The following is a 57107-nucleotide window of genomic DNA, read 5'->3' as shown; positions in this document are numbered from 1 at the left end:
CTCGTCATCTCTGATTGAATAAAATTCAATTAGTTCCATACCACCATTCCTCCAAACTCAGACCATGCAGCCCATTCGTCCAGCTTTTTCTGGATAATATGATGCTTTTGTTGCAATAACAGAGCTTTCATCTCATCCCCAATCTGTCCATATTTTTCCTCATGAGCAGCAATCATTTGTAATTTTTCAATCATCAAAAATCGATTAGCCTCCGTTTGCTCTTTATTCCAGTTATTTTATAAGTGTTGCCTGTAGATTTTTTTAGAATACGGTCCACTAGTTTGTCGTTGTACATCGCACGCAATTCCTCGCCTGTATGATTGGTATTGACAATCGTAGTAGAGCGAGTATTAAAAATCTTGAACAGGAAACGCTGAGTCCAGCCGTTCGCCTCGCTATCCTTTCCGCTCATGCTCGTTTCTGTCCCCAAATCATCTATGATGAGGTAGTCAACCCTAGTCAGTAACTCAACTGCATCTTGCTCTGTGAAATTGCTCTCGCGATACTGCCAGCCTGATTGTATTTTTGTGATAAGATCGGCCAAACTGATAAACAAAATGCTCTTTGGATTACCGCTCTTCTTAAAGTCCTCGTTCATATAACGAGCCATGGCCATACAAAGATGGCTCTTTCCAACCCCTGGAGCACCCGTAAGTATTGTATTCCCTACCATACCATCGATATATTTTTTAGCTTGAGAATATGCAAACTTCTTCAAGTCATGCTCCTGTTGTGTCTCCGTTTTGAAGTTGGCAAATGTTGCTCCTTCCAATTCCGATGACAGCATGCTATCTCTGAATAATACATCGTAAGTTGAATAATCAAGGCTACGACCTAACGACTCATTGACTAGCCTCTCTGTATCCTTCTGGATATCTTCCCGTGTGCATTCCTCGCAAAATGGCCCGATGACTCGATCAGGAAGGCTGTAGGCCACTAACCTTATATCGTGTTTATCGCAAGTTCGATCTAACACCTCCTTCATGGATTCCATATGATTATTATCAAACATTTTTTTCATAGCCACCTCCTAAAATGGCATCTCCCCCAAACTGTCTTCTTTCCGAGCAGCAGGGATATTAGCTTTTCTTGATGGGGTATTATTGGCTTTAGCATCAGCAAAGTTTCTCTGTTCTTCATCCTGTTGAATGATGGTCAGAATATTGTTTTTTGCCCAATTCTTAAGTATCGCATTTACATAGCCAAAGTTTCGCTTGGAATTATCAGCAGCTCGATCAATCGCTCTCTTAATCAGATTTGCCTCAAGCTTGTCAATTTCGAGATAGCCTTTAAGCTTCTCGTATTGATAGCCGTCGAGAGCCCCAATCCTGGATTGATAATAGTCGTAAATATTTATTTCAGCAGCAGATTTAACAATATCTACTTCTGACTTTATCTCTTGCTCTATATCTATCTCTTGCTCTATATCTATCTCTTGCTCTAACTCTTTCTCTAACTCTATTGGACTGTTGTTGGACACCTGTTGGACATTGTCCAATTTCAATACTCTTCTCTGCTCACGTTTATATCTCGCCCAATCGGTTTCCTGTTCCATTAGAGCAGGCACTTGTAGCATTTCAGCATTGTTATCGTCATCAACTTGCACAAGTCCAACATTCTTAAAGTATGCCATGGTCATCTGGATCTCTTCTTCCTTGACATCTAGGCGGACGGCTAGTTCTTTTTCAAGCGTTGGCAATGTTCCTTCGTAGTAGATGACGCCGTCCGTAGATAAAGATTCCAACATGAGCATCTGATATACAATAATCATGTCCTTTCCCCCAGGCATTCGTAGAGCCTGTTTGATAGCCAAATTCTTAAAAAAATTCTGGTCTAGCTTGAGCCAAAAAAAGATTTTCTTTTTCTGTTTCTTTGCCATTTCTACCTCCTATGCCACATTTACTTGATTTGTTGATACTAGCCAATCCTTAGCAACGTTCCAAACTTCTTCAGGGACGTCCCTATTGTACTTACCTCTAAACTGGACAATCTGCCCAGATTGACCTCCAGCGTGTAGAGAGGAGTGTTGGGCTTGCTAGCCAGCCGGACAAAGACAATCATGGTCTTCCCTTTGAGATGCTGCTCGGTATATGAGCTGACGCAATGATGCAGTTTCTTACCCTCGTAAATCAATTCAGCAACTCGCGACGGAACATGGAAAGTGTACCCTGCCAGTGTCATATCAAAAGCATCTCGACGTTTAAATTCAGCTTCAAGCTGTTTCTCGCGTTCTCTCTGAGCACGATCTCGTTCTGCTCGTTGAAGCCTGCGTTGCTCTTCTCGGAATTGATTATAGAGCTCAACGGTGTGCCGGTGCATGGCATCAAAGTCCTTTGGTACAATCATCGCGTCGCCTTCTGGGTCTATGCCCATTTCAGTGAGCATATTCAAGTAGTCTTTATACTCACGGAAATTTATCCGGTTTTTAATAACCCAGTTTTGAAATTTATTTATCCCGACACCTGCTGGAATGTGCTTGATATCCTGATAATCCAAATGATTTTCAATACCTGGGACCAGCTTTCCATTTCGTTGGCTAATTCTACGGGCCAGTTCAAATTCACTAAAACTGCGATTCGAATTTTTGAAAAATTGCTTGTTTTTCTGTAGCCAGCGTCGATTAAGAGTACGCATATCAACTGTTTTTTTGAAACCCAATCTCGTAAAAGCATACGGGAACATTATCTCGTCGGCCAGACGATTCGCACCGATTTTCTGAGCGAATTCGATTTCATAACGGTACTTGTATAGTCGTTCGATTTGGTGATAACCAATCCTGTCAAATTTGATGTACCTTAATTCAGAAATCGTCTTCAGATGCTTGTTCCAATTGTTCGGATAAAATTTATTGCCAGTGTATGGACCAGATCCGTAGTAGTTTTCAATCAGAAATGGCAGGTACTGGTCATTATTCGCACAACCAATCTTGATGTGCTTGCCACCCTCGAACCGCTCCAAGTTTGTCAATCGAACATCAATGTCCTGCTTGCCATCTTTAAGTTCAGAATGAAAGACATAGGACTGTATTTCAATCCGTTTGGCCGTAGATAGAATGATTGAGAAGAAATAGGACTTGTCAAAGAAAGTCAATTTTGATGCCTTAGTCAACCTTTTTTCGACACAGAAACCCAGCTTCATGTCGCTGGCCACAATGGTTTCATGCTTGTTGGACCACCTGTAAGTCGTTATCTGCGAGTAGCACCAGTTCCAAAAAGCTTTGGGCGGCTTCAATCTTCGCTTTGCTTCACGTTTACATTGTTCTGCTTTCATGCTTCGTCCAAGAAGTCAAAAATGCTCATTTGATTTTCGACTACACCTTTCGTGGATTTTTTGGTTTTTTCTGGCTTGGTATCTTCATCTGGCCAGATACCCTGACGGACTTTGGCCATAGCTGATTTAGCCGGCTTAGTTTTTTTCTTGGAAACTGGCTCAACTGGTACTTGTCTAATATTCTCCAACTTGCTATTGGAAAGGAAATACTCTCTAACCCATTCAAAGACTGTCTCATCAAGAATACAAGCCATGCCATTCTGGGCAAACTCCCTGGCCTTGTTGCTGACATACTTCAAGGCAGCCTTGATAGTGTACCCTTCTTTCAAAACGCCCTGGAAGAGCTCATCATCCTCTTGCTCGCAGAGCCAGTTATGGATACGGTCCTCAGATGGACTGTGTTCTTGTTCCATTTCCTTTAGCATTTTATCCAATGCCTGTTGCTTCAAATTTGCCATCTTATCCACCATTCTTTCCGTACAAATTGAATATCAATACCCGATATGTATTGACCTGCCCTTGCAAGTTGGATACCTGCTCTTGCAGTTGTTCGGTCCGATAGATTAAACCGACAGAGACCAGAATCAACAAAATAATGAGCCCTGTGAGTAGGTAATTGACCGTTGATTGCTTATTCATCTTTTTCCTCCCACATTTCAGCTACTATCCCCTTATTCCAAAGGTCTTGTTGATAAACTCTGGCTTCTTGCCAGGTATCAAAAGATCTCTTGTAGTGGTACTTCCGACCACGACTCTTTTTATTTATTTTTGCCACAACCCAAACCATAGCTAGACCTCACGATCTGCTAATAGCTCGGCTTGGCACTTGTTGACATTCTCCAAGAAGTCAATCCGTCTGCGTAGCTCATCAATCAGCCTAGCTTGACCGACACACTCTTGATTTTTTAATAAAGCCAGTTTCTTGTATTCCTTGGCTGTGTGCCTAGCGTTGGCCAATTCACGTTCCAACTCATGCTTATTCTGAGGAATGTAGTCTTCTTCCCCAACACTCAAAAACTTCTTCATCATGTCCCAAAATTTCATTCTATCCTCCGTAATATCTGTGGATTTGAAGATATCTCAAATTCCGTTCTGGTTGCTTTTCTTCAATCACAGGCTCCTTGACCTCTATTTCAATCTCAACAGGCTTACGGATCAGCCAGATTAAGATTGGGGTCAAAATAGCAATAAGTGCCAAACCTTGTTCAGCTGTCAACATCAATTCTTCTGTCATATTGCTGTCCTCTGCCAATTATTGTGGTACCATTCAATCACTGCATCACGAGGGTACTTCTCACGAGCATTCGGAATTCTTGGGAAATCTTTGTGGCAGTTGAAACGTTCATCAAAAGTACCGGTGTCTTTTGTTCCTAAGAGCATCTCAGAACATTGTGACTTATTGAGTTCCATTGGATATCGTCGTTTTTCGTCCATGACAACGTGCATGACCTTTAACGCTCTATCCATTAGCCCAGCTTCAAACTGGTCCAACATTTGAATCATTAGATCATTCATGATATAATCCTCTTGTATGTTTATATTTGAGCCTGATTGCCGTCAGGCTTTTTTTTTGCGTTTTACAGTTCATAAGTGTTCATCTCCAAAATTTTCATTTTGGTATTTGTGCTTGGTTCCCATGTCATCCAATAGGACAATGCCGCATCAGCGAATTTCTTTGGCAACATGTCATAGCGATTGATATTGAAATGGTCTTTGAAATCAACCTCAGCTTGTCGAAAGACCGACTGTGCAAAGACTTTATCAGCATAGGCTGGGCTGTCCATTCCGCCTAGACAAGCGACGACACGGGCTTTTCTCTTCTTCAGCAAGGCTTGAGCAAAGCTAGGATGAATCGGTTGTTCATTTTTGAGGTAATCAACATCTTGAGCCAATGCCAACTGCTGCTCTTTCAGTTTTTTCTGCCCAGTAAATAGAGCGATAAAAGCCTCATCAGATAAATTTTCTGGCACATAAGCACCCTGTTGCCGAATCTGTGGTAATACCTCGCTAGTGACCCAACGTTTAAATTCTTTGGCTTGTGGAAGTTTGCTAGATAAGATCAGCGAGTAAAGACCAGATTCGTTGATGATAATTGTATTTTGGATACGACCTAAACTATCGGTGAGTCCGTGTTTCACGGAGTCATCCTCATCAACATGTCGCGAAATTGCATCAAGTGGTTTTAGATAACCTAAAATATCTGCCACATCTTTCCCGACAAACCAAGGCTCGTTGTTAATGGTAACAGTACGGACTTCCTGCCCGTGAAAAACAAAAATTTCGTTCATAAAATTCCTTTCTAATTTGGTATAATAGAGATAAATAGTATATTGAGGTAGATAATATGATTAGTGTATTGACAGATTTCCTTAAAACTTTTAATGATATTACTGCACCAATTGGATTCATAATCACAATTTGTACTTTTTTTCTAGCTAGAGCTACAAAGGACAAACTTGACGAATCGAAAGAAATTGGATTGTTTTCGGAGGAAGCTAATCAATATCTAGGCAGATTAAATGCTATTAAGATATTACTGAATCAGATTGACAACCGTTTTGCAACCGTTCCAGAAGACATAGTCAAGAGTGTATCTGATATTGTCTCTGAGATAGAGCACAGCTACCCAACCCTTTCTAAGAAAAACAAGGTATTTTCAAAACCGATAAAACAATTTAAAAAGTTACATCGCTATCAATTTGTTGAATACATCAATTTTATCGACCCATTCAACGCACTTCATAGCATACTTTCTAACAGAAGGGACTTAAAATAATGAATCCATCAATAGACCAACTTTGCCAATTAACCGTAGAAAAAAAACTATCTTGGAAAACAATTGATAAACTGATTATCAATGAAGTGCCGTACTCTCACCAATTTCAACACATTTTGACAGATAAATCTTTTTTTACCAAAATAAATTCAAAAATTATCATTGTGCTTTATGGGGAAGTAAAAGATTTACTCCGTGACAGAATCAAGAAAGGATATTATCTGAAAACCCTGACTGATGACACAATTGAAAATATAGATGCTCCTGAAGTTGATGTTGTAAAGTTGCACACATTGATTACTATTCTTAACGATTTTTCCAATTCTTAATCTTATTTGAAAAATATCGGTATTCTTTCATTAGCTTTTTAATTGCAAAGAAATTTATAGCAATAACACCAACAATTAAAATTAACCTGAATAACTCCCAATAAAACACCATTAGTACCCCCTCCTTATTTCTCCAAGTGCTAAAATGGTTTCCCAAACATCTAGCCCCTCAAGGCTATCGATCATCAGTTGACTCAGCTGATGATTTTTCTTTTACCAGTTGGCGACCAGCAAACCCTGCAGCAAATCGTCCATCATTCCCTCTCAATCAACGGCAAGATGTCTTCCTTGGCCAGTAACTCATAGAGAAACAACCGACCTTTCTGCATCCAGACCGTATTGATTTTAGTCCGTACCGCACCCGTCCTGTCCTCGTAAGTAAAGGTCTTGCTAGCGATATACCCTTTCCCTTGATACAGTCGATAAAGTATCCACTGCCCATTCACAAACCGCTGAACACCTAGCTCTTTCAAAGTCTTATTGAACTGCTTAGCACTCATACCGTAGTCCTGAGCAATCTGCGTGATTAAGATTGGGTCCTTGCTGTCTAAAATGACATTCAGGTAGCGGGTTTGCTCCCGTGCCACCTCAAGCTCCTGCTCCAGTAGTTGATTTTGAGTAGTTAAGCTAGCGATTTTTTTATCTGCCAATAGCAGAGCCCGTGCCATAATCTTCTCTGGACTGTTAAAGTCCTTTTCGACCTGGATAAAGTACTGCCGTACCTGCTTGCCTCGCTCAGTCCGTTGGATCATAGCAATCTCCTTGGCCATGTCCAGCTTGATAACGTGGTCAACCGCTCGACGACCTCCCGTACTTTTTTCCAAATTTGGAAGAAAGTCCTGACCTTCGACAAATCCATACTCGGTCATACGGTCAAACCAGGTTGTATAATTTGAATTGACACCCAAAGCCTCATGCAGCTGCCGACCAGACACCACAGGCTCTTGATTGTCATTCAAGTTAATATTGATAATTTCGTTCATATTGTTTACCTCAATACTTCTCCCAAGGATTTTCGATTCCCAAGACAGTAGCGACATTTTGCTTTACATTATCACTACCTTTTCCGTAGCGTAACAACTCAGAAATGACCGAACTAGACACGTTAACACTTTGAGCCAATTCAGACTGTTTCATATCTAGCTCAATCAAGCGAGTTTTAATCAGAGCTTTGATTTCTTTTAACTCTTTGCTCATATTTTTCCTTTCTTAAATTTGGTATAATAGACTTGAAATCTTTATAGAAAGGAGGTCAAGTCATGGATATAAATCAAGTTCGCATATTGGAAGCGTGCCATAAATTTTTGATTGGCATTACTTCTTGTGAAGACACACTTCAAGATGATACTCTTGTCTATCTGTACCGAGGTCAACGAATTACGTTTGAGACCTATCAGGAATATAGCAATCTGACATTCACAGATTACTCTTTGCAGTACAGTCGCTTACATGGCGAAAACAGCTATATTAACGATAGGCAGGAATTGGTTGACATCTTCCCTAGCGAAGAGCATTTACGGGCTTTACAGAGAATATCTGATGCCGACCAAGCTAGAATCCAGATCGTCAAATTGCTGACCCAAATCAATCTTGAAGTGCTATCTTCCAAGTATTCTGTCTTGAAAAAAGATAATTTCGGATACGATTTCTACAACTTTGAAACCAAAGAAAACTATCCAATCTATCTTTTTTCAGATAATGACAACTTTGAATTAGTTGCTATCAGTTGATACAACTTCGCCTTCAAAGTCGAACGTTTTTAGCTCGTGAGCCAGTTGTTCAAGCTCACGGGCTTTTTTATTAAACTCATTGCTCAGTTCAATAAAACGATCAATATTTGCAATTTTGACGGTTACAGTCATTGACCCGAATCCCATGGCGTTTCCTCCTTTTTATTATTTTTAACTAAAAAGTTAGCGAATTTCTTGACAAAAATTAAAGAATACTCTACAATGAAGACATAGCGAAAAGACTTACTAAGAGTAAGGTATTACCTAGAAAAACGGACGCCAATCAGTTTCATTAGGCTTTATTTTTAGTTTGTCTTGTTCGCTAACTCTTTAGCTTACAAAATATATTTTAAAGAATTCTCCGTAAAATGTCAACCGTTTTTATGTAAATTCTTTAAATATTTTTTGTCAATCTCATAGAAAGGTTGATAATTCAGTGTTTATTACATTTGATAGAATTAAAGAATTAGCACAAAAGCGTGGACTTTCAATAAATTCTTTAGAAGAAAAATTAGGATACAGTCGGAATACAATCTATGCTATAAAAAGAAATCAGCCTGGTTCAGAAAAATTGCAACAAATCGCCGACTACTTCGACGTGTCGACAGACTACCTGCTCGGGCGGACGGACAACCCGCGGATTGCCAGCGATGAGACAGCTATCATTGACGGTCAAGTTGTGGACTTGAGGGAAGCAGCTGCCCATACCATGCTCTTTGACGGTAAGCCACTTGATGACGACGATATAGACTTCATCACAGCGGTACTATCTGCACACTTCAAAAATAAACAGAAGGACTAACTGCCTATGAAACTAGACCAACTCTGTAAAGAGTTTGGGGTGGAATTGTGCCTGTTTGATGCAAGCAACTGGCATAGTTCGGGATTTTACAATCCAATAACCAAGGTCTTAGGGGTTGATGTGAATTTGTCTGAGCAAGAACAAAAACAAGTCGCCCTACATGAGTTACAGCATAAAAATCACTTTCCATACCAGTATCAACTCTTCAGAGAGAGATGCGAACTCGACGCAAATAGGAATATGATCCACCATCTTTTGAAGGAAGAGTTAGAAATCGCCGAAGACCGCACTCAGTTTAATTACCTGGTATTTATGGAAAAATACAAACTAAAGACCATAGCGGATGAGGCTATGATCAAAGAAGAGTATTTGAATTTAGTTGGATAAAAAATAAAGATGAATAAAAATCAAATAGAAAATCTTGAAAAACTGACAACTTCAACCGATAAGATGAAACAGCTAACCGAGGAGAATCCTAATCACTTTAAGACTTCCCGGCTAGGTCAAAGCATGACAAATTACAGCAATCAGCTTGAACGTGAAATAAACGGGAAACGTCGTAGAAATAGGGTTTTCCCCTATGGAACACTGGTTTATGTTGATTTTGGTATAAACTTTGGTTCTGAGTTCTCTGCACCACATTATGCAATTACACTCAGCAAAGAAGATCGCAAAAACCAGAATACTATCACTGTGATTCCTCTTACATCCAAACCAGGTTACAACAACCTACCATTAGAGTTCAATTTAGCTGAAGCTCTTGGTATGCTAACCGCACAACTCATTGAGGCAGCGGAAGACAAGGTTGCAAGCGAGTTAGTATCTCATTTCGGAGAATATGATGATTTTGACGAGTTAATGCTAGAGTTGGAAAAAGAAGGCCGATTAGATGAAAAAGAACGAGCAATGAACCTTGTTCAAAAATTATCGGATGAAGTTGTTTATGCTGGCAAAAGACTTGAGAAGTATATGTCTGACTTAGAAAAAACGACCTATGCCAAACTCGATGCGATTACAACTATTGACAAAGTTAAAATATTCAAGAAAGTAAGCACATTGGATGGACTGGGGGTGGCTCAAATTTTAGAACCACAAATGAAAATTTTAAGCGATGAAATAAAATCACGCTATCTTATTTGACAATTTCATAGTATTTTGATAATATATAGTTACTAACCTAGGAGTTTTCCTAGTGCAAATACTCTGGTTGGCACAAGCTGCCACCGACCGAGCGGTAACTATTCATAGTTGCCGCTTTTATTTTACAAAAAGCAAAAAAGCCCTACGCTCGACAGTTTGGCGACCAAGAGCGTAAGGCGAATCGTATAAGAAAAATTGCCAGTCTGGCAAGTCTTTTCTTGTACCCATTTTATCAGAAATGAGGTAAAAAAACAAATGGCATCATATCGAAAAAGAGAGAACGGGCTGTGGGAATACCGTATTTCCTACAAAACCATAGATGGAAAATATAAACGGAAAGAAAAAGGTGGTTTTAAGACCAAGAAGCTTGCTCAAGCAGCAGCATTAGATGTCGAAAAGAAATTGACCCAAAACATTCTGACTGACGGAGAAGTGACTCTATATGACTTTGTCAAGACTTGGTCAGAGGTCTATAAGCGTCCATATGTCAAAGATAAGACTTGGGAAACCTATACAAAGAATTTCAGACACGTTAAGAATTACTTCCAAGAGATGAAAGTCAAAGATATTACACCGCTTTACTATCAGAAAAAGTTGAATGAGTTTGGGGAGAAATACGCTCAAGAAACTCTTGAAAAATTCCACTACCAAATAAAAGGAGCTATGAAAGTAGCTGTTAGAGAAGAAGTCATTCGTTTTAACTTTGCTGATGATGCGAAGGTGAAATCTCAAATCGCAATTAGAGATGAAGAGGATGACTTTTTGGAAGAACATGAACTCAAGGCTCTCCTAGCCCTCACAAGAGAGAAAGTCAGGTATGTAACCTATTTCACTCTCTACCTTCTTGCAGTCACAGGATTGCGTTTTTCTGAGGTAATGGGTCTAACCTGGAATGATGTTGACTTTGAAAATGGCATACTGGATATCAATAAAGCGTTTGACTACTCAAACACTCAAGATTTTTGTGCGTTGAAGAATGATCCGTCAGAAAGAAAAGTTCCGATTGACTCAAAGACAATAGAGGTTCTTAGAGAATATCGGAAAAATCATTGGCAAGCTAACATCAAAAATAGGATATGTTTCGGTGTATCTAATTCCTCGTGTAATAAGATAATTAAAAAGATTGTTGGCAGGCCTGTCAGAAACCATAGTCTAAGGCACACATACGCATCATTCTTGATATTGAATGGGGTTGATATTGTTACCATATCCAAGCTTCTTGGTCACGAAAGTCCAGATATTACTCTGAAAGTTTATACACACCAAATGGAAGCACTGGCTGAGAGAAATTTTGAGAAAATCAAAAATATTTTTTTAGTCGCATAATTTGGGGCGAATTTGGGGCGAAATGCCCAAAAACCTTGATAAATCAAGGTTTTCAAATCCGTCTACCGCCTTTATTATAGGATTTTATCCGAATTTATACAAGTCAAAAGCCCGATTTTTTCGGGCTTTTTTGATTTTTCATTCGGTTAAATCTGGTAAAGTTGGTGGGCAGATTTGGACAGGGTCTTTTTATAGTCTTTTAGTTTACTTTTAGTACTAGCTTCAAAGGTTCGGGGAGCCTTTGAAGGTTGGAGATGAAACAAACGAAGTTTGTGTCAACGAGCTGCAGGCATAACTCAATGCTTTTTTATTTCTAGGTGACCAGCTGATGCACTTCGCTTTTTTGTTTTCAGGCTCAGGCTGAAACAGTTCCCCAAACTGTTTCACTCCACCGGACTATTCGTATCCCCCAGACTGCTTGGACAGTCAATGAACTGTCCAAGGTTGGAGATAAAACTTGCGGAGCAAGTCGCTTTTGCAAAATCAGGCAAGGCGAGTTCAAACAATCCAGTGGAGTGTTTGAAGTTGGAAATAAGGAAACGACGTTTCCTCGATCGTTGAAGTAATAAAAGAAAAACTAAATGACGAAAAACCATCCAAAAACTCCCCCAGGCTAACACCTAGAGGGAGCATGAATAAATTACAACTCAGCAATCTGGCTCAAGTTAACTTCAGCAATGGTATCATTACCAAACATAGAGATAACCATTTTGACCTTGTTGTTATCAATTTCTGTGATTTTTCCTGTGTAATCTGTGAAGGCACCGTCGATGATACGAACTGTGTCGCCAACTTTGACATCAATATCAAATTCTTGAACAGTTTGACCCATAGATACCAAGATTTGACGGATTTCTTCTTCCAAAAGTGGTGTTGGTTTTGAACGGTTACCGTGCGAACCCACGAAACCTGTAACGTTTGGTGTGTTACGAACGACAAACCAGGCCTCATCTGTCATAACCATCTCTACCAATACATAACCTGGGAAACGGTTTTCTTCTACTTCCTTGACTTCACCGTTTTTCTCAACTTGAACAGTCTGAGTTGGGATTTCTACACGAAGAATGTTTTCTAACATGTTGTAGGTGTGGGCACGTTGGAGCAAGTTTTCCTTGACCTTATTCTCATATCCTGAATAGGTTTGTAAAACAAACCAGCCTTTATCAAAACTATCGTACATTTTAACTTCCTTTCTTTGGAAACACTGCATTTTTTAGACGCTAAAAAAAGCCCGAAGGCTTTCGCTTTTCTTTATTATATCACTTCCATTTTACAAATGGCAAGTATTTTCTAGAAAAGATTGATCAAGCTCATGATTCCTCTTGACAAAATTAAGTCAAAAAGGTAAACCACTGCTACGAAAAATGCTGTATACTGCACAACAGATACGAAATCTTGCCAGCTCTGCTTACGAGTTGGCCAAGACGTATCTTTCAAAATACGAATAATATCTTTGAAAAATTTCACGCGCGACTCCTATCTGGTTTCCTTGTGAACGGTGTATTGTCCACAATGTTTACAAAATTTATTTACTTCTAACCGTGTTGGCTTGGGATTGCTCGAAAGACTAATCGAATAGTTTCGAGAACCGCAAACAGTACAGGCTAGGCTTGCTTTTTTTAGTGCCATATAGCCCTCCATCTATATCATTCTATCACGTTTCTACGGATTTGACAACTCCCCAAACCAAGACGTGATATTATCCCACAAGGTCTTTGCTCGCTCTGGCAACTGTGCATCAATCAAGTTTTGCTTAGTCTGCTCAATCAAGTTTCGCGCCTGGTCAGAAATCTCCTGCACCTGCTTTTGATTGATTCCAAATTCAGACTGTGTTACGGACTCTTCAGCAACCTCTACAATTCCATTTTGAACATAGGCATTCTCTACATCAAACTGTGTCCCAGCTGTGTAAGGCAAGATCGAATTAGCAACCGTTTGAAAGACGGCCGGTGCCATCCAGTAGCCACTGCTATCAATGTAATGATTCTCATCCGTCTGTTCAAAACCAACCCATTGACTGATAACCAAATCAGGTGTATAAGCAATATACCACTGGTCATTAACAAGATTTACATCAAAACTTGTTTCGGTTGTTCCCGTTTTTCCTGCAAGATAGTAATTCGTCGCATCTGCAGATACACCTAAACCATTCGTATAGGTCCCAAGCATCATAGAGGTCATTTTATCTGCAACCGAGCGGTCAATTACTTTTGTACTTGTCTCGCGATGCTGAGCCAATACCTTTCCACTCGCTGTTTCAATACGTGTAATTAGATGAGCATCCTTCATTACACCATCATTCGCAAAAGCACTATAGGCCTGAGCCATTTGCAAGGGGTTCGTTTCCACACCTGATCCGATTGACGCACCTAAAACCTTTTCCACTTCATCCATATTCAGACCAAACTTCTTACCGTACTCAAAGGCCTTGTCAATGCCCAAGGTGTTCACAATATAGGCTACTGGCAAATTGTAGGACAGGGCCAAAGCTTGATACATAGGGATGGTATCCGAGGTAGATAAGTCGTTGTTGTGCAAGGTATAGTCGCCATAGGTTTCTGTGTGATTGTCTAAGGCTGTATCAATGGACCAGCCTGCCGCAACTGCCGGAGCATAGGCAACGATCGGTTTGATGGTTGAACCAGGACTACGCTTAGCTTGGGTCGCAAAGTTGAATGTTCGAAACACAGCATCTTCCGAACTATTCACGCGCCCAACCAAGGCTCGAACCCCGCCAGTTGCAGGATCCAAAGCTACACTTGCAGCTTGAGCCGAGGTTCCATCATAACTTGAAGTCGGGAACATAGTTTCATCATTGAAGATAACCTGCATACTCGCTTGAGAATTTTGGTCCATTTCGGTATATATTCGATAGCCGTTATTGATGATATCTGATTCCTTCAAACCATACCGATCAATAGCCTCTGCAATCACAGCGTCAAAATAGGACGGATAAGAATAGTTACTCTGTTTCCCAGAATAGGTATCTGCCAATTGACTGGCCAAATCCACCTGAAAACCTGCATCTGCTGTCGCCTGATCAATAACTCCAGCATCCACCATGGCCTGCAAGGCCGTATTGCGACGATTGGTCGCATTTTCAAGTGAATAATAAGGGTTGTAAATTTCCGGCCCCTTCAACATCCCTGCCAATACGGCTGATTGCTCAATCGATAAATCGCTGGCTGGAATACCGAAATATTTTTGACTGGCATCTTCTACTCCCCATACCCCATTACCAAAATAGGCATTGTTGAGGTACATGGTCAATATTTCTTGCTTGCTGTATTTTTTATTGATTTCAAGGGCAAGGAAATATTCTCTAGCCTTACGACTAATGGTTTGTTCCTGGGTCAAGAAGGCATTTTTTGCCAACTGCTGAGTAATGGTGGATCCCCCGCCTGAACGCCCCAAAGTCAAAACAGCCAAGATCGTCCGTTGGTAGTTGATCCCTGAATTTTTATAAAAACTCCTATCTTCTGTCGCGATAACGGCATTTTCCAAATTGTCCGAAATAGCGTCCAATTCAACATAGGTCCCTTTTTGTCCCGATAAGGTTCCGGCTTCCGCCCCGTCCTTATCGTAGATAATGGTCGTCGCCTTCAAGGCCTCCTGTAAATCTCCAACATTAGCTGTTTTCGCTAGGAAGAAGAGGTAGCCACCAACTGTCAACACCATAAGCCCGACCAAAATCATCAAAATCTTGGTCAACTGGTAACGACGCCAAAATTTGCGGACAGGTTCCGGAATGCGCGAAGGCTTCTTTGGCTTCGGGTCTTGACCGCCACGGCTCTTCCGTCTACTCAACCCTTCATTTTCAGGGGCCTCAGTTTCAGACTGAACTGGTCTATCCATTGTTTCTTTTTCATCTAATCCCTTTATCTGGATGGTTTCTTGTAAATCTTGGTCCATCATCTCTTCCTTTCTGTTTGAATTTTTTCCATTATACTACATTTTGCACATTTCCTTAAGAAAAAGCCCCTCTTGACACTTGTGACAGCTGAGAGAGGAGAGAAATTTTCTCAAAAATATGATAAAATAGGGTCATTCTGAACAAAGAAGAGGATTCCCATGACACAGATTTATGACATTACCATCATCGGTGGCGGACCAGTCGGTTTATTCGCCGCTTTCTACGCCCACCTTCGTCAAGCCAAGGTCAAAATCATTGACTCCCTGCCCCAACTGGGTGGCCAGCCTGCCATTCTCTATCCTGAGAAGGCTATTCTGGACATTCCAGCCTTTCCCAGCCTGACAGGACAGGAGTTGACCGACAACCTCCTCGCCCAGCTGGCTCCATTTGACACCACCATCTGCCTCAATGAAACCCTGACTGCTATTGAGCCAGGAGAGGTCATTTCCCTAACGACTAACAAAGGTAGCCACCAAACTAAGACCCTGATTATCGCTATGGGTGGCGGTGCCTTCAAGCCACGTCCGCTGGAGATTGATGGTGCTGACAGCTTTGACAACGTCCACTACCACGTGTCCAACATCCAGCAGTATGCCGACAAGGACATCGTCGTCTTGGGTGGCGGTGACTCCGCAGTCGACTGGTCCCTGGCCTTTGAAAAAATCGCCAAGACCACTCAGATTGTCCACCGTCGTGACAACTTCCGTGCTCTCGAACACAGCGTGGAAGAGCTCAAGCAGTCCAGCGTCAGCATCCACACACCTTTTGTTCCTAAAGGGCTTTCTGGGGAAAATGGCAGAGCTTCTAGCATTCATTTTGACAAGGTTAAGAGTGAGGACAAGCTCAGCCTGCCTTTCGACCACCTCTTTGTCAACTACGGTTTCAAATCATCTGTCGGAACGCTGAAAGAATGGGGCTTGGAACTCAATCGCCACCGCATCATCGTCAACAGCAAGCAAGAAACCTCTGTCCCTGGTATCTATGCTATCGGTGACTGTTGCTTCTACGAGGGCAAGGTTGACCTGATTGCGACTGGGCTGGGCGAAGCCCCAACTGCAGTCAACAATGCCATGAACTACCTCAATCCAAACGAAAAAGTGCAACCCAAGCACTCAACTAGCCTATAAGATGAAAATTGACATTCGTATTCCCCAAGCCTTTCCCCAGCTAACTGTCAAGGAAGTCTTGGAAGATTATTTTCTCATTCCCAGAAAAATCCGCCACTTCCTCCGCACCAAGAAGCATGTCCGTGTCAACGGTGAGCTGGTTAACTGGCAGAGCCCGATTACCGCAGGCGACCTGCTGGAATTGACCTTTGACCAGGAAGATTATCCTGAAAAAAGCATTCCTCTGGGACAGGCGGACTTGGTGGAGAATCTCTATCAAGATGAACATTTGATCATCGTCAACAAGCCTGAGGGCATGAAAACCCACGGCAATGAATCGACGGAGATTGCCTTGCTCAACCATGTGTCTGCCTATGTGGGCCAGACCTGCTATGTGGTCCACAGGCTAGACATGGAAACCAGCGGAGCCATTCTCTTTGCTAAAAATCCCTTTATCCTGCCCATTCTCAATCGGCTTTTGGAGGACAAGGTCATCTACCGTGACTATCTGGCCCTCTGCCAAGGGCAGCTAAGAAAGACTGACTGGACTATCACTGATAAAATCGGACGGGACCGACACGACCGCAGAAAACGGGTGGTCGATAACCGCAAGGGACAAACTGCTCTGACCCAGGTTCGCCTCTTGAAGACCCTTGGCAAAAATAGCTTGGTCTCTTGTCGTCTCCAAACAGGACGAACCCATCAGATTCGGGTGCACCTAGCCCATCACGGCCATGCTCTGATTGGTGACCCACTCTACAGCCGAATCGCTGCCCCTCGCCTCATGCTCCACGCCCAAAAACTCAGCCTGACCCACCCGCTGACACTTGAAGAAATCAGCGTAGAAGCAAGGTCGGAGAGTTTTGATAGAATAGTAAAAAAGAGCTGAAAAACCAGCTCTTTTCTGCATCTATGTTATTCAAAAATATTTCCCAACTCTACATCGACTCGGTTTTCCTTGACATTGATGTCTGTCACAGCTAGCAGGGATTTGTAGTTAGCTACGTTGCGGTCACCTTTTTGGTTTTCTGCAAAGACAGCAACGCCTACCAATGTTGAGTCAAACTCAGATAAGAGGCTAATCATACCATTGATGGTGCCACCATTTTTCAAGAAGTCATCGACGATCAAGACACGGCTTCCTGCCTTCAAACTACGCTTAGACAGAAACATCTTTTCGATACGGTCGCTAGATCCTGACACATAGTTGACAGAAACGGTTGAACCTTCTGTGATTTTCAAATCACGACGCACAATGACAAAGGGAACATTCAGGACATTGGCAACGGCATTGGCCAAAGGAACCCCCTTAGTCGCAACCGTCATGACCGCATCAATCTTTTCTTCTTTGAAGGCATTGGCAATAATGCGACCAACATTTTTCAAAATATGTGGGGTAGATAACAAATCAGACGAGTAGATATATCCACCTGGCAAGATACGGTTGCTTTCAGCCATTTGGTCACGAAGGGCTTGTGCAATCTCGATAGACTCTGCCTTAGAGATAGATGGGGTGAAAACAACTCCTCCACTAGCTCCAGTAATGGTTTCAATCTGACCGATAGAGCTCTCCTCAAAAGCCTTTTTAATGATAGCAATATCCTCTGAAATCGAAGATTTTGCCGACTCATACTTTTCAGCAAAGGTATTCAAACTGGTTAATTCATAAGGGTGGTTGATGAGATAGTTGGAGATGACAACCATTCGTTCACTTCTTCTTAATTTCATACATTCATCCTCTTTCGCTTTTTTCTATTATACCATAAGAAACGACAAAAAGCGAACTTTTTTGATTAAAAAGTCCGTCTTTTTCGTATTTTGTTTTCTAGTTACCTGTACCATTTGGGAATATGTAAATAAAAACCTTCGTACCATTCCGAAATAGCAGCTGATTGCTTAATCATCAGTGGAATTTGTTCGGAATCTTGATGTTCTGCCCAAGAAAGAGCGCCTAGACTGTTTACTGTTAAGTATAGAGCTAAAAGTCTCCAAAATTCCTCTGGAATAGCACCGTCAAAATAGGCATCTACCTGACCACGCGCAAAGGCTGGAGACAAGTCTGCTGTGAAAATCAAACGGTTGAATTCTTCCCAGGGGTCTCCTATATCGTAGCGATCAAAGTCTAAGATTTTTAGTTTTCCATCTCTTCCCAGTAGAAAATTCCCTGTGTGAAAATCTCCATGATGGTAGGCAATCGGTCGTCCTTCAAGCAAGTGACGATTGGCCTGAACAAAGTCTATCATGGCTTGACCATTTGGATAGGAATGACTAGCTGCTTGGTAGGCCTTGATTTTACTGTCAATCTTAGCCTGATAAAAACTGCTCCAGTCCCGTTGACTTTGGTCAATCGGTAGGGCATGCAAAGTTCGCAAAAACTGCCCTGACTGACAGCCCAATTCATATAAGGTTTGTTCTGACAGACTGGTAGCCAAATCATTCATATCCTGACCTTCTATCCATTCATAGAGGGTATGGACTGACTGGTCATCCGTCCAAAAGCTGATTGGCTCTGCCACAGGCAAACCTAGACCAAACAGGTTTTCAACTAACTGAAACTCTAATCGCTTAGCCTCATAGGCTGGCCGCTCTGCTATTCTCAAAAGACCAAGGCGACCATCTTCTAGCTGGACCTTATACTTTCGGTCTGTGGACCAGCCTTTGGTGAGGGGCTGACGAGATACAATCGCAACTGCCATCAGTCTAAATTAGGCTTGTAGAAGGCACGGTTGTCCATGGCAAAGATACGGTTAGTCATCTCACCTGGGCCGACCTTGTCCAAGGCTGATAGCATCATCATCATTTCCGCATCAATGTTGTCAATCATGTGGAGGATTTCCGCCTCCATAATCTGCGGACGGACAGGGCTTCCATACTCCAAGAGGCCATGGTGGCTGAGGATAACATGGCGCAGAACAGTCACTTCTTCCTTGCTATCGTCGATACCCAATTCCATCAAGACCTTGGTAATCTCTTCATCGATTAGGGAAATGTGACCAATCAGATTGCCACGGACAGTGTAGCCTGTGTTATCAGGACCTGTCAGTTCAATCACCTTGGCTAGGTCATGAAGCATAATCCCTGCGAAAAGCAGGCTCTTGTTGAGCTGGGGATAGATGTCACCAATTTTATCCGCCAAGCGGACCATGGTCGCCGTGTGGAAGGACAAGCCTGAATAGAAGGCATGGTGATTGGTCTTGGCCGCTGGATAGGAATAAAATTCCTTGTCGTACTTGCTGTAGAGAGCACGGACAATCCGCTGCCAAGTGGCATTTTCGATGCGGAAAATCATCTGGCTCAAATAGTCCTTGGTGTCCTTGACATCCACAGGTGGTTTTTCCTTGAAATCAGCAGGGTCGTTGGGCTCGCCTGCCTTTGGCAAACGAAGAACCAGTTGATTGACCTGGGGGGTGTTGTTGTAAACCTCACGGCGCCCCTGCATGTGAACAACAGTTCCAGCAGTAAAGTCCTTGATTTTCCCTGGTTGGGCATCCCAGACCTTGCCTTCAATCTCGCCCGTATCGTCTTGGAAGGTCAGAGCTAGATAGTCTTTGCCAGCCCGTGTTTGACGGACTTCAGCAGTCTTAATCAGATAGAATCCTTCGAAGAATTCATCTTTTTTCATTTGGTTAATTTTCATTATCTTCCTCATCTAATGGGGACAGGCCAAGCAGTCCCTTGGTTTGGTCATCTTCGTACAGGTCAATGGTACGAAGACTACGCTCGATGGCGTTGGTGCGAGTGGTTAGGAGTTTGTCAATATTGCTGCTGGCTTGATTGAGTTGTTTCTGAGCCTTGACCAAGAGGTCAGAAAACTTGCCAAATTCCAGCTTGACATTGCCCAAGACCTTGGAAATATCATCGGCTGACCGTTGAATGTTGAGGGTCTTAAAGCCGACGGAGAGGGAATTGAGCAGGGCGGAAAGTGTGGTCGGTCCTGCTACCACGATATTTTCCTGACGGCGCAGCTCATCAAAGAAAATCGGATTGCGAACCACTTCTGAATAAAGTCCTTCGGTTGGCAAGAACAAGACACCAAAGTTGGTGGTTTCAGGCGGATTGAGGTACTTGCTCTGAATATCCTTGGCAAAACGTTTGATAGCAGCCAAGAGATTTTTGCGATGGAGGTCTATCTGGTCCTTGTCCCCACTTTCGTAAGCATCTTCCAAGCGGTAGTAATCCGCTAGCGGAAACTTGGAATCGATTGGCAAGTAGATATAGTCGCCTTCCGTCCGTCCTGGTAGCTTGACCGCATACTCCACGCGCTCACTAGAGCCTGAAACCGTGGCAAACTCTCGCTCATATTGGCTAGGTGTCAAAATATCCTCGATAATCTGTCCCAGCTGCAATTCACCCATGATGCCACGGGTTTTGGTGCCAGACAGCACCTTGTTAAGACTACCCACATCACGAGCCACCGTCTGCATTTCGCCCAGACCACGATTGACCGATTCCAATTGCTTGGACACCGTTTCAAAGGAGGCTTGTAGGCGGGTTTGCAGGGTTTTCTCCAGTTTTTCCTCAACTGTCTGCCGCATTTCTTCCAGGCGTTTTTCATTGGACTCCTGAATGGCCTGCAAGCGACGGTCGGTGGCATCTCGCGTTTCCAAGTGGCTCTTATTCAGCTCTTGACGGATGTCGGTTAGCTGTTGGTAAAGCTCCGTGCGAAGTCTTTCCACTTCCTGATGAATGGCTTGTTGCTGTTTGAGAGTTGCATTTTCTAGTTGATAGCTGAGCTGATCAGACAAGTTGTCTGCTGTGTCTTCTGCTTGATCTTGCAAAAGCAGGGCCAAGCTCTGCCATTTTCCATAAAGAAAAACCAAGGCAAGCAAGACCAGTATCAGCAAAATAAGTAATACAATATCCATCTAATTCTTGTCCTTACTGTAGATTAGGAGCACGTAGCCCTGATCCAGTTGAATGTCTATGTCTCTATCTATAAATTCGTTAGAGGAATAGCATTTTTTGAAAAAATAATTGCTGGCATCCAGCGGATACTTGGCATGACGAATGGTCAGGCGACTCTGGTCCGACGGCATAAAGGAAATATAGGTCATTCCTTGAATAGGTTGAATGACATGACGTCCTGAAGGTCGAAAACGAACGATATTCTGACTGTCCACCAATTCAATCTGCTCCATAAAAGCAGCCAAGTCCGGTTCAGCAGCCAGAAAGAGATTGGCCATCATGTGGTCCATGCGACCACCCAAAGCACCGTATATGCGTACCTGAGCCTGCGGATATGCCTTGAAGATTTCCTTTAAAGCCAACTCCAAATCTGTATCATCTTTTTCAGCAGGAGCTTGCAAAAAACGCTCTGCTAGATCCTTTATCCGCCCTAATTCTTCAGGTGTCACCGAGTCAAAATCACCGATAGCCCAGTCAAGAGGCAGAAAATGGTCCAGAAGACGAAGAGAGCCTGCATCTACCCCCACATAGAGGTCGGCAGGCTCAGGAAGGCAGTCAAAGGAACCGCCTGCAATGACAGCAATCTTAATCATTGAGGGCAGCTCTCAATTTGGCAACGTTGGCATCCAAATCGCCTTTGAAGAGGTAGGAACCAGCCACAAAGACATTGGCACCCGCATTTTTGGCTGAATGAATGGTCTTATCGTCAATCCCGCCGTCCACTTCAATATGAAAGATCAAGCCCTTGGCTTCACGGAGTTTGACCAAGGCCTCAATCTTCTCAGCCACTTCTGGAATGTAGGCCTGACCACCAAAACCTGGGTTGACCGTCATGAGAAGCACCTGATCCACCAAGTTGAGCACAGGTTCAATGGTCACAAGCGGTGTACCTGGATTGATGACCACACCCACCTTCATACCAGCAGCACGGATTTTCTGCAAGGTTCCATGCAGATGAACCGTTGCTTCTGCGTGAATAGTCAAGATATCCGCACCTGCTCGAGCAAAGGTCTCAATATGATTTTCAGGATTGGACACCATGAGATGGCAATCGAAAACCAGCTTGCTATGAGGACGCATGGCTGCTACCACATCCGCTCCAAAGCTAATATTTGGCACAAAGTGACCGTCCATGACATCAATGTGCACATACTCCACACCTGTCTTTTCTAGACGCTTGAGCTCTTTTTCAAAATTTGCATAATCTGCCGCCAAAATAGACGGTGCAATCTTATAATGTGACATAGAGAACCAACTTTCTATTTGAATTTCTTACTTACCTTGGTATAGGTTTCACGCTGATTTTGGATTTCGCTGAGGAATTGGAGATAATTGTCAAAGCGGATTTGGGAAATGGCAGAGCTGGCAACAGCTTCCTTGACCGCACAATCCGGCTCATGGGTATGGGTACAGGTCCTAAATTTGCAGTCCTGACTGGCTTCCGCAATCTCTGGGAAACAATCTGTCAGAGCCTCCGCCTCCTTGACTTCATAGTCTAGGGATGAAAAACCGGGCGTATCCGCAATTTTCCCACCGAAGACATTGTAAAAACTGACCGCACGAGTGGTATGGCGACCACGCCCCAGACTATCTGAAATAGCCCCTGTTTCCAAGGCTAATTCTGGCGCAATGCGATTGAGAAGAGTCGACTTGCCAACCCCTGTCTGGCCCATAAAGACCGTCACCTTATCCTGCAATAATGGTGTCAATTCCTCCAAACTATAGACAAATGGATAGCCAATTTTCTCATAGATAGCCTTGAAGGTATCCATCTCCGTCCGATCTTCTACCAAGTCCATCTTAGAGATATAAATAATAGGATCCATGTCCTTCTGTTCCAAAAGCACTAGGAAACGATCCAGTAGATTAGCATTAAAATCAGGTTCCTTAGCCGACATGATAACCACCGCCTGATCGATATTGACGATAGGAGGTCGAACCAAACTATTCTTTCTCTCGTGGATTTTTAAAATATAGCCTTCTGAGTTTTCCTCCGCAGAAAAGTCCACAAAATCACCCACGTAGGGCGTTTGACCTTTCTTACGAAAATTTCCTCTGGCTCTGGTTTGATAAATCTGTCCCTCTGCCTCGACATAGTAAAAACCAGCCAAGGCCTTGATAATTCTTCCTTGCAATGAAGACTCCTTTGTATGTACTTGTTCCTATTATACCAAATTTCCTAAGAAAAAAGGAGCAGGAAAGAACTCGAACCTTAATAAAAGAGCGCGTCTCCCATTTCACGTTTCAAGTTGTTGAGCTGAACCAGTCTATTCCCAGACTGTTTCAGTCCCACCCCCGTATAGCTCCAAAGGTTTGGGGAACCTTTGGAGGTCGGAGATAGAGCGAACAGAGTTCGCTACAAAACAGTCAGAGTAGTGACTGTTGGAGCTTGGAGATAGAGCGAACTTTGTTCGCAACAGTCGTAATGGTTAGATTTGGAATGTAAAACACGAATTGCTGAGATTTGCTCTGCAAATCCCATCTCCAACCTTTAACAGTCTCCAAGACTGTTAAAGCCAATCAACCACTGCGCTGAGATGTTGACACTAGCCTTATGAAGTGGGTTGGTCTTTTACCCAGACTCTGAGATTTTACACTTTACTCTAGTCATTTCAATTGAAAAATAGTATAATAAAAAGCAAGCGGAGGTGGTGGAACGGCAGACACGCATGCTTCAGGCGCATGTGCCCATCGGGTGTGAGGGTTCAAATCCCTTCCTCCGCATTATTTATAAAGGATAACCCCAAGTCAAAGTTGATGACTTGGGGCATTTTTATATCTTCTCACGCAATTTCCCATCACGCATTTCCAAAACCACATCAAACATGTCTAGGATGGCAGAGTCTGATTCATGCAAGATGGTGATGATAAGTTTGTCCTCCAGCTGCAAGAGGTTGGTCAAAACCTGCTTAGTCAGGGCAGGGTCTAAATGGGCGGTCGGTTCATCCAAGAGCAAGATCTTCTTACCACTCATCAAGGCACGGAGCAGACACAGGACATTTTTCTCGCCACCACTCAAGAGACTGGGGTCTGTTGTTGTACGCAAGGTGTCCTGTAAACTCATTGGCAAGCTCCTTAACAAGCCAAGCATGACATCTCTTCCCTTCTCATAGGTTCCAAAAACAGACACATTGCTTTCAAAATCGGTATGGTAAAGATGCTCAAACTGGCTGAGATAGAAGGCGGTAGCTGCTTCCATTCCATGTGAAACATCATGTTCCAGATAGGAAACACTTCCCTTGTCCAGAGCCAGTTCTCCTGCCAACACTCGTAGAAAAGTGGATTTTCCGCTGGCTGACGGACCAATGATGGCATACTTTTTTCCCTTGTCAAACCGATAGGAAAAATCTGCTACTACTAATTCTCCCACGTGATAGGTCACATCCCTAACTTCTAAGGCTGTCACATTGGGATAGCTTGGCACTTGCTCAGACAAGACCTGACCAGCAAGATAGTCTTCTAGGTTGGCGACCGTTTCCTTGGTTGAATGGATATAATTGACATCCAAGAGGATGTATTTCATAGGATAGATGAAATTTTCAACATAGCTAAAAGTCGCAATGGTCGCTCCAATGGTCAACTCTTTTTGTAGCAAGAGGTAGCCGACCAAGCCAAAAGCTGTTAATTGCACCAAAAACATGGAAAATCCATTGACAACATTAGCCAGGGTCTTGAATTGCCCAAAGCGAAAACGAGCATGCTCACTTTCTTCTACTGACCGATGGTGGACACGGCTGATGGAGCCGAAAGTTTCGGTATTAACGCGATTCTTAGCAGAAAAGAGGTCTGTCACCACCTGAAAATAACTTTCCAAACTCTGTAAAAATGCCCGCTGACGCTGAGAAAGTGGACCAGAAATCCACTTGGGAATGAAGACTGCCAGAGCAGAAGACAGAATAATGCCCACCGCAACCAGGGGATGAACAAAGAGAAAGAGGGAAACTGCATAGATGAGCATGCTCAAACTAGAGCGGATAATATCCATAAGAGGACTCAGATAACTCTCCTCAATGGTTTCCAAATCGTTGTCAAAAATGGACAGATAGGCAGAGACATTCTTCTCTGAAAATTTGGATAAAGGCTGTGATAACAAGCTGTTTGCCAGGCCTTTTTTAGCCTTGACATAGAAGCCCTGAGACACCTTCCACTCATAAACCTGGGAATTGTACTGAAAGACTGAATTGGCAATGATGGCCAAAGTATAAGCCAACAAGAGCCAGACAAGCCCTGTCCAGCCCATCTGAAAAATATGGTCAAAAAGATACTTATTTAACTCCGGCAAAACAACATTGGTCAAACTATATAAGATATGGAAAACCAACTGAATGGCAATAACAAACCGCAATTGATAGATGATTTTTTTCATAACTCCTCCTAGATAGGAACAATCTGACAAAAAATTAATTGCTCTCCCCAATCCGTACCACACCATCATAACGAGAAAGGATCTCATCGGACACACGGTGGGAAATATGAATGAGCGTCTTATCTGCTAATGAAGTAAGGTAGGCTTCAATTACTGTATAGGTTTCCTGATCCAAGGCAGACAGACTTTCATCCAGCAACAAGATATCCTTATCTTGCAGCAAGGCACGAATCAAGAGCAGGCGTTGCTTTTGTCCACCAGACAGTCCACTATCATCACTAATTTCCTCGCTTAAAGAGTCATAACTTGGAAAACGATTATCGAGATTCATGGTCTTAATGAGTGACATCAGCCTATCTTCTGAAACCTCCCGTCCCATGGTCAAGTTGTAGAGAACCGTATCATGGAAAAGGGCTCCCTCTTGTGGCAGATAGGCAATCTTGTCTTGAATGGCTTGGTAGGACAAGTCTGAAAGAGAGATTTGATCAAAGTAAACACCCCCTGCTTGCAGTTGGCTATTCTTGGTCAAAATAAGAGCCAAGGAAGATTTGCCAGAACCACTTTCCCCAAGAATTAAATACTTCTTGCCACGTTCAAACGCTACTGTCAGGTCTTCAAAGACCTGTTTCTCACCGATGGCATAACTAGCCTTGACCAGTTGAATACTCTGGAAAGCTGAAGCTAGTTCCTGTCCCTTCGTTTCTTGACCAAAAGTAGACAGCTCAAACTCTTGCTTCAATTCCTTAACGGCATGCCTGTCCAAAAAGGCTGCCGCAATGCTATTAATGGGATCCACCAACTGCTCTGAAATGGTCAGAATAGCTGTTAAACCTCCGATGGTCAAGGTCCCAGAAAAGACCTGAAAACCACCGATAAAGATAATCGAAAGAGTGGTCAGATAAAAGACGAAACCGACTAAGAGCCGCATGGTTACTGTCGTTCGATTAGCCTGATCGACCTTGTCATTGACTGCTTGATAGCGATCGTTCAGCCCATCTAAAACCTGCTGTCTTTGGCGGCTATTTTTCACTTGCAAATAACCTAGAAAGACATCTGAAACCCTTGTATTATAGACCTGCTGACTGTCCGAAATCGCCTCCTGATTGAGCCTTCTCCGCTTTTTAAACAAATAGGGAATCACAACTGGCAAGAATGAAATCAGAATCAAGAAAATAGCGGTCAGACCATCCAAGCTAAGAAGGGCCAAACTGGTAATGCCAAAGGTACAAGCACCTTGAAAAATCGTAAAAAAGGCGTCGTAATAATCTTCTTTCACCGTCTCCAAATCATTATTGAGCTGGGAAATATAGGCCCCTGCCCCCTGCTCAACGAACTCTCTAAAAGGCAAATCAAACATTTTCCCAATAAAGGTCGCTTGTAAGTGGAAACCTACTTGATTGAGATAGCTGACATTGGCAATCTGACGAATGTATTCAAAGACCAGCATGACAAGGACAGTTAACCCCATCTGCACAAAATAAGACACAAAGGCTTGTCTATCTCCAGTTGCAATAGCATCAATAATGTAGCGATATTGGTACAGAAAGCCAACATTGAGCAGGGCTACTGCAAAAATACAAGATAAGGTTAACCAAAAATTCCTCTTTTTCATTTCCCCTCCACCGTTTGATAGATTTCTAAGCAAAGCAATAAAAAATCTGTATTAAACACCGTTATTATATCACAACTGCCCATGTTTGTGTATGTTTTCACATAAAGAATAAACCAAGCCAGCTATCTGACTTGGTTTATTCTTTATTCTGTCGTTTCAGTCGCCACATTGAAAAAATCTTTGTATTTCAAAAGGTAGCCTTTTCCTGTAGATAGGTCATATTGGACCAGTTTGAGTTCTGCTGCGACTGTTGCATCTCGTTCAGCCTGACCTACACGATCCTTGTGGAGCACTTCCGTCAAGAGAGTGTAGTAAGGACTGACCTTGTTACGGGTCGTCTCCAGCATCAGTGCATTCATATCGCTAGAATTGACCAAATCATAATGGTAGTCTTCCGTTTCAAAATTACTCCAAACGAAATAGTCGGTCTTATATTGCAGACTTGGGTCCGTCGCAAAGGCAGACTCTGGATAGAGACCTGGCAGGTGGTCACCGTAAAAGACGACCGTCACTTTTTTGTCTAAGGTCTTGAGCTGGTCTAGGAAATCCCTGGTCGCCTGGTCCGTAAAGGAGAGGAGACGAACATAGCTATTAAGGTTTTCATTTTCCTCAGCCGTGAACCCTTCTCCTGTAGCCGTAATACTAGCTGGCTCTAGGGAATTCCACTGCACATGGTTCTGCATGGTAATGGCAGACACAAATTTATTGTCTGTAGAACGAACCTGCTCCAAAATCAAGTCATAGGTCTTTTTATCACTGATAAAATTCCCTTGATAATCTTCAGCCGTCACTGTCAGAGGATAAGCGGCACTATTCAGAGTGTAAAACTGCTCAATTCCCAACTGCTTATAGATTGAATTACGATTGTAACTGGTATCGTAGTAAGGATGGATGGCGATACGATTATCTGCTGGATAGAGGTCACTGATACTTGGCAACTTCTTCATATTCGGCGCCACATCCAGATAGACGGACGAAATGGACGAGTTGTAATTGTAGAAGGGCAAACCACTGTAGACCTGAAACTCGATGTTAGCTGTACCACCACCATAGTGGTCACTCTTCATCAAGCCACTGGTAGTCTGACTCATGATGTACTCAATATTTGGAAGGACATTTTGACTAAGGGTCACGCCTGGAATCCGACGTGGGTCAGCCAAACTCTCACTAAGAATATAGATAACCGTCTGGTCAGTCAGTTGGCCTGTCCGTTCTGCATTGATTTCCTCTGCCAAGGCAGTGTATTTCTTCACAATGGCCTTCATGGTCTTATCAGAGTAATTCTCAGGCATTTCCATACTGGTCTTGCTGAGTTGCTGCAACCAGAGGAATGAAAGTGTGCGATAACGAGCCACAAAAGCATAGCCCTTCCAGTCTACGTTCCGCCAGTTATTGACCTGAGAAAGAATAGGAATCCAACCAGCAATCTTGTGGTCTTTTTCATTACGAATCGCCCAACCCATTCCCAAAATCAAGGAAACAATGACTGAAATTCCTGCTAGCCGTTTCCAGATGGATTTGACAATCTGTCCTTGGAAGTACTTCTTATGAATTCGCCTGTAAACAAAGAATAGGATAACCAAGAACACAAGCGATATCAAGACAACCCGCAGACTGATAAAGCTGAGAATCATCCCCATGTTTCCAATCCATTTGAAATCGTTGGGGGTCATTGGCTCCGAACGGTAGCGGAATTTGAGAAAATTGGCCGCAATCAAGGTCACATTTAAACCAGCAATGATGGCAACCGATAAGATTTGACGGTTGATAACCAGGCTAATGATAACATTAAGGAAAAAGAGGCAGGCAATCTGGAAGACAATAGCTCCTGGAAAGAGGTGGCGTGTGAAATAAGAGCCCGTTCCCCCAGCCATAGAAGCCTGATAACCAATATGCGATAGCGTAGCCAGTGCCAAGCTGATAAAGAGCATGCTGTGGACATTGGTCCGATTGGCCTTAAACTCTACAAATGCCTTATGAAGATAGCGAAGAAAAATGTAGGTCCCTATAAAATGAATAGGGGCAAACAAGGGTGTCTGACTAAAGAATTCCAAATAGGAGCCATTTTCAACCAAACTCTCATAATGGCTATCTTTCCAGTAAGAAATAGCCAACGGACTGAGAGAAAGTAAGCTGGTCAAGAGCAAGTAGCTATCTTGCACCAGATGGCTGGCCGACCACCTACTTAATTTTTCTCTGATTCCTGCATTCTTCCGCCACAAAAATGCCAGCAATACTGGAAGAAGCAACATCAATAGAAGTTCAAACTGAAAAAGATTATTACGGAAAATATTCCAGGGTTGATACTTCTTGGCATTGATTCGATAGACCAGATTGACAAGATATAGAAAACCTAGAAAATAGCAGACATACTTGGCAAAGGTTTTGGTCTTTACAAACTTCTCATATTTATTAAGCAAGACCAATACATAAAAGGTAAAAATAAGATAGGCAAGCAAGGTCAGAGGGACAAACCAGAGCGGAAAAGATACACCGCTTAGCAAGAGGGCCCGTCCCATCGCCAGCAAAACAGTCATGACCATGACCAGAATGAATTGCTTGCATGCCTTGGGATTGATTTGTTTCATAACATTTCTCTCTTAGGAAAGATTTGATTTTCGGTAGGCAAAAACATAGTAAATCAACCAGAGTAGCCATCCAGTCAAACTGATAATGATAACTGGCCATAACCACCACTGTTGCTTGTAGGATAGGATAAGGGTATTCTGTCCTTTTTTGCTGGTAACCGTTGGTACACCGATAGTGGAAAGTTCCAATTCTTCTCTATCCAAGACCTGTTCATTCAAAACGAGCTGACTATCTTGGTAGACAATGATTGGCACAGCTGTTTCTTCTGCTTCAGACGCCGTCCAAGTTACCACCAGCTGATCACCATCAACTGCTTTGGTAAAGTTTTGATTTGGTAAAATCACTTGGTCACGATAGGTAAAATAGGTATTGTCCGACTCTTCATTGGTCATATGTTCCGTTCTATCTGACAAGTCTGGCACATAGTCTGGCGTTGATTTCTGAGCAATGTGGATAAATTCGCCCAAGTCTTTAGAATGGAAAGAATCTCGTAACTCTTCCGTTGTACCGTACAGAGTCGTATGAATTCGTTTTTGCAGGAAGGTCTCGCTATAGTAATGTCCATTGATTTCCTTAAAACTTTCATTCCAGAGGAAGCCAACCGAAACAAGCAAGGAGGCAAGAGCCACAGCTATAAAGATTTTCTGCAGTTTGTCAGACAAGCCAGACATCTGGACTCCTACGACTGCCAGTAAAAGAGCATTGGCGTAGAGGAAAAAGCGAAATGGAAATTGAATCAATTCGACAAGTGTAATTCCTTTCCCTGCAAACAACTGCCAAGGGAAAAGGTTGGTTGACAAGATTAAAAATACTGCGTAAGTCAAAGCAAGACCACCCAGAACCAGCGATTGTTTCTTCCAATTTTTCACCAAGAAATAGAGATAGATTCCAAAGAAAATTGGCAAGGGATAGGGATAGTATAGAAAGGCTGTTTTGAGCCAGGTTACAGTATTGAGGACAAATTTCTTATTAACAAACGGTGGCACCAAGGTGTTGGTTGCGTTGATATAAATAAGTGGCAACCAAATATTGATGGTCAGGAGCAGGAAAATCCCTACCGACAGAGCCACCTGTCCAATAATCTTCATTTTTTGGTCTGATTTCCACCAACCAATGAGGAAGAGAACTCCATAGGCAATGACCAAGAACAAGGTTGATAGCATATGAACCTGCAACATGAGCCCTACCGCTCCTGCCATGAGGAATATCGGTACTTTTTTGGTCTGTAGGAAACGAACCGCAGGAATCAAACAAAGTGGAAAAAGGGCCACTCCCCAGCTGGTAAATCCTTGAGTTGCCCACCAATACTGGATGGAGTAGGTCGTTACAAAGAAGAGAGACAAGAGGATGGAGTGATTATATTTGACCTTGACCTCACGCATGAGGAAATAGAGGGAGGTCGCACTCAAAGTACCCAAAAGAAGATTGGACAAAATCTGATAGCGGAACCAAGTCCCACTCAAGAGTACCAAAGCTCCCTGTAGATAGGCAAAATAAGGTCCGTAGAGAGCATTGACAATCCGTCCTGACTGCTGATAGCCATACAAACTGATAATATAGGAGAAATTCCCCTCCGTCATCTGCATAGCCGCATCATAGAAACGATTGTAGTGAAAAATCAAGTCTGCACCTGTCACCATTCCCTTGGTTAGCAAGTGTGGAACCAATAATAATAAAGAAAAGCCCACAAATAGGCCAAGAGCAACTAAATGGGGATGCTTTTTTAACATGTTTTTGAACATAAGGATACCTTCATAAAAAAAGAGGGAAACCCTCTCTTGTTTTTGTAAATATTCTGCCAATTTGCAGACAATATTTTTCAAAAGTTAGTCATATTTCAGTATAGCAAGCTTTCTCCCCACTGTCAACGAACAAGGCAAGGTCTTTCAGATTTCACTCTGGACTAGCAAAGTTAGGATTGGCTTTACGGCTGGTTAGGCCTGTCTTTTCCTGGACCAATTGGTAGCTTTCTTCCACTGCTTGTGGAATGTCGATATAGGCCAAATAGTTGGCTCCTCTTGGTCCGTAGCCCTCTTCGTCATCTCGCAGGCGGGGAATTTCGCCTAAAAGCAGGCTGAGGTAGCGGTCCATGTCCCACATACCCAAGGGAGCATCTTCATACTGGAGCTGGCCCTCTTCCTCCCTGACAGCCACTTGGTAGCTAGCGTAGTTGAGCAAGAGTTTACCCGCTGCGTACTTCTTCATCGTTGCCCACATCCGACGCTGCATGGTGGCATCTTGCATGAGCAGAATGGACTGAAAATCAATGCCCTTCTCAGCTAGCAAGTCCAGTAGGTAGGTGACATTATTACCGCAGTTGGTGGACTGGGTTTCTAGTAAATCAGCTGACAGACCGTGCTTCTGCTCCAAGTAGGCTTGAAAAATCTCTGCCTCGGTCAAGCCACTTGGATCCAGCTGAGGAAAATGGTCCCGTACCTGTTGGCGAAGTCCGTCGGTCGTGTGACCTGCTCCACCTACGATGACGTAGGCCTTAGCAATTTTGTTTCGAATAGCATCTGCCAGTTGGTCACCACCAGCTAGAATGGAGCCACCAAAAAAGGCTAGAACATCTACCTGTTCTAGTCCTTGCTCGGCTTGGAGAGCTTGTTTTGTCAGAGAGGACAGATCCCGCGGTCCACAAAATTGGGCTAATTGATTGATTGCCTGCGATAGTTTCATGATAAACCTACTTCCTGAAGGCTGTCAGACAAACGTGCGAAGTCAGCCATGGAAAGTGCTTCTCCACGGACACTGGCTTCCAGCTCTGCCATGCCAAGTGCCCGCGTCAGCTTGTCCTTGACCTCGTCGGACTTGCCGAAATGGTTGGTCAGGTTGTTCCACAGGGTCTTGCGGCGGTGCACAAAGCTGGCCTTGGACACCCGGAAGAAGAAATCTTCGTCCTTAACGCTGACCAAGGGTTGCTCGCGACGGACCATTTTGAGAATTGCGGAGTCTACGTTTGGTGCGGGCACAAAGACGGTGCGAGGCACGATGAAAGCCACCTTGGCAGTCATGTAGTACTGGACCGCGATGGACAGGCTACCGTAGGCCTTGGTGTTTGGCTCAGCAGAAATGCGGTCGGCCACCTCCCGCTGCATCATGACCACAAACTCGCTGAAGGGAATCTTGCTCTCAATCAGGTGCATGAGGATAGGGGTGGTGATGTAGTAGGGCAGGTTGGCCACGACCTTGATGGGCAGGTCAGGATTCTTGAAATTCTGAATCTGGGTCTGCAGGTCGGTCTTCAGGATGTCTTGGTTGACCACGGTCACATTGTCAAAGCGACCTAGGGTGTCCGCCAAAATCGGAATCAGGCGGTCGTCAATCTCAAAGGCCATGACCTCAGCAGCACTCTCCGCCAAAAACTCAGTCAAGGCCCCAATTCCAGGACCAATTTCGATGACATTGACATTCTGGTCAATCTCTGCCGTATCCACAATTTTCTGTAAAATATTGGTATCGGTCAAAAAGTTCTGACCAAAGGATTTCTTAAAGGTAAACCCGTGGCGTTCAAGGACGGCGCGGGTAACATTTTTGTCTGCGATGTGCATATGTGTTTTCTTTCTAAATTAGTTTGTTGAAATTTCATCCTTTATTTTTTCTAATACAGAATCTGCCAAATGTTGTAAATCAGGATATATAAATCCTGAGGTTATTCCTAAGAGAGCTAACTCTTTTTTTATCCTAAACTTATTTTGTGGGGAAATCATGATTTTACTAATTTCACCCTTTTGATCTGTCAGTGTGATGGCTTTTTTATCTATATAATTAGAAATTATTTTTATGTTAGATTTTAAAATTTTGGATTCATGGACTCCAGGATAAATAAATACACCTTGCTGCTGTTTCAGTCTATCAGTATTTTTTGAAGGTAAAACAACATGGGTTTTTATTAAATCTAAAAAGATTGCCATCGGATAAATCAAACGTTCCTTGGTTTTTGCACATTGATTTAATGCTTCTAAAAAATCGTTTATGACTTGCTCAACAAAGTAGCACATCAATCCCTGGGATTCGTTATCTACTTCACTTGATTTAATCCTGTACTCTTCTAAATAATTTCTTTGTTTAGCTCCCAAGGAAAAATTGCGTTCTAAAGAATCACCGTTCATATCACATTTTACACTTAATAAAGAGTCGTCAATAATATCAATTTCCCATGCAAATCTATCAGTATTTTTAAAGCTCTCATTTAATTCTTTAAGCAAATCTTCTGTCGTAAATTGTAGATACATTAGTCCATTTTTTTGGTAGATATTATACAACAAACTCATTAGATTACAAAAAACATCTAACTTTTCCACCGACATCAAATTTATGGCTGTTTTAATTGCTACCGTATGACCTGTATCAAATTTTTCTTCTTCTGGTTTTTCACTATAGAAATAAATATACCCAGCCTGACTTTCATCCTGATTTCCGTTGTGTTCATCTTCAAGAGTCGCGTTTTCTACTGCAAAATACAAAGCTACTAAAGGATTTGAAGTAACATCCAAAATTCTTGTTTTCGCTCCATAGTGTTGTAGTTGAGCCATTCGTCGAACCAATGTAACATTATCTGAATAATCTTCCCAGCCCATTTCATTCATAAGAGTTCGATAATATCGTTCAGCATTATCTATAAGGAATGTATCTCTATAAAAAGAAGGCATACGGCTTTCAAAATAAGTACTCTCCCCTCTATAATAAATATTTCTTCCCAACATTCTATTCTTCGATTGTAGTATAACTTCAATAAAGTCTTGTAAATGAGTTACTTCTCTGATTTTAATATCCATAGTTTATCTCCGCATTTTTAGTTCTTATCTTATCTAATTGATATAAGTTGTTAGCAATATTTTTTAAGACTCGTCTATATATTCGTCCATTTCCTACAAACATCCCTACTTATAATGATCCTTGACCGACAAAACATACAAACAATCATCTTCAACTATATAAATCAGTCGGTTTTCAGCATCAATTCGCCGTGACCAGCTACCTTGATAGTCATATTTAAGTGGCTCTGGTTTAGCAATACCTTCAAAAGGATGGCGTTGAATATCCTTGATAATCTTGTTAATACGCTTGAGTGTTTTATTGTCCTGCCCCTGCCAATAGAGGTAGTCTTCCCAAGCTTCGTCTGTGAAACAAAGTCTCATCGCTAGTCCTCTAGTAGCTGGCGTTCTTGTGTTTTGTCAGCTCGAACGGCTGCCATACCGCGCAAAATCTTATCTGATAGGTAGGGATTTTGAGCGACCGCAAGGGTTTCTTGAATACTGCTCCACTCGCTCTTAGAAATAACCACAATATCTTCTTCAGGGTTTTTATTGACCACAATGAGAGGCTCAAACTCATCATTGACCTTTTTCATGTAATCCTTCAAGTGGTTACGAAAATGTGAATAAGCGATTGCTTCCATTTCAACACCTCTCTTTCATTTCTAGGCTTACTATAGCACAGAAAAAAAGAGTTGTCAAACTTATTGTACAACTCTTTAGCGATTCTCCACCTTCCACTCACCATCTTCAAACCAGTAAAAATTCTCCGTCAGTTGTGGATGTTCAAAGATTTCCAACATGGTTTCAAAACCGTCTGCCAGCTGAACATTCTTCAGGTCCGCACGATCAATCCAAAAGACTTCTCCCTCATCAGAAGATTGGATAGAGCCTGAAAAATGGCTAGTTTTATAGCAAAATACCAAATAGCGATAGTGGTCAGTCGGATCCGTCCAGTTTTGAAGGCCACAGAGTTCGAGATTGGATACCGTCAAACCCGTTTCTTCCTTGATTTCACGAATGACAGAGACAATAAGCGACTCATTTGTTTCACAGCAGAAAAAAGCTACGCTTTTCCAATTTCCAACCTCTAAGAGCCTATCCCCAGGCTCTTAGAGCCCCCAGGAAATGAGATTCCCGGCCACTTCTCTGACTTCCTATCCTGGACCAATACCTGCTGACCATCTGTAATCATGCACATATTGGTTAGGATGACGTGTTCTATCCTATTCATACTCCCTCACTTCAACAACTTTATATAATCACTCTTGGTTGCAAAAAGATGACCCACTCGAACTTCGTTTTCTACCACGCGATAGAGGGCAATGTAGTCTTTTCCAATAACGTAACCTCGGGTCAGATATGGCGGGTCTATCTGCTTACCAAAACGATTATCGGCGTTAAAACCACGTTCAGGAAAAATTTGCAAACTCTCCAATGCTTCGACAATCATACCAATTCGTCTTTTGGCAATTTCTTCTGAGAACTGTTCCGAGAAATAGGCATAAATAGCTGCCAATTCCTTATCCACTGCTGGAGCAAGTATCACTGAATAAGACTCAAATTCCATACTTCTCTTTGACACTTTCTAGGCTGATCCCTTGACCTGCCTCAATCGCCTGTTGGTTTTCCTGAATTTCCTTTTGAAGTTGTAAAAACAACTCTTCTCTTTCCAACTCTTCTTCAGTCAGAATGGGCAACTCATTTTTTACAGCAATATTTTGCAAGAAGAGGTTAAAGCCAGCAGTCAAATCCAGCTGGTTCATAGCAAATACTTCCTTGGCTTTTTCCAAAAGTCTGGAGTCAGTTTTGAAATTTACTTGGGCATCTTTGTTTATAGTTATCAATCTAGTCCACCTCCTAGTTTTCTATATTGTAACACGAATAGATCTCAGTAGCAATCTTCAAAAAAGCAGAAATAGTAACATTTCCGCTCTAGATTGTTTATCCCCCCAAATCATCAAAATAATAGAGATTCAAAAATTCTTCCTCAGTAACTAGACGTTCAAAATTGTAAAACCAGCGATAGACTTCCAGGGCTGGCACATCAAACTCCACCCTATCGTCCATTTCTTGCACACCGACAATATGAAACAAACGGCTCTGCTTCCAAATACCATCCGCATTGACATAGCCATCTTCAACTAGACCACGCAAATAGGCTGCTAGTTTATTCTTATCAACCTGCTCATCCTCCCAAACAAGAACATTAGCCGGCAGCAAGTAGGTCACTTCTTCATAAGATGAATAATTTTCATAAGAAGGTTCAAACTCGTTTTTAACCAAGCACCTAACAGCGTAGACCCTATCCATGATAGCTCTCCATACACTCCTCGACTTCTGCCAAACTTATCCCAAACAGTTCCAAGCGTTTGAGGAGTTGCTTGCCGTTGCAGTAGCCGATGCGGAGTTTTTCTCCCAGATACTCTCTCCTCTTGCGACTGTCACCGCCCATAAGGAGCCCTAGGCGCATCAGGTCTGACTTGCTGATGTCAAAGTGATGTTCATCATCATAGTAGCCACGCACGCCTGCTAGAGCCTTTTCCAAGTCTTCAAAGCTGGCGTGCTCAATGCCCAAGGACCGCCCTTTTGTTTTGGACTGGGGCCTGGCCTCGTCCCGCTGTAAAAAGGCATGTTTGACCGTTGGAATGGCCTGCATAATCATCTTCCGAATCCGCTCTCCATTGTAGTCTGGGTCAGTAAAGACAATGACGCCACGCAACTCATGGAGTTTCTCGATGCGTTCCAAGTCATCGTCTGATATGGCAGAGCCTCTGGTTTCGTAGGTATCCACCTCATAAAATCGTTTTAGGTTTGCTGTATCATCCTTGCCTTCAACAACGAGGACTTCTTGTATCTTAATTTTCTGTGTCAATTCTGAACAAGCTCCTTGCATTCTCGTAGGTCGCTTTCGCCACTTCTTCGACCGACTGGTTGCGAAGCTGGGCCAGCATATCCACCACATATCGGGTGTAGCCGGTGCGATTTTCCCGACCACGCTTAGGAACTGGGGCCAGGTAAGGTGCGTCCGTTTCGACCAGGATTTTTTCTAGGGGCAATGCTTGCGCTGCTTCCTGAAGTTCGACAGCTTTTTTGAAAGTCACTACTCCCGAGAAGGAGATGTGCATGCCCAGGTCCATGAAAGCTTGAGCCTCCTCCAGCGTACCAGAGAAGGAATGCATGATCCCTCCGCGCGAGCCGACGCCAACTTCCTTGATGATCTGATAGGTATCTTCCAGAGCATCACGGGTGTGAACCACAAAGGGCAAATCCAACTCTTTAGCCAACTCCATCTGTCGCTTGAAAACACGAGCCTGGGTTTCCTTATCCGCTGTCATCCAGTAGTAGTCCAGCCCAATCTCCCCCAGGGCAATGACCTTGGGATGCTTGAGTGCCTCAAGCAAGTAGCTTTCTACTTCCTCGTCATAGGTGCCAGCCTCTGTCGGATGCCAGCCCAGTGTCAGATAAATTTCAGGGTGCTGGTCAGCAAGCTCCATAGCCTTGTCAATGGTTGCACGGTCAAAACCGACCACATTGTGGAGGGTGACCCCCATCTCCTTGGCAAAGTCTAATTCTTCTTGGACCCTACCGTCAAACTGCTCGATGTTGAGGTGGGTATGGGTATCAAATATCTGTATCATGGTTCTATTGTACCATATTTCAAGCCGTTCTTTTCCAACGAAAAAACCAGCAGACTCGAGTTCCTGCTGGTTTTAGTTGTATTCTTATGCTACTGTAAGAACTTTACGTCCCTTACGGCGACGAGCTGCTAACACGCGACGGCCGTTTTTAGTTGCCATACGGCTACGGAAACCGTGTTTGCGTGCGCGACGGATTTTACTTGGTTGAAAAGTACGTTTCACGATGAATACCTCCTCTTAGATTCTTGTATTCGTTTAGCCGGCTAGTTTTGATCAGTTACTAAACATACCAAACCATTTTATATAAATTCTGGGGGTTTGTCAAGCTATTCTGTTCTATTTTCAAGCAGATTGAGAAAAAACATTGAAAAAAAGAGGCTCAGCCTCTTTTTTAATCACGATTTCCTTCAATATCCACTACGACATAGCGGTTTGGTTCGCTACCTTCTGAATAGCTTGTCAGACCGTCCATTTTTGAAATGATACGGTGGATGATTTTACGCTCACTACTTGACATAGGGTCTGTATGGTAGGCTTCTTGTTCAGCCAAGACACGTTCAGCCAACTTTTGTGCATAGCCTTGAAGCACTTCTGCACGGTGTTCAACATAATCATTCACGTTAATTGTAATGTAGAAGTTGCGCTCATAACGGTTGTATAGGAAGTTCTGAGCCAATAGTTGCAAGGCTTTCAAGACCTTACCATGATAGCCAATGACACGTCCTGGCTCATTGGTATCCACTTGGATATTGATTGTACGGCGGTTATGGCTCGTTTCAATGCTAGCTTCAACATCCATGTCATCCAAAATTTCTTGGACATAGGCTGTTACTTCTGCAACAACTGTCTCAATGTCATATTGTTGCTCAATTTTGATGTCCAGACCTGAAAATTCATCCTTGATAACTGCTTCGGTAGCCGGTTCTGAACCTACTTCTTGTGCAACAGGGGCAGGTGCTATACCAGCTAATAATTCATCGGAAAGAATTTCAATTCGACCTGTTTCTTCTAAAATCGTCGTAGCTTCTTTTTCATTCTTCAAAATCTGAGCCTTAATCTCATCATCAAGTGTTTGACCAGATTTTTCAAATTCCTTCACGGCCGCAACAACTTTACCTAAATCAATCGTAGCTTCTGAAACACTTTTTACTGGTTCATTGAGCTCATTGATCTCACTTGGAACGCCACGAACGGCCTTTTGATTAGCTTTTACAACGGTTGTTTCATTGATAACATCGATATCAACAGTCGCAGGTTTTTTACCAAAACCTAGGAAGCCTCTCTTCTCTCTTGCAATGACTGTAATGTGAGCTTTCTTTCGAGGAATATTCAATTCATTCAAGCCATTTTGAATCGCTTCTTCAACTGTATCTCCTGTAAATTTCATCTTTCTCTCTCCTAGTTAACCTATTTCTTTTTCTGAGCTTTTTTCTGTGCACGTCTGATTTTTGCTTGACGCTCTTTTTCGGCATTAATCTTTGCTTGTCGCTCTGCTATGATTTTAAACGGGTTATTTAATAACATGGTCTGAGCCACTTGATAGGCATTGGATACTGTCCAGTAGAGGGCAACACCGCTAGCCGAAGTCATGGCAAAGAAGAAAATTAGGATTGGCATGGCATACATCATTGCTGTCATCGCCCCATTTTTTTCGATTGCTGCTTTATTGGCCAACCATGAGCTTAAAAATGTAAATACTGCCGCCAAGATTGGCAAAATAAAGTAAGGGTCGGGTTCGCCTAAGTTCAGCCAAAGGAAGTGGCCAACCTTTAGAGCCTCCACTCTTGTCAACGCCTGGAAAAGAGCCAACAAAATAGGCATTTGAATAAACAGTGGCCACATTGACGACGACATACTTACGCCATTCTCTTTATAGAGCTTTTGAGTCTCTTCGTAGAGTTTTTGGCGGCTCTCCATATCCGAACCAGGGTATTCTTCCTGCAATTTCTTCAACTGTGGTTGGAGTTCTTGCATTTTTCTTGAAGAATTCATTTGAATCTGAAATAGAGGTAATAAAATCGTTCGAATTAAAATCGTAAAGAGAATAATTCCGATTCCAATCTGACCATTAATTGATAAAAATTGAATAACGCTGGCAAACCAATAAATCAATCGGTCCCAAGCTTCTGTTGATTGACTGGTTACTGGCCCGGTACCACAAGCAGTCAAAATAAACAGAGAAGCAATGAGCAAACCTGCCCACTTAATTTTCTTTTTCAATCACAACACCTTCCTGGTAGAGTTTTGCTAGTTTTAAAACATGGATTAGGTTTTGCTTGATTTCTTGATAGGACAACTCTTCTACACCTTTTCGAGCAATAATAACGAAGTCATCCGCAACCAAGTCCGAGCGACATTCAAGTAAGACATGGCGAATTCTTCGTTTAATTCGATTTCGCATCACTGCGTTTCCCAATTTTTTACTGACAGAAAGACCTACCCGGAAGTGATGCTGCTCTTTCGGCAATCGATAGACAACAAACTTCCGATTGGCTACATTTTTCCCTTTTGTAAAAATGTCATTAAAATCTCGTTCACGCTTGACACGATAGCTTTTCTTCAAACCGTCACTCCATCTTTCAAAATTACCTCTATTATACCATAAAATTCAAAAAAGCCAATAAACATACCGTTTAGAGGCCTTTTGAAGCGATTATTTGTGCTTTTGCTTGCTGAATTTGCCAACGAATGGATTCAAATCCAGTTCCACCTAGCGAATTTCTGCGCGAAACTGCTGTTTCAGATTCTAAAGCTGTATAAATATCCGGTCCAATGACAGGCGACAGCTCTTGAAAACATTCCAAAGGAACATCCTGTAAATAATAGCCTGCCTTGCTACATTCCAAAACCAGTTTTCCAACAATCTCATGCGCTTGGCGGAAGGGCAAACCTTTACTAGCCAAGTAATCCGCTAATTCAGTTGCATTTGAAAAATCCTTCTCTGTCGACTGAGCCATCCTTTCCTTATGGACCGTCATCGTTTTCAGCATACCCGCCAAAATATCAATCGAAATCAAAATCGTTTCTGCCGTGTCAAACATGCCTTCCTTGTCTTCTTGTAAATCCTTGTTATAGGTCAACGGTAAGGATTTCATGACTGTCAGTAGGCCGACTAAGTTCCCATAAACTCTACCTGTTTTCCCGCGAATCAGCTCAGCCATATCTGGATTTTTCTTCTGAGGCATGATAGAAGAACCTGTTGAAAAGGTATCGGATAGGGTGACAAATTGGTATTCATGTGAACACCAGTTAATAATTTCTTCACACAAACGCGACATGTGCATCATGAGGATACTGGCATTCGACAGAAATTCCAGGATAAAATCACGGTCAGACACAGCATCGAGAGAATTACTATAGGGCTTGGCAAATCCCATTAAATCCGACGTCATCTGACGGTCAATCGGAAAGGTCGTCCCTGCTAAAGCCGCCGCACCAAGCGGGGATACATTTGTATGCTGCATATTGAATGCAAAGCGTTCACTGTCTCGGCTGAACATGTTGTAATAGGCCAACAAGTGCTGAGCAAAGCTGATAGGTTGAGCATGTTGCAAGTGGGTATAGCCAGGCATGATTGTTTCCACATGCTCTTGTGCAAGGTCTAGTAAAACCTGACGTAGGTTGGTCAATTTATCTACAGCTTGAAAGAGGGTATCCTTCAGATAGAGGTGCATATCGGTCGCTACTTGATCGTTACGAGAACGAGCTGTGTGGAGTTTACCTGCAACTGGGCCTATTTTCTCCGTCAATAGACTTTCGATATTCATGTGAATGTCTTCGTTTCGAATATCAAACACTAACTTGCCAGCCTCGTAGTCTGCTAACAATTCTTCCAGTCCAGTTTGAATAGCCTGGGCTTCTTCAAGCTTGATAATCCCTGTGGCTCCAAGCATCTGTACATGCGCCAGTGAACCTTGAATATCATACTTGGCCAATTTTTGGTCAAAGCGAATGGAGGCTCCGAATTCTTCAACCCATTCTTCTAGACTGGCTTCAAAGCGACCACCCCATAATTTCTTTGCTTCCATAAGCTCCTACTTTCTAGCAATTTTTATGAATTTCCGCATTAACCTTGGTTGGTAATCCCCAAAGCTTGATGAAACCAACTGCTGCATCTTGGTCAAAAGTATCTGCACTGGTATAGGTTGCCAAATCTTCGTCATAAAGGGAATTTGGAGATTTCCGAGCAACCACTTTGGCTGACCCCTTATACAACTTCACTTTTGCGGTGCCATTAACAACTGCCTGGGTCTGAGCAAGATAGGCCTTCAGGGCAGCTGTTGCAGGATTGAACCACAAACCATTGTAAATGAGATTAGACAGCTCATTAGAGACAATTGGTTTGAAATGCGATACTTCCCGCACCAGGGTCAAATCTTCAATTTCCTTGTGGGCTGTCAGAAGGGTAATAGCACCTGGACACTCATAAATTTCACGTGACTTGATTCCGACTAAACGATTTTCCACGTGGTCAATCCGACCCACACCATGCTTACCAGCAATGACATTGAGTTTTTGAATGAGATTAGCCAGACTTAACTCTTCACCATTTACAGCCACGGGAATCCCTGCTTTAAACTCAATATCGACATACTCAGGAGTATCTGGTGCATTTTCTGGAGAAATAGTAATACCAAAAGCATCTTCTGGCGCTTCATTCCATGGATTTTCTAAAACTCCGCACTCATTGGCCCGTCCCCAAAGGTTTTGGTCGACCGAGTAAGGACTGTCCAGGTCTGCAGGGACTGGTACACCATTTTCTTTAGCAAAGATAATTTCCTCTTCACGCGCCCACTTCCACTCACGGACAGGTGCCACGACCTTGAGTGTCGGATCCAGGGCCGCAATAGCTACCTCAAACCGCACCTGGTCATTTCCCTTGCCAGTACAACCGTGGGCAATGGTGGTTGCTCCTGTCTTATGAGCCATTTCCACCAACTTTTTAGAAATCAAGGGACGGCTGAGAGCCGATACCAGTGGGTATTTTTGCTCATAGTAGGCATGGGCTTGGAGGGCAGGTAGGACATACTCTTGAGCAAACTCTTCCTTGACATCAATCACATGGGACTCTACCGCCCCAATGGACAAGGCCTTGTCATGAATGAAGTCCAAATCCTTGCCCTCGCCCACATCCATACAGACCGCAATCACATCATAGTCCTTTTTCAACCAAGCAATCGCAACGGAGGTATCAAGTCCACCTGAATAGGCTAAAATCAATTTTTCTTTTGACATAAGCATTCTCATTTCTACTGTTTTTTTATAAAACTTAGTGACCATTATAGTGTATATTTATACTTTTTGCAACATAATTATACACATTTTTAAAAATTTTTTGTATATTTTCAACCTTGATTTGAAAAGGAATAAAAGAAAAAACTGACCGTAGTCAGCTTTTAGCTCAATAATTCTTGAATTTTTGCAATGTCCAAACGTTTCATGGTCATCACAGCCGCATTGACTGCCTTGACCTTTTCTGGGCTAGCCGTATCGTATGCTTCCATCAAAATCCGCGGCACAATCTGCCAGGAAATCCCAAACCGGTCCTTGGCCCAACCGCAAATCTCTGCTTCTGGAACTGCCGACACTTTTTCATACCAGCTCTCTGCTTCTTCCTGGCTATCCACATAGACCATGAGCGAGAAGGCTTCGTTGAAAGAGGCCACGCCACCGTAGCCGTGGTCCATAACGATGATTTTTTGATCTCCGATGAACAGCTCCGCATAATTCAGCTTAGCAGCAGCCACCGCAGCCTCACCTTCGCCATAGTAAGAGAGGTGACCCAGACGAGCCTGGGGCAGCTTGTCCTTGTAGTAGTCCAACATGGGCTGGGCTAAACCGACCTGGTCCTGCGAGAAAAGCAGGCAGATATCAAATTGATAGGGCTTGTCCAAGTCCGGTTCATACGAAAGTTGCCAAGACAGACCAAAGCGGTCTTCTAGCCAGACATAGTAAGGACTAAAAGGATATTCTCCCAGAGGCATAAGCACACGGCCACCGTCTGACAGAGCTTCATAAAGGCGAGTCACATCCGCCTTGTCAGCCACTGACACCATGAGGGACATGGACTCATTGAGCTTGAAATAGGGCCCTGCACTAATCGCTGCCAGGGTCATATCTCCCAGTTGGAATTGGACCAAGTCAGAGTCGCCAGAAGGCGTATCCGTAATGGTATAGGTCCAGTCAATCTTGCCTCCGAAGAGGTCCACATAGAACTCTGCAGCTTCTTTTGCCTCTGTATCATACCAGAGATGAGGGATTATAGTTTGCATTGATTTCTCCTTTAAATTAGTAGCCCCAGTACAACACTTGTCCGTACAAAAACAAAACATGTTGCCCTGCACTTACAGATGTGCTATACTGAATAATCACAAAATTGACAGGAGAATGAAATGGAAACTTGGAACGCCTACACAGCCGACGGTTACTTGACCGACCACACCCTCACTCGCGGAGAACCCATTCCCGACGGTCTCTACCACCTAGTCGTCGAGTGCATCATCCGCCACCGCGACGGCAGCACCCTCTTCATGAAACGCGACAGCACCAAGCCCTCCTACCCTGACTATTATGAAGCGACAGCAGGAGGCTCGGCTTTATTTGGGGAAATAGCAGAGCAGGCCATTTTACGCGAGGTCCGCGAGGAGACAGGCATTGAGCTGACAACTGACCAACTCCGCCACCATACACACTTTGTCGCCCATGACGACCAGTGCCTTTTCCACTGCTACTGGGCTGAAACCGACTGGGACAAATCTGCTATCCAACTCCAAGCCAGCGAAACCAGCAACTACATCTGGGTACCACAAGAAAAACTGAAAGATTTCTTAGAAAATGAACAGGTTATCCCAAGACAGAAAGACTATGTGGAGAGCTTGTTTTTAGAAAACTAAGTCCGAATAAGAAACAAATCCCCGCTATCACAGGACAGCGGGGATTATTTATCTTACAAACTCTTCAACATATTATCAATATGCTGGATGGATTTTTCTCGACCGAGCAGGTAAATAGTATTTGGCAACTCTGGTCCGTGCATTTCGCCTGAAACGGCGATACGGATTGGCATGAAGAGGTTCTTGCCCTTGATGCCAGTTTCTTTTTGAACGGCCTTGATTTGTGGGAAGATATTATCTGGTTGGAAATCTTCGTCCGTCATAGCTTCCAATTTTGCCTTAAGGGCGTTGAGGACAGTCGGTACCGTTTCGCCCGCCATAACTTCTTTTTCTTCGTCCGTCAATTCTGGGAAATCAGAGAAGAAAAGGTCTGTCAACGGAACGATTTCATCCGCAGATGACATTTGTGGCTTGTAAAGTTCCACCAATTTTTCTGCCTTGTCTGTCAAGCGACCCGCTTCTTCCAAGAATGGTTTGGCAAGGTTGAAAACAGTTTCCAAATCAGCATTTTTGATGTACTCATTGCTCATCCAGTCCATTTTCTTCTGGTCAAAGGCTGCAGGTGACTTGTTGAGACGATTTTCATCGAAGAGTTGGATAAATTGCTCACGGGAGAAGATTTCCTCTTCACCACCAGGGTTCCAACCCAAGAGACCGATAAAGTTGAAAACAGCTTCAGGCATGTACCCTTTACGACGGTAATCTTCGATAAACTGAAGGGTGTTAGTATCACGTTTAGACAGTTTTTTACCAGTCTCAGAGTTGATAATCAAGGTCATGTGACCAAATTCTGGTGCTTCCCAGCCTAGTGCCTCATAGACCATAAGCTGCTTGGGTGTATTAGCAATGTGGTCATCCCCACGAATAACGTGCGAGATTTCCATGAGATGATCGTCCACCACCACGGCAAAGTTGTAGGTTGGATAGCCATCACGTTTCTGGATAACCCAGTCGCCACCGATGTTGCCACCTTCGAACTCGATTTCACCCTTAACCATGTCATTCCACTTGTAGATACCTGTTTCGTTGACGGCCAAGCGAACAGTTGGGACAATGCCAGCCGCCTCACGCTCTGCTATGTAGGCTGCTTTTTCATCTTCAGACATACCAAGGTATTCGTTGATGTAGCGAGGTGTTTCACCTGCAGCTTCCTGACGCTCACGCTCCGCCGCCAACTCTTCTTCGGTCACATAAGACTTGTAGGCCTTACCTGAAGCTAGAAGCTCATCGACATACTTCTGGTAAATGTCCAAACGCTCAGACTGACGGTATTGCTCATGAGTTTCTGGACTCTCATCCCAGTCAATCCCCAACCAACGCAGGTTTTCAAGCTGAGAACGCTCACCGTCTTCCACATGGCGCTTGCGGTCTGTATCCTCGATACGAATAAGGAAAGTACCGCCGTGATGACGGGCAAAAAGATAGTTAAACAATGCTGTACGAGCATTTCCGATATGTAAAAGTCCTGTTGGACTTGGTGCGTAACGCACACGAATTGGTTTAGTCATGTTTCTCTCCTGTAAAATTTCAATCAAGAACATTATAGCATAGAACACCCTCGGATAACAGAAAAATCAGCCTAAATAGACTGATTTTGAGGTGTTTTTTGGTTGCGTGCCAGCCAGTAGAAGACATAGAGGACTAACAAGCCAGTTGTCGCTAGGAAAAGTCCGCTAATCTGATCGACTGTTAGCACCAAGACCAGACCTGATACCAGTAGTCGAGTAAAGGCTTGACCCAACATGAAGTAGGTCGATACTGCACCACCGATAGTTGCTAACTGCTCCTCTGGCATAGAATTGACAAACTTAGCGTTAAACTTAGGTCCACTAGCTCCTGAACTAATCCCCATTGTAGTAAGGAAGAAGAAAATAATTGGCAGTTGATGTAGTAGCATTCCGACAAACACGCCAAGTAGAGAGAAGGTGGCTGCCACTTCAAGCGCCACCATGCTGGTTTTTTTGAAAAGGGTAAAGACCAAGGTCGAACCCAAGATATTGCCGACAAAAAAGATTAGAATGGTCAGGGCAAGGGTTGTTTCAACATTGAGGAAGACGAGGCCTGGGTCTTCGCTAATCAGCAGGACCAGAATAGGATAGAGAATAGCTCCGCAGGCATTGATAAGAGGGCTGGTAATCAGGACCAGACGGAACTCGGGAATCTTGCGAAGCTCCACGATAGCTTGCTTGAAGGAAGCTAGAATGCCTGGTCTCTTGGTTTTTTGCTCAGTCTGGCTCGGCTGCTCTGCTATTTTCAAAGGCTGCTCCGTCAGGAGTTTGCGAAAGGCTGGCGTCAGCAGCTGCATGATGAGGAGGGCGGCTAAAAAGGTGCCGGCGTTGAGAAAGGCCAGGTTTTGGTAGGAGAGGAGGCCGACCAAGAGGGCAGAGAGGGCCTGAAAGGCGATGTTGAGGAGGCTGGTCACGGTCTGGCGAAAGGCCGAGTACTGCTCCCGCTCTTCTTTGGGCGCTACGCGTAATCCCAGAGGTGTATAGAGGCCGTTTTCATAGAAGCCAGCGAAGTCTGCAAAGACATTGAAACTTGCAGCCACCACGACAATCCAGAGGGCTGGCTCAAAGCCCATACAGAAACCGAGGATGAGGTAGAGGGCCACACGAAAGATGAGGGTCAGCTTGATAGTTCTGATTTTGTTGACCGTCTTGTCTGCCAGATAGCCTGTAAAGAGGCCCATAAAGCTAGGGAAGATTTCCGAGAAGGTCACGATTGCCAGCGCCAGACGGCTGTTGGGCACTAGCAAGACATAGTTCATCAAGGCCAGATAATAGACCACATCACCAAAATTGGACAGCATATCCGCAGCCAGTACCCATAGATAAGTAGCATTTTTCAAAATCTTTTTCATGATAATCCCTTTCTTTGTTTAATTTCCAGAATATTCTGACCTTTTATGCTGCAGAGGAGCCTGAATAGACTGCTCTCTGTTCACTCTAGGTGTAATAGATATTCAGAGTAGAGAAGGCCATATCTCCTGTGATACGCAGTATCTTTTCCCCCATGCCAGTTGCATAGTTATTGACAGCAGATATAGAACTATCCAGTTCCACGACCGCCAGCCAATTTGCCGGCAGATAAAGATCAACTGACGCGAAGGCCGCATCGATATGAAATTCAGCCGTATCTCCCAGAATAACCGCTTGATCAAAGTAAACCATACTGGAGCCAAAGGCCACCTCCACACTATCGTAGGTAAAATTTTCCTCATGAATATAACGAGTAGAGGAACCAAAAGCTATTTCCCTACCCTTGTCGCCAATCACCCCTGTACCAACTCCATGAGCCGGTCTACGCTTCTTGGGTTTAAAAATCAGTTTCAAGCCAAGGCAGAGCAGGACAAGTGACAGAACCATGTTCCAGGTCCCAAATTCCACCCAATCATAAACTGAGTTCACCGCTATAAAAGCTAGACCGAAACAAAAGATACTGGCGAGCCAATCCAGCTTCACCAAGCGGTGAAAACCAGTCACAAAGGTTAAAACAAACCAGACCGTTGTCCAAAATGGCAGAGCCAAATGCAAGCCCAGTGAATCCCTAAATAGGACCAAGACTGCTAGGACCAGCAGGGCAATCCCTAAACCATATTTTTTCATCTCTCTACCTCACTTCTCGTAACTTTTCTTTTAATAAATGGTAATAATGCCGCGACACATGGACCTCCTTGTGGGTCTTATAAAAGGAAATCCGACTAGTCCCTGAAAAGGACTTGTCCAGCGAGTAGATGGCCTTGCTATTTGCAATGGTTGACTTGGAAACCCGACAAAAATAAGCAGGGAGACAATCTTCCAGTTCATAGAGCTTCATCTTGACTTCATAGGCATCATCCCTGGTATGTCCCATCATCTTGGTTCCATCCGTTTCAAAAAAGAGCAGGTCTTCTAGTTTCAAAAAATATTCACTGGTTCCTTTGTAAAAGACAAGCGAGGGACGGCTAACCTGTTGCAAAGCCTGCTGGATGCGTTCCAACTCTGGTCCCAGCTGACTGCTTCTGATAATCACTTCGACTTGCTCTAAGCTATCATCTAATTCAATCCGAACTTTCATAAGACCTCCTTTGCTTTTTCTGGTTTTATTATATCAACTTACTCGAATTTTGCAAGGGCATTTCAGTAAGTGGTAAAAATGAGAGGGTAAGTGGTTCAATAGAGCAAGCAAAAGCCCCTTGCGTTGACAAGGGACTTCATTTTTATGTCAAAAATGGCAGAGCTACTCTTCAGACTCTTCCTCATTTTGTTTTTTACGTCGTTTGAACAAGCCGCCAAAGAGCAAGACAGCTCCAAGTAAACTAGACCAAGCAGATGATTGCTCACCAGTATTTGGTAAAAATTGTTTCCCCGCAGATCTAGGTGGTAGAGGAAATACTGGTTCTGGAAGGGACTCACTTGCTAACTCGGATTGGGGAATTCCTGAATTTTCCGAAAGAATTTCATTTGTAGATTCGATTCCTATTTCAGAATTGGAACCACTTGTTATATCTGAGTCGGAAAGCCGTTCTGACATTGAAACCAATTCTGAGGTAGAGATTGACTCAGAAGTTAGAACTGATTCCAAGACGGAAATAGACTCAGAGAACGAAACAAGCTCAGATGTAGATAGTGACTCGGACTGTGACGTTGATTCCGAGGTTGAAAGTGATTTGGAATCGGACTCTGAAATTATTTCAGAAATGGATGCCACAATAGACTCGCTAATAGAGTCGGAAAGGGATTCACTAATTGAGACTAGATGTGAAATTGAAGCTAGTATTGACTGTTCTTCTGAAGGAGTATATTCCGATGTCCGCGCTTCTTCCAAACGTCTGATCGAGTTTGATTCGGAAACGGATTCGATTACTGACTCAGAAACTGATTCTGAGATGGACTCTGAGACTGATTCAGAAATTGACTCTGAAACGGATTCTGAAAGTGACTCGGAGACTGATTCTGAGACGGATTCAGATACCGATTCTGAGACGGACTCAGAGACGGATTCTGAGATGGACTCGGATACTAATTCTGAGACGGATTCGGAGATGGACTCGCTAACAGACTCTGAGATGGACTCAGAAACGGATTCTGAAAGTGACTCTGAGACTGATTCAGAAACTGATTCGCTTACTGATTCTGAGATGGATTCTGAGATGGATTCTGAGACGGACTCTGAGATGGACTCTGATACTGATTCGCTTACGGATTCTGAGACGGACTCTGAGACGGATTCCGAAACTGACTCTGAGACGGATTCGGAAATGGATTCAGAAATGGATTCGGAAATGGACTCGGAGACGGATTCGGAAAGTGATTCTGAGACGGACTCGGAAACGGACTCTGAAATGGATTCAGAGACGGACTCGGAGATGGATTCCGAGACAGACTCTGATACTGACTCTGAAATGGACTCTGAAACGGATTCGCTGACTGACTCAGAAATGGATTCTGAAACTGACTCTGATATGGATTCTGAGACTGATTCTGAAAGTGACTCAGAGACGGATTCTGAGACTGACTCGGAGACTGACTCAGAGATAGACTCTGATACCGATTCAGAGATTGATTCTGAGACGGATTCTGAGACGGATTCTGAAACGGATTCAGAAATGGATTCGGAGACGGACTCTGAAACTGATTCTGAAACTGACTCAGAGATGGATTCAGACACTGACTCGGAGACGGATTCTGAAACTGACTCTGAAATTGACTCAGATACGGATTCTGAAACTGACTCTGATACAGATTCTGAGATGGATTCAGAAATTGATTCAGAAATTGACTCAGACACTGATTCTGAAATGGACTCTGAAATTGACTCTGATACTGACTCAGATACTGATTCTGAAACTGACTCAGAAATTGACTCAGAAATTGACTCAGAAATTGACTCAGAGACTGACTCTGATACTGATTCGCTGACTGATTCTGAGATTGATTCTGAGATTGATTCTGAGACTGATTCGCTTACTGATTCTGAGACTGATTCTGAAACGGATTCTGAAATTGACTCAGATACTGATTCTGAAATGGATTCTGAGACGGACTCGGAGACTGATTCCGATATGGATTCTGAGATGGACTCTGAGACTGATTCTGAAATAGATTCTGAGACTAACTCTGAAACTGACTCGGAGACGGATTCTGAAATTGACTCAGAGACTGATTCTGAAATGGATTCTGAGATCGATTCTGAGATCGATTCAGACACTGACTCTGAAATTGATTCTGAAACGGATTCTGAAACGGATTCTGAAATTGACTCAGATACTGATTCTGAAATGGATTCTGAGACGGACTCGGAGACTGATTCCGATATGGATTCTGAGATGGACTCTGAGACTGATTCTGAAATAGATTCTGAGACTGACTCTGAAACTGACTCGGAGACGGATTCTGAAATTGACTCAGAGACTGATTCTGAAATGGATTCTGAGATCGATTCTGAGATCGATTCAGACACTGACTCTGAAATTGATTCTGAAACGGATTCTGAAACGGATTCTGAAATTGACTCAGATACTGATTCTGAAATGGATTCTGAGACGGACTCGGAGACGGATTCCGATATGGATTCTGAGATGGACTCGGAGACGGATTCTGAAATAGATTCTGAGACTGACTCTGAAACTGACTCGGAGACGGATTCTGAAATTGACTCTGAGACTGATTCGCTTACGGATTCTGAGACGGACTCTGAGACTGATTCCGAAACTGACTCTGAGACTGATTCGGAAATGGATTCAGAAATGGATTCGGAAATGGACTCGGAGACGGATTCGGAAAGTGATTCTGAGACGGACTCGGAAACGGACTCTGAAATGGATTCAGAGACGGACTCGGAGATGGATTCCGAGACAGACTCTGATACTGACTCTGAGATGGACTCAGATACGGATTCTGAAACTGACTCTGATACTGATTCTGAGATGGATTCAGAAATTGATTCAGAAATTGACTCAGACACTGATTCTGAAATGGACTCTGAAATTGACTCTGATACTGACTCTGAGACTGATTCTGATACTGACTCAGAGACTGACTCTGATACTGATTCGCTTACTGATTCTGAGATTGATTCTGTGACGGACTCTGAGATTGACTCAGAGACTGATTCTGAGACTGATTCTGAGACTGATTCTGAGATTGACTCTGAGATTGATTCAGAAATTGACTCAGACACTGATTCAGAGATGGACTCAGACACTGATTCTGAGACTGATTCTGAGACTGATTCTGATACTGATTCTGAGACTGATTCTGAGACTGACTCGGAAATTGACTCTGAAACTGATTCTGTGACGGACTCAGAAAGTGACTCGGAGACGGATTCAGAGACTGATTCTGAGACTGATTCGCTTACTGACTCTGAGATAGACTCTGAAACTGATTCGGAGACGGATTCTGAAATGGATTCCGAGATGGACTCAGACACTGATTCAGAAACTGATTCTGAGACTGACTCGGAGACTGATTCTGATACTGACTCAGAGATTGATTCCGAAACTGATTCTGAAATTGACTCGCTTACTGACTCAGAAATTGATTCTGAGATGGACTCGCTTACTGACTCTGAGATTGACTCAGAGACTGATTCTGATACTGATTCAGAAATTGACTCAGAGACTGATTCTGAGATTGATTCTGAGATTGATTCTGATACTGACTCTGAGATTGACTCAGAGACTGATTCTGATACTGACTCAGATACTGATTCTGATAATGATTCTGAGATTGATTCTGAGATTGATTCTGATACTGACTCAGAGATTGACTCAGAGACGGACTCGGAGATAGATCCAGAAACTGACTCAGAGATGGACTCGGAGACGGATTCTGAGACAGACTCTGAAACTGATTCTGAGATGGATTCTGATACTGATTCGCTTACCGATTCTGAGATTGACTCAGACACTGATTCGCTTACTGATTCTGAAAGTGACTCGGAGACGGATTCTGAGATTGACTCAGAGACTGATTCTGAGACTGATTCAGAGACAGATTCGCTTACTGACTCTGAAATTGACTCTGAAATCGATTCTGAGATGGACTCGCTTACTGACTCTGAGATTGACTCAGAAACTGATTCTGATACTGATTCAGAAATTGACTCAGATACTGATTCTGAGATTGATTCTGATACTGACTCTGAGATTGACTCAGAGACTGATTCTGAGACTGATTCTGATTCTGATACTGATTCTGATACTGATTCTGAGATGGACTCTGAGACTGATTCGCTTACTGATTCAGAAATTGATTCTGATACTGACTCAGAAACTGACTCTGAAATGGATTCTGTGACGGACTCAGAATGGGACTCAGAGACGGATTCGCTAACTGATTCTGAAATCGATTCTGTGACGGACTCGGCGATAGATCCAGAAACTGACTCGGAGACGGATTCAGAAATTGACTCTGAAACGGATTCTGAGATGGCCTCAGAAATTGATTCTAATACTGATTCTGAGATAGAGGCTGACAGAGATACTGATGCGGACTCAGAATGGGACTCCGAGATTGAACCCGAAACGGACTCACTAACAGAATCTGAAACGGAAGTAACCAAGGATTCCGAGTGCGATGATGATTCTGAAATCGAGACAGACTCAGAAATCAATTCCGATACCGATAATGATGCTGATTGGGAAGTCGAAAGCGAAAGGGACTGAGACTGGGATAGCGAGACCAATCGAGATTCTGAGACTGATAGGGATTGGCTTTGACTAATTGATTGACGGATGCTTAAGGAGTTTTGAATAGACTCAGATGTTGACTGTAGGAAACTATTCATACTGTCTGCAACAAATGAAGCACGATAGCCAATTAGCATCCCGCTCAAATTCGTTCGACCATTCGCTTCATTGTAAGTAGCATGAACAATCGAATCAGTTGGATGCAAGGCTGCCTGCACATACAGAGCGATATTGGCTAAACTCGAACCAACTCTTGTTGAAAAAGTGTAAGTAATTGGTCCAGAAAGAGAAACTTTTTCTGCCCCCAAACTGTAGTTATTCCCATAGAAACGACCTGTATAGTCAGTCGTACTTAAGTTAGTTCCAAGCGTCTCCCGATTGCGAATACTTGTATCCAACAAAAGCGGAATCCCATTTACTTTAAGATTTTGAGGAGGTCCCATTTCTGTTACCGCTGCAATATAGAATCCAGCATATGCTTCGGTTAGAGACTGTACTGGTTGGTAAGTCACAGTCCATTCAATAAGATTAGTAGTCGTATCTAGGCGACCTTCAACTAGTGAAATCTGTCGATCCCTATATTTAGCAGAATTATCCGATTCAGAAAAAACCAGGATGGACGATGACGTCGAACGAAGACTGGTTCCAACAGAAGCTAGTCTACTAGTTAGTTGATTCAACCTACCTGTAACATTATTTGCTGCCTGAGCAATTCTAATACTAATAGAGTCAAGTTCTTTCTGATCAGCAACACTACCATTCAAAACGTTATTTACTAAAATGAAAGCCTCTTCAGCCCCTTGTTTTGCCACAATATAGCATTGATAACGACTCGAAGTTGTATCAATAGTTTCAGGTAAGTGATGCTCCATCGCCATCTGCAAAGCTGATACCGCTAGATCAAATCGACTTGTATCAAGTGATTTCGAACGATCAGCAATTGATTCTGATTCTGGACTTTCTGAAATAGTTACCAAAATTGACTCAGACGAAATTCCCTCATCCTCACTATGGCTCTCAACTACAGAATTTATATCCGAAAAAGCATCCTCACTTTGAAACGTTCTTGCAGCTGAAACTGAGTCCGATTCCGACATAGATAAAGACGCAGATTCTGAATGTGATATAAATGTGGAGATAGATTCAGATGTCGATTCAGAGTCAGATTCAGATACCAAATCTGAACTAGAGACTATTTCTGAGATAGACTGACTGGCAGATAGTGAATGAACTAAACTCGTACTACTTTCCTCGACAGAATGTGAAGAAGGGGTACTTGAATGAGTACTCATACCAACAATATCAGCTGTTGCCAAAATATTTTTGCTAGTTTCCGACACCACTATTTCTTCAGCCAGTGCCATTCCAGCTTCAGGATAGCCACCAATGATGGCACCAAGTAGGGCTGCCTTTTTAATATAAGCACCACTTCTAGACCATTCTGATTGCTGTTTTGGAACTATTTTTTTATATCTTATATTTAACTTCTTTGTTTGAATACTAGAGAAAATAGTCCGCACCCAATTTTTCCCGGACTTATGCATCCTAACCCTTGTTTTTCTTGAAATTTCTACAATATTTGTCTTTCTCTTAAAACGTCTCACAATTTTTTCCTTTAATACACAATATTCCCATAGTAAACTATTTATGTATCTATGTCAAATTTGAAATACGTTAGATGCAAACAAATAATTTGATAGTTCATTGTTTAGCAACACGGATTATAGAAACACAAAGAGGCTGGGCAAAAACTAGCTGCTCATACATATAAAAAACGAGCAATTCCAATTAGGAGTTGCTCGTTTTCCATTTCATGCTTTATAATTATAATAACGACAAAACAACTAGAAAGGCATGAAAATGTATAAACAGTATAACACAAATCAGTTAAGTTTGGAATTAAATATTGCTTGGGATTTACCTGCAACGCATGAGGCTCGTCTGATTAGTCAGTTTGTGGATACTATTCCTCAATCCGTTCTATTAGGAGAAACTTCCCACACAGGTCGTCCAGCCTTTCATCCAGCCATGTTGCTCAAAATGACCCTGTTCGCCTATGCTCGGCAAGTATTCTCTGGTCGAAAAATCGTTCAAATGAATGAAGAAGTCATTCCCATGAAATGGCTGAGTCAGGATACCTATGTCTGTTATCGGACCATAAACAGTTTTCGGGCTAGCACACACGCCAATCAGCTCATCAAAACTGCCTTCATCTACTTCACCCTCCTTCTCAGAGAGAATGGCTTGATTGAAGATGAGGCTCTCTTCATTGATGGGACTAAGGTAGAAGCTGATGCCAACAAGTATTCTTTCACATGGAGAAAGGCCGTTGAACGCTACGAGGATGCCTTGAATGGAAACATTTCTGCCCTTTATGACAAACTAGTCCAAGAAGGGGTGAATACTGCCTTGTCCAAGGAAGAATGCCTCACTAGCGAGGGACTAAACCAACTCCTACAAGAAACCGAACAAGTATTGGACGAGGTGGAAGAAGCTATCTCACAAGAGCCTAAAGTCAGTAAAGGTGGATCAGCCAACAAACAGAAACGAAGAAGAATTAAGAAACTAAAGAGAAAGTTGAAAGAGGATTTTCTTGTTCGGAAACAGAAGTACGAACGAGACAAACAGATTTTACAAGAACGAAACTCCTACTCAAAAACAGATCCCGACGCTACATTCATGAGAATGAAAGAGGATCATATGAAGAATGGTCAGCTCAAGCCTGGTTACAACCTCCAACTTGGTACAAACAACCAGTTTGCCTTAGCTTACGGACTGTTTCCGAATCCAACTGACACTCGGACGCTCAAGCCCTTTCTTCAATCCATCCAAACCTTAGAACTCTTTCAACACATTGTCGCAGATGCAGGTTATGGTAGTGAAGAAAATTATAGCTTTATCCTTGATGACCTGGAGAAAACACCTCTGATTCCCTACGGAACATATCAGAAAGAGCAGAAGAAAAGCTACAAGAAGAGTGATGCCAATCCTGAAAACTGGACTTACTTGGAAGATTCTGACCAGTGGATAAAACCAGATGGGGTTGTCTACTCGTTTAAGAATTATTCACGAAGAACGGACAAGTATGGATTTGAGAGAGATATTAAGATTTACGAAGCTGATCCTGTACAAGCTAGTGAAGAGTTAGACCAGTTAGCACGGACAGAAAAAGGAAACCTCAAACAAATTCAGTATAATCCTACGTGGAACTATTTCAAGAACTTAGTCAAAGAGGAATTGACAAGTAAAGAGGGAGCCCGCATTTATGCCAAACGCAA

General features: G+C 43.0%; 62 protein-coding genes, 1 tRNA gene and 1 pseudogene. 12 read left to right on the top strand and 52 right to left on the bottom strand.

Features of this window, described 5'->3' with window-relative positions:
- Positions 1–29: 29 nt before the first annotated feature.
- The 11 genes from C1E99_RS14740 to C1E99_RS11940 all read right to left on the bottom strand — a co-directional run bounded on the left by C1E99_RS14740 (position 30) and on the right by C1E99_RS11940 (position 5558).
- Entirely contained in the window at positions 30–194 is a 165-nt protein-coding gene (locus C1E99_RS14740) for a hypothetical protein (protein ID WP_161951194.1), read from the bottom strand.
- A complete protein-coding gene (locus tag C1E99_RS11980) occupies positions 194–1021 on the bottom strand; it encodes an ATP-binding protein (protein ID WP_024395718.1) in 828 nt (275 codons plus the stop codon). The genes C1E99_RS14740 and C1E99_RS11980 overlap by 1 nt, the downstream gene beginning before the upstream one ends.
- Before the next feature lie 9 nt (positions 1022–1030).
- Entirely contained in the window at positions 1031–1879 is an 849-nt protein-coding gene (locus C1E99_RS11975; protein ID WP_105207670.1) for a DnaD domain protein, read from the bottom strand.
- Positions 1880–1917: 38 nt separating this feature from the next.
- Entirely contained in the window at positions 1918–3270 is a 1353-nt protein-coding gene (locus C1E99_RS11970; protein ID WP_238146237.1) for a PcfJ domain-containing protein, read from the bottom strand.
- A complete protein-coding gene (locus C1E99_RS11965; protein ID WP_105207679.1) occupies positions 3267–3728 on the bottom strand; it encodes a Cas9 inhibitor AcrIIA9 family protein in 462 nt (153 codons plus the stop codon). The genes C1E99_RS11970 and C1E99_RS11965 overlap by 4 nt, the downstream gene beginning before the upstream one ends.
- A 1-nt stretch (position 3729) precedes the next feature.
- Positions 3730–3909, bottom strand: coding sequence for a hypothetical protein (locus C1E99_RS11960; RefSeq protein WP_024390667.1), 180 nt, complete (start codon positions 3907–3909; stop codon positions 3730–3732).
- Positions 3902–4057: a hypothetical protein gene (locus tag C1E99_RS14735; RefSeq protein WP_161951193.1), complete on the bottom strand. Its 156-nt coding sequence runs from the start codon at positions 4055–4057 to the stop codon at positions 3902–3904. The genes C1E99_RS11960 and C1E99_RS14735 overlap by 8 nt, the downstream gene beginning before the upstream one ends.
- A 2-nt stretch (positions 4058–4059) precedes the next feature.
- Entirely contained in the window at positions 4060–4314 is a 255-nt protein-coding gene (locus C1E99_RS11955) for a hypothetical protein (protein WP_105207669.1), read from the bottom strand.
- A gap of 1 nt (position 4315) precedes the next feature.
- Entirely contained in the window at positions 4316–4504 is a 189-nt protein-coding gene (locus C1E99_RS11950) for a hypothetical protein (protein ID WP_105207668.1), read from the bottom strand.
- Positions 4501–4785: a hypothetical protein gene (locus C1E99_RS11945; protein WP_043035783.1), complete on the bottom strand. Its 285-nt coding sequence runs from the start codon at positions 4783–4785 to the stop codon at positions 4501–4503. The genes C1E99_RS11950 and C1E99_RS11945 overlap by 4 nt, the downstream gene beginning before the upstream one ends.
- Positions 4786–4847: 62 nt before the next feature.
- Positions 4848–5558, bottom strand: coding sequence for an ORF6C domain-containing protein (locus C1E99_RS11940; RefSeq protein WP_105207667.1), 711 nt, complete (start codon positions 5556–5558; stop codon positions 4848–4850).
- A 56-nt stretch (positions 5559–5614) separates the two neighbouring features.
- On the opposite strand from C1E99_RS11940, the gene C1E99_RS11935 reads away from it, so the two are divergent.
- On the top strand, positions 5615–6046 hold the full coding sequence (locus C1E99_RS11935; protein ID WP_105207666.1) for a hypothetical protein: 432 nt from the start codon (positions 5615–5617) through the stop codon (positions 6044–6046).
- On the top strand, positions 6046–6375 hold the full coding sequence (locus tag C1E99_RS11930; protein WP_029185597.1) for a hypothetical protein: 330 nt from the start codon (positions 6046–6048) through the stop codon (positions 6373–6375). Before C1E99_RS11935 ends, C1E99_RS11930 begins: the two co-directional genes overlap by 1 nt.
- A 254-nt stretch (positions 6376–6629) precedes the next feature.
- Here the strand turns inward: C1E99_RS11930 and C1E99_RS11925 are convergent, their stop codons facing one another.
- Positions 6630–7358, bottom strand: coding sequence for a phage antirepressor KilAC domain-containing protein (locus C1E99_RS11925; protein WP_105207665.1), 729 nt, complete (start codon positions 7356–7358; stop codon positions 6630–6632).
- A 10-nt stretch (positions 7359–7368) separates the two neighbouring features.
- Positions 7369–7572: a transcriptional regulator gene (locus tag C1E99_RS11920; RefSeq protein WP_105207664.1), complete on the bottom strand. Its 204-nt coding sequence runs from the start codon at positions 7570–7572 to the stop codon at positions 7369–7371.
- Between the two features lie 62 nt (positions 7573–7634).
- On the opposite strand from C1E99_RS11920, the gene C1E99_RS11915 reads away from it, so the two are divergent.
- Positions 7635–8105 carry a hypothetical protein gene (locus tag C1E99_RS11915; protein WP_105207663.1) on the top strand — a complete coding sequence of 157 codons (471 nt, stop codon included), beginning with the start codon at positions 7635–7637 and terminating at the stop codon, positions 8103–8105.
- On the opposite strand, the gene C1E99_RS15020 is transcribed toward C1E99_RS11915, so the two are convergent.
- Positions 8088–8252, bottom strand: coding sequence for a hypothetical protein (locus C1E99_RS15020; RefSeq protein ID WP_105152504.1), 165 nt, complete (start codon positions 8250–8252; stop codon positions 8088–8090). The genes C1E99_RS11915 and C1E99_RS15020 overlap by 18 nt on opposite strands.
- A gap of 289 nt (positions 8253–8541) precedes the next feature.
- On the opposite strand from C1E99_RS15020, the gene C1E99_RS11905 reads away from it, so the two are divergent.
- The 4 genes from C1E99_RS11905 to C1E99_RS11890 all read left to right on the top strand — a co-directional run bounded on the left by C1E99_RS11905 (position 8542) and on the right by C1E99_RS11890 (position 11373).
- A complete protein-coding gene (locus tag C1E99_RS11905; protein ID WP_105207662.1) occupies positions 8542–8907 on the top strand; it encodes a helix-turn-helix domain-containing protein in 366 nt (121 codons plus the stop codon).
- Between the two features lie 6 nt (positions 8908–8913).
- Entirely contained in the window at positions 8914–9294 is a 381-nt protein-coding gene (locus C1E99_RS11900) for an ImmA/IrrE family metallo-endopeptidase (protein WP_024381158.1), read from the top strand.
- 9 nt (positions 9295–9303) lie between these two features.
- The gene (locus tag C1E99_RS11895) at positions 9304–10047 is read left to right on the top strand and encodes a type II toxin-antitoxin system PemK/MazF family toxin (protein ID WP_044761518.1); all 744 of its coding nucleotides are present in this window, start codon (positions 9304–9306) and stop codon (positions 10045–10047) included.
- A 255-nt stretch (positions 10048–10302) separates the two neighbouring features.
- Positions 10303–11373 (top strand): site-specific integrase, encoded by a 1071-nt coding sequence (locus C1E99_RS11890; protein WP_029185590.1) that lies wholly within the window; start codon positions 10303–10305, stop codon positions 11371–11373.
- A 640-nt stretch (positions 11374–12013) separates the two neighbouring features.
- On the opposite strand, the gene nusG is transcribed toward C1E99_RS11890, so the two are convergent.
- The 4 genes from nusG to pbp2a form a co-directional block, all read right to left on the bottom strand.
- The gene (gene nusG, locus C1E99_RS11875; protein ID WP_002940254.1) at positions 12014–12553 is read right to left on the bottom strand and encodes a transcription termination/antitermination protein NusG; all 540 of its coding nucleotides are present in this window, start codon (positions 12551–12553) and stop codon (positions 12014–12016) included.
- A 110-nt stretch (positions 12554–12663) separates the two neighbouring features.
- On the bottom strand, positions 12664–12840 hold the full coding sequence (secE, locus tag C1E99_RS11870; protein ID WP_044774946.1) for a preprotein translocase subunit SecE: 177 nt from the start codon (positions 12838–12840) through the stop codon (positions 12664–12666).
- A gap of 9 nt (positions 12841–12849) precedes the next feature.
- Positions 12850–13002, bottom strand: a complete 153-nt coding sequence (rpmG, locus tag C1E99_RS11865; protein WP_002940258.1) for a 50S ribosomal protein L33 — start codon at positions 13000–13002, stop codon at positions 12850–12852.
- A gap of 33 nt (positions 13003–13035) precedes the next feature.
- Positions 13036–15228 (bottom strand): penicillin-binding protein PBP2A, encoded by a 2193-nt coding sequence (gene pbp2a, locus C1E99_RS11860; RefSeq protein ID WP_105207678.1) that lies wholly within the window; start codon positions 15226–15228, stop codon positions 13036–13038.
- Positions 15229–15444: 216 nt separating this feature from the next.
- Between pbp2a and C1E99_RS11855 the strand changes: the two genes are divergently transcribed.
- Both C1E99_RS11855 and C1E99_RS11850 read left to right on the top strand, forming a co-directional pair.
- Positions 15445–16413 (top strand): NAD(P)/FAD-dependent oxidoreductase, encoded by a 969-nt coding sequence (locus tag C1E99_RS11855; protein WP_105207660.1) that lies wholly within the window; start codon positions 15445–15447, stop codon positions 16411–16413.
- 1 nt (position 16414) lies between these two features.
- Entirely contained in the window at positions 16415–17281 is an 867-nt protein-coding gene (locus tag C1E99_RS11850; protein WP_105207659.1) for an RluA family pseudouridine synthase, read from the top strand.
- A 26-nt stretch (positions 17282–17307) separates the two neighbouring features.
- Here the strand turns inward: C1E99_RS11850 and purR are convergent, their stop codons facing one another.
- The 7 genes from purR to rsgA all read right to left on the bottom strand — a co-directional run bounded on the left by purR (position 17308) and on the right by rsgA (position 23432).
- Positions 17308–18120, bottom strand: a complete 813-nt coding sequence (purR, locus tag C1E99_RS11845; protein WP_105108249.1) for a pur operon repressor — start codon at positions 18118–18120, stop codon at positions 17308–17310.
- A 101-nt stretch (positions 18121–18221) separates the two neighbouring features.
- Positions 18222–19088: an aminoglycoside phosphotransferase family protein gene (locus C1E99_RS11840; protein WP_105207658.1), complete on the bottom strand. Its 867-nt coding sequence runs from the start codon at positions 19086–19088 to the stop codon at positions 18222–18224.
- Positions 19088–20029, bottom strand: a complete 942-nt coding sequence (locus C1E99_RS11835; protein WP_105114320.1) for a 3'-5' exoribonuclease YhaM family protein — start codon at positions 20027–20029, stop codon at positions 19088–19090. Before C1E99_RS11835 ends, C1E99_RS11840 begins: the two co-directional genes overlap by 1 nt.
- Positions 20019–21257, bottom strand: coding sequence for a DNA recombination protein RmuC (locus C1E99_RS11830; protein WP_105129741.1), 1239 nt, complete (start codon positions 21255–21257; stop codon positions 20019–20021). The genes C1E99_RS11835 and C1E99_RS11830 overlap by 11 nt, the downstream gene beginning before the upstream one ends.
- Entirely contained in the window at positions 21258–21890 is a 633-nt protein-coding gene (locus C1E99_RS11825; protein ID WP_105207657.1) for a thiamine diphosphokinase, read from the bottom strand. It lies immediately after the preceding gene.
- A complete protein-coding gene (gene rpe, locus C1E99_RS11820; protein WP_105207656.1) occupies positions 21883–22542 on the bottom strand; it encodes a ribulose-phosphate 3-epimerase in 660 nt (219 codons plus the stop codon). Before rpe ends, C1E99_RS11825 begins: the two co-directional genes overlap by 8 nt.
- A 14-nt stretch (positions 22543–22556) precedes the next feature.
- Positions 22557–23432, bottom strand: a complete 876-nt coding sequence (rsgA, locus tag C1E99_RS11815) for a ribosome small subunit-dependent GTPase A (RefSeq protein WP_105207655.1) — start codon at positions 23430–23432, stop codon at positions 22557–22559.
- Between the two features lie 507 nt (positions 23433–23939).
- Here rsgA and C1E99_RS11805 point away from each other — a divergent pair.
- Positions 23940–24021: transfer RNA gene (locus C1E99_RS11805), tRNA-Leu, on the top strand.
- 49 nt (positions 24022–24070) lie between these two features.
- On the opposite strand, the gene C1E99_RS11800 is transcribed toward C1E99_RS11805, so the two are convergent.
- The 22 genes and pseudogenes from C1E99_RS11800 to C1E99_RS11695 all read right to left on the bottom strand — a co-directional run bounded on the left by C1E99_RS11800 (position 24071) and on the right by C1E99_RS11695 (position 44534).
- Positions 24071–25663 carry an ATP-binding cassette domain-containing protein gene (locus tag C1E99_RS11800; RefSeq protein ID WP_105207653.1) on the bottom strand — a complete coding sequence of 531 codons (1593 nt, stop codon included), beginning with the start codon at positions 25661–25663 and terminating at the stop codon, positions 24071–24073.
- A 34-nt stretch (positions 25664–25697) separates the two neighbouring features.
- A complete protein-coding gene (locus tag C1E99_RS11795; protein ID WP_105207652.1) occupies positions 25698–27275 on the bottom strand; it encodes an ATP-binding cassette domain-containing protein in 1578 nt (525 codons plus the stop codon).
- Between the two features lie 143 nt (positions 27276–27418).
- Positions 27419–29863 carry an LTA synthase family protein gene (locus C1E99_RS11790; RefSeq protein WP_105207651.1) on the bottom strand — a complete coding sequence of 815 codons (2445 nt, stop codon included), beginning with the start codon at positions 29861–29863 and terminating at the stop codon, positions 27419–27421.
- A gap of 12 nt (positions 29864–29875) precedes the next feature.
- Positions 29876–31606 carry a YfhO family protein gene (locus tag C1E99_RS11785; protein WP_161943268.1) on the bottom strand — a complete coding sequence of 577 codons (1731 nt, stop codon included), beginning with the start codon at positions 31604–31606 and terminating at the stop codon, positions 29876–29878.
- A 151-nt stretch (positions 31607–31757) separates the two neighbouring features.
- Complete coding sequence (locus tag C1E99_RS11780) at positions 31758–32543, bottom strand: ElyC/SanA/YdcF family protein (protein WP_105108237.1); 786 nt, start codon at positions 32541–32543, stop codon at positions 31758–31760.
- Positions 32540–33415, bottom strand: coding sequence for a 16S rRNA (adenine(1518)-N(6)/adenine(1519)-N(6))-dimethyltransferase RsmA (gene rsmA, locus C1E99_RS11775; protein ID WP_105207650.1), 876 nt, complete (start codon positions 33413–33415; stop codon positions 32540–32542). The genes C1E99_RS11780 and rsmA overlap by 4 nt, the downstream gene beginning before the upstream one ends.
- 18 nt (positions 33416–33433) lie before the next feature.
- Complete coding sequence (locus tag C1E99_RS11770) at positions 33434–34642, bottom strand: FRG domain-containing protein (protein ID WP_105207649.1); 1209 nt, start codon at positions 34640–34642, stop codon at positions 33434–33436.
- Positions 34643–34747: 105 nt separating this feature from the next.
- Positions 34748–35005, bottom strand: a complete 258-nt coding sequence (locus C1E99_RS11765; RefSeq protein WP_105207648.1) for a Txe/YoeB family addiction module toxin — start codon at positions 35003–35005, stop codon at positions 34748–34750.
- Positions 35006–35007: 2 nt separating this feature from the next.
- Positions 35008–35265 (bottom strand): type II toxin-antitoxin system Phd/YefM family antitoxin, encoded by a 258-nt coding sequence (locus tag C1E99_RS11760; RefSeq protein ID WP_105207647.1) that lies wholly within the window; start codon positions 35263–35265, stop codon positions 35008–35010.
- Positions 35266–35340: 75 nt separating this feature from the next.
- Positions 35341–35855, bottom strand: a pseudogene (locus tag C1E99_RS11755) (8-oxo-dGTP diphosphatase).
- A 6-nt stretch (positions 35856–35861) separates the two neighbouring features.
- Positions 35862–36191, bottom strand: a complete 330-nt coding sequence (locus tag C1E99_RS11750; RefSeq protein WP_099778293.1) for a type II toxin-antitoxin system RelE/ParE family toxin — start codon at positions 36189–36191, stop codon at positions 35862–35864.
- Complete coding sequence (locus C1E99_RS11745; RefSeq protein WP_044774972.1) at positions 36181–36468, bottom strand: toxin-antitoxin system antitoxin subunit; 288 nt, start codon at positions 36466–36468, stop codon at positions 36181–36183. The genes C1E99_RS11750 and C1E99_RS11745 overlap by 11 nt, the downstream gene beginning before the upstream one ends.
- 97 nt (positions 36469–36565) lie before the next feature.
- Positions 36566–36934, bottom strand: coding sequence for a hypothetical protein (locus C1E99_RS11740; RefSeq protein ID WP_105207646.1), 369 nt, complete (start codon positions 36932–36934; stop codon positions 36566–36568).
- Positions 36927–37496: a ribonuclease M5 gene (gene rnmV, locus C1E99_RS11735; RefSeq protein ID WP_105207677.1), complete on the bottom strand. Its 570-nt coding sequence runs from the start codon at positions 37494–37496 to the stop codon at positions 36927–36929. The genes C1E99_RS11740 and rnmV overlap by 8 nt, the downstream gene beginning before the upstream one ends.
- Positions 37480–38262 (bottom strand): TatD family hydrolase, encoded by a 783-nt coding sequence (locus tag C1E99_RS11730; RefSeq protein WP_105207645.1) that lies wholly within the window; start codon positions 38260–38262, stop codon positions 37480–37482. The genes rnmV and C1E99_RS11730 overlap by 17 nt, the downstream gene beginning before the upstream one ends.
- 84 nt (positions 38263–38346) lie before the next feature.
- Positions 38347–38484: a 50S ribosomal protein L34 gene (rpmH, locus tag C1E99_RS11725; RefSeq protein ID WP_002939016.1), complete on the bottom strand. Its 138-nt coding sequence runs from the start codon at positions 38482–38484 to the stop codon at positions 38347–38349.
- A gap of 169 nt (positions 38485–38653) precedes the next feature.
- Entirely contained in the window at positions 38654–39649 is a 996-nt protein-coding gene (gene jag / locus C1E99_RS11720) for an RNA-binding cell elongation regulator Jag/EloR (protein WP_105207644.1), read from the bottom strand.
- A 20-nt stretch (positions 39650–39669) separates the two neighbouring features.
- On the bottom strand, positions 39670–40482 hold the full coding sequence (locus tag C1E99_RS11715; protein ID WP_105207643.1) for a YidC/Oxa1 family membrane protein insertase: 813 nt from the start codon (positions 40480–40482) through the stop codon (positions 39670–39672).
- Entirely contained in the window at positions 40466–40825 is a 360-nt protein-coding gene (gene rnpA, locus C1E99_RS11710) for a ribonuclease P protein component (protein ID WP_105108229.1), read from the bottom strand. Before rnpA ends, C1E99_RS11715 begins: the two co-directional genes overlap by 17 nt.
- Before the next feature lie 70 nt (positions 40826–40895).
- Positions 40896–42290 (bottom strand): argininosuccinate lyase, encoded by a 1395-nt coding sequence (gene argH / locus C1E99_RS11705; protein WP_105207642.1) that lies wholly within the window; start codon positions 42288–42290, stop codon positions 40896–40898.
- A 13-nt stretch (positions 42291–42303) separates the two neighbouring features.
- The gene (locus C1E99_RS11700; RefSeq protein WP_105207641.1) at positions 42304–43497 is read right to left on the bottom strand and encodes an argininosuccinate synthase; all 1194 of its coding nucleotides are present in this window, start codon (positions 43495–43497) and stop codon (positions 42304–42306) included.
- A 161-nt stretch (positions 43498–43658) separates the two neighbouring features.
- A complete protein-coding gene (locus C1E99_RS11695) occupies positions 43659–44534 on the bottom strand; it encodes a VOC family protein (protein WP_105207640.1) in 876 nt (291 codons plus the stop codon).
- Between the two features lie 120 nt (positions 44535–44654).
- Between C1E99_RS11695 and C1E99_RS11690 the strand changes: the two genes are divergently transcribed.
- Entirely contained in the window at positions 44655–45155 is a 501-nt protein-coding gene (locus C1E99_RS11690; RefSeq protein ID WP_105145102.1) for an NUDIX hydrolase, read from the top strand.
- Between the two features lie 53 nt (positions 45156–45208).
- Here C1E99_RS11690 and gltX read toward each other — a convergent pair whose 3' ends face one another.
- The 5 genes from gltX to C1E99_RS11665 all read right to left on the bottom strand — a co-directional run bounded on the left by gltX (position 45209) and on the right by C1E99_RS11665 (position 55433).
- Positions 45209–46663 carry a glutamate--tRNA ligase gene (gltX, locus tag C1E99_RS11685; RefSeq protein ID WP_105207639.1) on the bottom strand — a complete coding sequence of 485 codons (1455 nt, stop codon included), beginning with the start codon at positions 46661–46663 and terminating at the stop codon, positions 45209–45211.
- Positions 46664–46734: 71 nt separating this feature from the next.
- A complete protein-coding gene (locus C1E99_RS11680; protein ID WP_105207638.1) occupies positions 46735–48015 on the bottom strand; it encodes an MFS transporter in 1281 nt (426 codons plus the stop codon).
- 85 nt (positions 48016–48100) lie between these two features.
- Complete coding sequence (locus C1E99_RS11675; RefSeq protein ID WP_105207637.1) at positions 48101–48760, bottom strand: LiaF transmembrane domain-containing protein; 660 nt, start codon at positions 48758–48760, stop codon at positions 48101–48103.
- A gap of 4 nt (positions 48761–48764) precedes the next feature.
- On the bottom strand, positions 48765–49211 hold the full coding sequence (locus tag C1E99_RS11670) for a LytTR family DNA-binding domain-containing protein (protein ID WP_105207636.1): 447 nt from the start codon (positions 49209–49211) through the stop codon (positions 48765–48767).
- 162 nt (positions 49212–49373) lie between these two features.
- Positions 49374–55433, bottom strand: a complete 6060-nt coding sequence (locus C1E99_RS11665) for an LPXTG cell wall anchor domain-containing protein (RefSeq protein ID WP_269088951.1) — start codon at positions 55431–55433, stop codon at positions 49374–49376.
- Between the two features lie 256 nt (positions 55434–55689).
- On the opposite strand from C1E99_RS11665, the gene C1E99_RS11660 reads away from it, so the two are divergent.
- A partial coding sequence (locus C1E99_RS11660; protein WP_105207635.1) for an IS1182 family transposase occupies positions 55690–57107 on the top strand: 1418 nt, incomplete at its 3' end.

Source organism: Streptococcus suis (assembly GCF_002964045.1).
Taxonomy (GTDB): Bacteria; Bacillota; Bacilli; order Lactobacillales; family Streptococcaceae; genus Streptococcus; species Streptococcus suis_U.
Note: the sequence above shows the minus strand (reverse complement) of the source record. Positions and strands in the feature narration are given on the sequence as shown.

Excerpts from the sequence above, each read along its gene's own strand:
- C1E99_RS14740 (WP_161951194.1), bottom strand. The coding sequence starts at position 194 with ATGATTGAAAAATTACAAATGATTGCTGCTCATGAGGAAAAATATGGA.
- C1E99_RS11980 (WP_024395718.1), bottom strand. The coding sequence starts at position 1,021 with ATGAAAAAAATGTTTGATAATAATCATATGGAATCCATGAAGGAGGTG.
- C1E99_RS11975 (WP_105207670.1), bottom strand. The coding sequence starts at position 1,879 with ATGGCAAAGAAACAGAAAAAGAAAATCTTTTTTTGGCTCAAGCTAGAC.
- C1E99_RS11970 (WP_238146237.1), bottom strand. The coding sequence starts at position 3,270 with ATGAAAGCAGAACAATGTAAACGTGAAGCAAAGCGAAGATTGAAGCCG.
- C1E99_RS11965 (WP_105207679.1), bottom strand. The coding sequence starts at position 3,728 with ATGGCAAATTTGAAGCAACAGGCATTGGATAAAATGCTAAAGGAAATG.
- C1E99_RS11960 (WP_024390667.1), bottom strand. The coding sequence starts at position 3,909 with ATGAATAAGCAATCAACGGTCAATTACCTACTCACAGGGCTCATTATT.
- C1E99_RS14735 (WP_161951193.1), bottom strand. The coding sequence starts at position 4,057 with ATGGTTTGGGTTGTGGCAAAAATAAATAAAAAGAGTCGTGGTCGGAAG.
- C1E99_RS11955 (WP_105207669.1), bottom strand. The coding sequence starts at position 4,314 with ATGAAATTTTGGGACATGATGAAGAAGTTTTTGAGTGTTGGGGAAGAA.
- C1E99_RS11950 (WP_105207668.1), bottom strand. The coding sequence starts at position 4,504 with ATGACAGAAGAATTGATGTTGACAGCTGAACAAGGTTTGGCACTTATT.
- C1E99_RS11945 (WP_043035783.1), bottom strand. The coding sequence starts at position 4,785 with ATGAATGATCTAATGATTCAAATGTTGGACCAGTTTGAAGCTGGGCTA.
- C1E99_RS11940 (WP_105207667.1), bottom strand. The coding sequence starts at position 5,558 with ATGAACGAAATTTTTGTTTTTCACGGGCAGGAAGTCCGTACTGTTACC.
- C1E99_RS11935 (WP_105207666.1), top strand. The coding sequence starts at position 5,615 with ATGATTAGTGTATTGACAGATTTCCTTAAAACTTTTAATGATATTACT.
- C1E99_RS11930 (WP_029185597.1), top strand. The coding sequence starts at position 6,046 with ATGAATCCATCAATAGACCAACTTTGCCAATTAACCGTAGAAAAAAAA.
- C1E99_RS11925 (WP_105207665.1), bottom strand. The coding sequence starts at position 7,358 with ATGAACGAAATTATCAATATTAACTTGAATGACAATCAAGAGCCTGTG.
- C1E99_RS11920 (WP_105207664.1), bottom strand. The coding sequence starts at position 7,572 with ATGAGCAAAGAGTTAAAAGAAATCAAAGCTCTGATTAAAACTCGCTTG.
- C1E99_RS11915 (WP_105207663.1), top strand. The coding sequence starts at position 7,635 with ATGGATATAAATCAAGTTCGCATATTGGAAGCGTGCCATAAATTTTTG.
- C1E99_RS15020 (WP_105152504.1), bottom strand. The coding sequence starts at position 8,252 with ATGGGATTCGGGTCAATGACTGTAACCGTCAAAATTGCAAATATTGAT.
- C1E99_RS11900 (WP_024381158.1), top strand. The coding sequence starts at position 8,914 with ATGAAACTAGACCAACTCTGTAAAGAGTTTGGGGTGGAATTGTGCCTG.
- C1E99_RS11895 (WP_044761518.1), top strand. The coding sequence starts at position 9,304 with ATGAATAAAAATCAAATAGAAAATCTTGAAAAACTGACAACTTCAACC.
- C1E99_RS11890 (WP_029185590.1), top strand. The coding sequence starts at position 10,303 with ATGGCATCATATCGAAAAAGAGAGAACGGGCTGTGGGAATACCGTATT.
- nusG (WP_002940254.1), bottom strand. The coding sequence starts at position 12,553 with ATGTACGATAGTTTTGATAAAGGCTGGTTTGTTTTACAAACCTATTCA.
- rpmG (WP_002940258.1), bottom strand. The coding sequence starts at position 13,002 with ATGGCACTAAAAAAAGCAAGCCTAGCCTGTACTGTTTGCGGTTCTCGA.
- pbp2a (WP_105207678.1), bottom strand. The coding sequence starts at position 15,228 with ATGGATAGACCAGTTCAGTCTGAAACTGAGGCCCCTGAAAATGAAGGG.
- C1E99_RS11855 (WP_105207660.1), top strand. The coding sequence starts at position 15,445 with ATGACACAGATTTATGACATTACCATCATCGGTGGCGGACCAGTCGGT.
- C1E99_RS11850 (WP_105207659.1), top strand. The coding sequence starts at position 16,415 with ATGAAAATTGACATTCGTATTCCCCAAGCCTTTCCCCAGCTAACTGTC.
- purR (WP_105108249.1), bottom strand. The coding sequence starts at position 18,120 with ATGAAATTAAGAAGAAGTGAACGAATGGTTGTCATCTCCAACTATCTC.
- C1E99_RS11840 (WP_105207658.1), bottom strand. The coding sequence starts at position 19,088 with ATGGCAGTTGCGATTGTATCTCGTCAGCCCCTCACCAAAGGCTGGTCC.
- C1E99_RS11835 (WP_105114320.1), bottom strand. The coding sequence starts at position 20,029 with ATGAAAATTAACCAAATGAAAAAAGATGAATTCTTCGAAGGATTCTAT.
- C1E99_RS11830 (WP_105129741.1), bottom strand. The coding sequence starts at position 21,257 with ATGGATATTGTATTACTTATTTTGCTGATACTGGTCTTGCTTGCCTTG.
- C1E99_RS11825 (WP_105207657.1), bottom strand. The coding sequence starts at position 21,890 with ATGATTAAGATTGCTGTCATTGCAGGCGGTTCCTTTGACTGCCTTCCT.
- rpe (WP_105207656.1), bottom strand. The coding sequence starts at position 22,542 with ATGTCACATTATAAGATTGCACCGTCTATTTTGGCGGCAGATTATGCA.
- C1E99_RS11800 (WP_105207653.1), bottom strand. The coding sequence starts at position 25,663 with ATGAAAAAAATCATCTATCAATTGCGGTTTGTTATTGCCATTCAGTTG.
- C1E99_RS11795 (WP_105207652.1), bottom strand. The coding sequence starts at position 27,275 with ATGAAAAAGAGGAATTTTTGGTTAACCTTATCTTGTATTTTTGCAGTA.
- C1E99_RS11790 (WP_105207651.1), bottom strand. The coding sequence starts at position 29,863 with ATGAAACAAATCAATCCCAAGGCATGCAAGCAATTCATTCTGGTCATG.
- C1E99_RS11785 (WP_161943268.1), bottom strand. The coding sequence starts at position 31,606 with ATGTTCAAAAACATGTTAAAAAAGCATCCCCATTTAGTTGCTCTTGGC.
- C1E99_RS11780 (WP_105108237.1), bottom strand. The coding sequence starts at position 32,543 with ATGAAACTATCGCAGGCAATCAATCAATTAGCCCAATTTTGTGGACCG.
- rsmA (WP_105207650.1), bottom strand. The coding sequence starts at position 33,415 with ATGCACATCGCAGACAAAAATGTTACCCGCGCCGTCCTTGAACGCCAC.
- C1E99_RS11770 (WP_105207649.1), bottom strand. The coding sequence starts at position 34,642 with ATGGATATTAAAATCAGAGAAGTAACTCATTTACAAGACTTTATTGAA.
- C1E99_RS11765 (WP_105207648.1), bottom strand. The coding sequence starts at position 35,005 with ATGAGACTTTGTTTCACAGACGAAGCTTGGGAAGACTACCTCTATTGG.
- C1E99_RS11760 (WP_105207647.1), bottom strand. The coding sequence starts at position 35,265 with ATGGAAGCAATCGCTTATTCACATTTTCGTAACCACTTGAAGGATTAC.
- C1E99_RS11750 (WP_099778293.1), bottom strand. The coding sequence starts at position 36,191 with ATGGAATTTGAGTCTTATTCAGTGATACTTGCTCCAGCAGTGGATAAG.
- C1E99_RS11740 (WP_105207646.1), bottom strand. The coding sequence starts at position 36,934 with ATGGATAGGGTCTACGCTGTTAGGTGCTTGGTTAAAAACGAGTTTGAA.
- C1E99_RS11730 (WP_105207645.1), bottom strand. The coding sequence starts at position 38,262 with ATGATACAGATATTTGATACCCATACCCACCTCAACATCGAGCAGTTT.
- jag (WP_105207644.1), bottom strand. The coding sequence starts at position 39,649 with ATGAAATTTACAGGAGATACAGTTGAAGAAGCGATTCAAAATGGCTTG.
- argH (WP_105207642.1), bottom strand. The coding sequence starts at position 42,290 with ATGGAAGCAAAGAAATTATGGGGTGGTCGCTTTGAAGCCAGTCTAGAA.
- C1E99_RS11700 (WP_105207641.1), bottom strand. The coding sequence starts at position 43,497 with ATGTCAAAAGAAAAATTGATTTTAGCCTATTCAGGTGGACTTGATACC.
- C1E99_RS11695 (WP_105207640.1), bottom strand. The coding sequence starts at position 44,534 with ATGCAAACTATAATCCCTCATCTCTGGTATGATACAGAGGCAAAAGAA.
- C1E99_RS11690 (WP_105145102.1), top strand. The coding sequence starts at position 44,655 with ATGGAAACTTGGAACGCCTACACAGCCGACGGTTACTTGACCGACCAC.
- gltX (WP_105207639.1), bottom strand. The coding sequence starts at position 46,663 with ATGACTAAACCAATTCGTGTGCGTTACGCACCAAGTCCAACAGGACTT.
- C1E99_RS11680 (WP_105207638.1), bottom strand. The coding sequence starts at position 48,015 with ATGAAAAAGATTTTGAAAAATGCTACTTATCTATGGGTACTGGCTGCG.
- C1E99_RS11675 (WP_105207637.1), bottom strand. The coding sequence starts at position 48,760 with ATGAAAAAATATGGTTTAGGGATTGCCCTGCTGGTCCTAGCAGTCTTG.
- C1E99_RS11670 (WP_105207636.1), bottom strand. The coding sequence starts at position 49,211 with ATGAAAGTTCGGATTGAATTAGATGATAGCTTAGAGCAAGTCGAAGTG.